A 57,005-nucleotide genomic window follows, 5' to 3' on the forward strand; every position below is an offset into this window, starting at 1 on the left:
AAACTGCAAACCCTCAAAAAAACAGATAATCCTATCCTAGCTGCATTGTTTCAAGCCAGAAATTAGCCAAACTTGAGAAGGTGTAGTTGCAAACTACACCTAGAGACACGCCATTCTACACCCAGACGGGGGCGATGGCTTTGAAATCACAGCGCTGGAATCAGACACAGCCTCAGCAATCAGTTTCCCATTCTCTACTCTGAATCAAACCTCGTCTAAGAAATCTCCTTTATGAAAAATATCTCGGCTTAAGATGCTAAGTACTCCATGGGCTTATGTGAAACGCCTTTGTAGGCTTTTTAACTTTTCACCAATTTTCATTCAGAAATCCCAAAAGAAAGAAATATTGCCCATTAAAAAATCACTCTTTTTCCCAAACAAAAACCCCCATGGCTCTTTGTCCATGCACAAGGACGCTTTTTGCGGGCTCGAGGTATTTGAGCTTGTATTTCGAAACAATCTCTTTTTCCAAGGATTCAGTCAAAAGAAACCGCTCCGATCCATCAGGCAACAAATAAACCCCATCGCCAAGATGTGGGGATTTTTCCTGCATTTCTCCCCGGCTAGTCGTCATTCTTAAGAAAAAGATTCCTCCGGGCTTCAGTACCCGCATCATCTCCTCCATCATTTTCAAAAAGTGGGTTTCACTTGTGGCAAAGTGTAAAACAGCTGAGCTGATAATGGCATCGAAAGCTCCCTGATGAAAGGGCAGTTTTTCGATCAACGAAGTCTGAAAGCGGTACACATCAACCTCTTTTTGGATGGTCTGTGCATAAATCCTTGCCATCTGAATGGCAATTGGATTGCTGTCGGCTCCGAATATTTGGTATCCTTCATGCAGAAAATAGACGGTATTTCTCCCCTCTCCGCAGCCGGCGTCAAGGATTTTCATTTCCTTGTCAAATCGCCCTTTGAGAATCTGGTCCAGCAGGTAAATATCAATATTGCCTAATAATTGATTGAGGGATTTAATGTCCATTTTCGTATTTATTTATGGCAGCCAGGGCTTTTTGCTTGCCGATTTCGATCAATTCCGCAGCGCGGTGAAACTCCAAGGTGCCTGCTTGGGTCCTTGAAATCTCCACGATGATATCGACTTGATATTTTTCGAGAACCAACTCCGAAAGCTTGTCCTGAAGCATGTCAAAGGAATAATTGAGGAGATCCAAAGAACTCATCCCTTTAATTTTTTCCTCTTTCTCATTGGAAGAAAAATAGGTGGAAAACTTTTGTCGGTATTCTGTCAACCAATTGGGCAACTTTACTTTAGAAGTATCACTTTCCTTTTTCTCTCTATCTTTCAAGTTTTCTACAAAAGCGGTTTTGGGTCCATTCAGGTCAACCGCAAAAACCAAGTCAGCAATCTTCTCTTTGGGAATAAGGTTCAACGGAATGGGATTCAGGATACTTCCGTCAATGTATTCTTTGCCATGGATTTTGGCAGGGGTAAAAGCAGTCGGAATCGAGGCCGATGCACGTATGGCGGAGTACATACTCCCTTTTCGAAAAATATGCTCTTTGCCTGCGGGAATTTCGACCGCTGTGCATACAAAAGGAATGTCCAGGTCCTCAATCGGTCTGTCTTCAATGATTTTTTTGAGCGCTGCAAAAACTTTGTCCCCTTTGATAAACCCTTTGCTTGAAAGCGTAAAATCCATCAAGGAGAACACATCTATCTTATCAAGATTACAGATCCAATCTTTGAATTTGGGCAGGTTGCCACTTGCATACATGCCTCCAATAAGGGCTCCGGCTGAGCATCCTGCGATCGATACAATCTCATACCCTGATTCTTCAAGCGCTTCTATGACACCGATATGTGCCATTCCCCTTGCTCCACCACTTGAAAGTACCAATGAAACTGTTTTTTTGCTCATGGTTTAATATGATTTTGAAAAATGAATGCTACTTTTCTATTTCGAAAAACGAAATTAAGCAATTATGGGTCAATTCAAGCCTTTTCACCTTGCATTTCCTATCAGAGACATCGAGGAAACGCGTCAGTTTTATGGAGATCTATTGGGCTGTGACATCGGCAGAAGTACCGACAAGTGGATAGATTTCAATTTCTTTGGGCATCAGCTTTCTGCCCATATCAAGCCTGAGGAGCTTTCAATGGCCAAAGCCAATGAAGTAGATGGAAAAAATGTGCCTGTCAGACATTTTGGGGCAATCCTACCTTGGGAAGAATGGCATTCATTGGCAGATAAGCTTCGGGACTACGGGATCGAATTCGTCATTGAACCTTATATCAGGTTCAAAGGAGAGGTAGGCGAGCAGGCCACCATGTTCTTTTTGGATCCCTGTGGCAATGCTTTGGAGTTCAAATCCTTTCAGGACGAAAGCCAGATTTTTGCTAGATAGCATTTCCGTCAATCTGAGTCCTTAACATTTTTGAATTTTCAGAAAAGGAATGACGGTTGGTGTTGCGTCATCTTGAATCCGAGGTACAGCCTGTCCCGTTTTTTCGGGAAGGATGAAAGATCTCAGAAAAAAGAGACCCTTCACTTCACTCAGGGTGACGACCCGCACATTTACGTCATTAATAACAAAGTGGAGAGTCTCAAAGGTTAAAGAGATTCTTCACGTCCACAAGCTGCGGTTCAGAATGGCATAATAGTAACTTTCCCTTCGACAAGCTCAGGGACCGGAGATTCATCGCTTGGAGTGGGAGGAGGAAAAAGCGGATCAACCGCTTTTTCCTCCTCCCACTCTTCTTGGCTTTTTCTATATAAATGACTCCCTCAGGTATTTGCCTGTGTAATTTCCTTCTGTTTCCATCAAGGCTTCCGGAGTTCCCTCAAAAGTCACATAACCCCCTTTTTCTCCACCCTCAGGTCCCAAATCGATAACCCAATCGGCTGCTTTGATCACTTCGGTGTTGTGCTCAATGATGATGACCGAGTGCCCTTGGTCTATCAGTGCATTGATCGAATGGAGCAGCTTTCGGATGTCGTGAAAATGCAGACCGGTCGTCGGTTCATCAAAAATAAACAGGACATGGTCTCCGGGTTTGGTGCCTCCCTTTCCAAGGAAAGAAGCGAGTTTGACCCTTTGGGCTTCACCTCCCGAAAGGGTGTTGGATGATTGGCCCATACCTATGTAACCCAAGCCAACTTCCTGCAGGGGTTGGAGTTTGTTGATGATTTGGGATTTTCCTTTGAAAAATTCCATTGCCTCATCGATCGTCATGTCCAACACATCGGCAATATCTTTGTCATGGTATTTGATATCGAGGATTTCATTTTTGAATCTTTTGCCATGACAGGATTCACAGGTCAGGTGAATATCTGCCATAAACTGCATCTCGACGGTCACCGTACCTTCTCCCTGACAGGCTTCGCATCTTCCGCCATCCACATTGAAGGAAAAGAATGCCGGTTTGTATCCTCTTTGCTTGGCCAAAGTCTGATCGGAATACAAAGTTCTGATTGCATCGTAGGCTTTCACATAAGTGACCGGATTGGATCTGGAGGATTTCCCTATGGGATTTTGGTCGACAAATTCAATCTGGCTAATCTTTTTATAACTGCCATCCAATTTGTCAAACTTGCCTGTCTCATCGATGACAGTGCCTAGTGTTTTTCCGAGAGCAGGATATAAAACCTTTTTGATCAAGGTGGATTTACCTGATCCGCTGACACCGGTGACGCAGGTCAGGGTGTTCAATGGGAATTTGACAGTCAGGTTTTTGAGGTTGTTTTCTCTTGCACCTTTGACGATGATCGTATCCCTGAACTTTCGGTTCTGGGCCTTATTTTGGATTTTTTCTTCGCCTTTCAGGTAGCGGGCGGTATAGGTATTTCCTTTGATCATCAGCTCGGTCAGGTCTCCCTGAAAAACCAACTCCCCACCCAAAACACCTGCATCAGGTCCGATATCGATGATTTGATCCGCTGCCTTCATGACTTTCTCCTCGTGCTCCACCACAATAACGGTATTGCCCATATCTCTCAAAGCCTTCAACACCTCAATCAACCTGTCGGTATCCCTTGGGTGGAGGCCGATACTTGGTTCGTCAAGGATATACATGGAGCCAACCAGCGCTGAACCCAAGGATGTCGCCAATTTGATTCTTTGGTATTCCCCACCTGAAAGTGAGGAAGTGAGACGGTTTAATGTCAGATACCCCAACCCTACTTTGTCGATGTATTCTAACCTGTTGATGATTTCTTTGAGCAATCTGTTGGCAACTTTATGTTCAGCCTCCGTCAACTCAATATTTTTGAAAAAATCAAAGGCCTTCTCGATCGGGAGCAACACAATATCTGTGATGGACTTTCCATTGATTTTGACAAAAGAAGCATCTTTTCTCAGTCTCGTTCCCCTGCAATCCGGACAGGTGGTTTTGCCCCTAAACCTGGAAAGCATGACGCGGTACTGGATTTTATGTGTTTTGGTTTCCAAATCTGCAAAAAAATCATTGAGCCCTTGGAAGTAGGAATTCCCTGTCCAGATCAATTCTTTTTGTGCATCATCCAAATCTTCATAGGCTCGGTGGATGGGAAAATCAAAATAGATACCTTTTTTAACCAAGGGTTCCAGCCATTTGCCTGAACTCTCCCCCCTCCAGGGAGCGATTGCACCTTCATAGACAGAAAGACTTTTGTCAGGAATGATCAGATCCGGATCAAGTCCGAGGACAGACCCAAAGCCTTCACATCTTTTGCATGCTCCATAGGGGTTGTTGAAGCTGAAAAAGTTGACTGATGGCAGCTCAAAACTCATTCCATCCAATTCAAAACGATCGGTGAAGGTTTTCTTTTCCTTTCCGGGTATGGTTACGGTACATTCCCCATGGCCTTCAAAAAAAGCCGTCTGTACTGAATCCGCGATCCTGAACTGATTGTCTTCGTCTTCTTTTTGGATGGAGATACGGTCGATCAAAATCTGATAGCTTCCTTTTGGCAGGGTAGGCGCTCCTACCAAATCCTCCACAAAATAGGCATCACCATCTACGAGTACACGGGTGAATCCTTTCTGAAGGAGCAATTCCATTTCTTTGAGCATCGTCCTGCCATTCATCTGTTGTAGTGGACAGGAGATCATTACTTTTTCCCCTTCTTCGAAAGTGTGGATAAAGTCCACCACATCGCTGACGGTATGGTGTCGGACTTCATCCCCGCTTACAGGAGAAATGGTCTTGCCGATTCTGCTAAAAAGCAGCTTGAGGTAATCGTAGATTTCAGTGGTCGTACCGACTGTAGACCGGGGATTTTTGGTACTGGCTTTCTGTTGGATGGCGATGGCTGGGGAGACACCTTTGATGTATTCGACATCCGGTTTTTCCATTCTGCCTAGAAACTGACGGGCATAGGAGCTCAGACTTTCGACATACATTCTTTGGCCTTCGGCAAAGAGCGTGTCAAAAGCCAGGGAGGATTTTCCCGAACCGGAAAGTCCGGTGATTACCACAAGTTTATTTCTGGGAATGGCGACGCTCAGGCTTTTGAGGTTATTGACCTTGGCGTTTTTGATGATGATGAATTCCTTGGGATCAAGGTTTTCTATAGAAGGAGATTGAAATTCGGTGCTTACACTCATAGATACAAAGTTACCCAAACAACAGCTCAAAAGGTAATTTGTTGGAAAGTTTAGACCTCAACCTGCCAAAGAATATAGGCATAGACGAAATACCTCAGGATTCTAAAAAGGCTGTTGAGGAGGTATTTTGTTTTGTCCAGTCCACCTGCCCCTGCAAGCAATGATACAGCGGAAAATGGTATCGGGGTGACGGAAGCCACGATCACCAGGTAGCCGCCATATTGGTCAAACATTTTTTGGTATTTTTTGAGGAATTTGTTTTCTCCATTTAGCCAGGAGACTTTTCCTTTGAGAAACTTGCCAATGGTGAAATTCAGAAAACCAGCTGCATATGAGATCAGAGAAAGCGTGCCGATACTTATAAAATACGGCCCAAAATACCCAGTTTCCATGGACCAAAGCATGAAAATCTCCGGTGGAATGATACCGAAGATGATCTCCGAAGCAACGAAGACTGCCAAGACCAACATGGGATTATTGTATATCGAGCCAAACCAAAGCATCCGATCCTCCTCTGTTGTCCCTTTTCTCAGAAGATAAAAAATCAGAACCAATATTGCCAAGAAGAAAAAGCCTTTCAGGATGTTTTTTACCAGAAAATCGGTTTTTTCATTTGAAAATCTTATCCGGTTCATAATTTCTAGTTTTTCATAACCTAATAAAGGTAGAAAGGAAATCCAATGATTTCCTGTTTTTGCTGAACTCGTTTCTTCAATTTTGGCTTAATTTGAAAAAAATTGTCAACCAACAATATCATGAAAATAGAGAAAAACAAAGTTGTGGCGATCAGCTATGAGCTGCATGTCGACGATGGGGAAAATGGGAAGGAACATTTTGAAAGTGTCAAGAGAGAGCAGGCCTTTCATTTTCTTTTTGGCACAGGTCACGTACTACCGGCTTTGGAGGCTGTTTTTGAAGGAAAAGAAGCAGGAGATAAGTTTGAGGTTTTTATTGATTTCGAACATGGCTATGGAGATTATGATGAAAGCAAAAAAGTGATCGTCCCAAAAGCTAACTTTAAGGAAGACGGCAAAAAAGCCAAGAATTCCCTTCGGGTCGGCCAAGTAGTCCCGATGCAGGATGACCAAGGCAATCAACTGAGAGGAGAAATCACCAAGATTGATTACAGAGGAGTCCATATGGATTTCAATTCACCGTTGGCGGGATTGGATCTCTACTTTGAAGGAGAAATAGTGTCTGTCAGGGATGCCTCTCCGGAAGAAATCGACCATGGTCATGTGCATGGTGAAGGTGGGCATCAACATTGATCATTAATGTTTTTAAAAACCCTACATCTAAAAAATAAAAAAATACGTTAAAGTATAAGTGAATCTTGGATTCCAAAACACATTTTAATATTATTGACAAATCAATTTAATTCACTTATTTTGATAAAATTTGAAATAATGGCTGAAAATAAAATTAAGTGTAAGTACATTTTCGAAGAAAATTATAATCCCGTTTACATAAATGGAGCCCAAGGTGGAATTAATCCTTTGGGAGAGATAGTCGTGAATTTTTATCTAGAAAGGAATGCTTTACCAAAATCCCAAACATTTTCAATCGAAAATGGAATAATGGGTAAAGAATCAGCAGAAGTTGAACCAGAAGATTTGAAAAACAGCTTTGTTAGAATTATTCAAAATGGAATAATTATGAATTATCAAACGGCAAAAGAAATTCACAGGTGGCTAGGTGAACATATATCATCTCTAGAAATAATTTCAAAAATAAATGAGAAATAGAAATATAATAACAGACACCAGAAAAGGATATAGCGATTTATTAAAGTATGCAGCTTTAATATTAATTGCTGATTCAACTTCTCAAATCCCAAGAATTATTGAAGAACCAATAATTTTCTCTTATCACAAGCCTGTTGGGTCACAAAATTCAACAAGATTTAATGATTCAAATCGATATTCACTTGAAAAATTAAAGCTTAATAAACAAACTCTATTTCATCTTAAAAATTTAAAATCAAATTGGAATGGATATAACTCCAAACCTATTAACGAAGAAGTAATTCAAATTACTGAGGATATTATTTCTCAATTAGATTATCAACCAAAATTGTTCCCAACCGGAAGAGGTACAATTCAAATTGAATTTTTTAAAGATGAAAATAATCTGTTAGAAATAGAAGTTTTCGAAAAAGAACTTTTCATGTATAAAATTAAAAATGGAGAGGAAATGGAAAGAAATATGAGTTTTGATGATTTACCAAAAGTCATAACTGAATTCCATGTTTAATGAAAATATTGATGACAACGAATTTTTATTTAGAGGGGTTGTAAATGTAAATTGGGACTTTGAAAATGATAGACCTTCATCTGCTACATTCAAAGATTCGTTTGGAGTTTCGGTAGACAGAGATGGTGGAAGATCTCAATCTGAATGTGTTAGCGAATTGTTATCAAAAAAAAATTTTATAGCAATTTGCAAGGTACTTACATATGATGTTAGGGAAATAGGCGCAATTGTTAAATATCTACCAATTATTCCTGATAATGTTTACCATTCTGAGATACATGATTCTATTGAAGTAATTCAATTAAAAGGTAAAAAACCCAATAAAATCAGGGATAAATCTTTAACTGTTTTTAAAAAGTAATTCGTTTAAAATGGCAATTTCCCCAAATCCACATTTCCTCCGGAAAGGATAATTCCCACTTTTTGACCCTTGAACCTTTCTTTGTTTTTCAGTAATGCCGCCAAGGGTACCGCACAGCTTGGCTCAATGATGATTTTATCTATTTTTTTAAAGTTCCATTAAAAATCAGGAAGTAATCAGGATAAAAAATACCAGATTAAAGGTTGAAAAAAAAATTTAAAATGCCTGAGATTTCAAGATTCTAAGGGATAGTTATCCGAATGTATTTTCAAGACCACAACCCTCCACATTTTCATGCCGAATACCAAGGCATGAATGCAGAATACGATATAAAAACATTGGATGTTATTGCAGGAAATTTACCAAAAAGAGCCCATGCCTTGGTGTTGGAATGGGCATCACAACATAAAGAAGAATTATTGAACAATTGGGAAAAAGCAACCGTTCCTACTAAATTAGATAGTATCGAACCATTAAATTAACACAACCATGGACCGAGTTAGAGATTTTAAAGTCCTTCAAAATTACAGAATTTGGATTAAGTTCGATGATGGAGAAGAAAAAACCATAAATTTTCGACCTTTTCTAACTAAAGGGTTTTCGACCGAATTGTTAGATTATGATAAATTTTCCGGCGTCTTCATTGAACAGGGCGGAGGATTGGCTTGGGAAAATGGATATGATTTTTGCCCCAATTACCTTAAACAATTGCAGTCTGAAGAAGAGCCCATTTCAAAATAAATAAGTCTAACCAACTCTTCGTATTTCAAAAAGGCAATTTCCCCAAATCCACATTTCCTCCGGAAAGAATAATTCCCACTTTTTGACCTTTGAATCTTTCCTTGTTTTTCAGTAATGCAGCCAAAGGAACAGCACAGCTTGGCTCAATGATGATTTTCATCCTTTCATAGACAAGGCGCATCGCCTCGATGATTTCTGCTTCACTTACCGTGAGGATGTCGTCGACATATTCCATGATGATCTCAAAATTGATCTTTCCAAGGGAAGTGAGTAGGCCATCAGCAATGGTTTTGGGACCGACCATCGGTATCAATTCTTTTGCTTTGAATGAGCGGAAAGCATCATCTGCGCCTTCAGGTTCACCGGCGATGACGTTTGTGCTTGGGGAAATATACTTCGTAGTCAGCGCGGTTCCGCTGAGCAAACCCCCTCCTCCTACCGGTGCCATCACTGTATCAAAAGGAATCCCTTCTTCCCACATTTCTAGTGCACATGTCGCCTGTCCTTCGATCACATCCAAATAGTCATAAGGGGGTATAAATACCGCTCCTGTTCTTTCGACAACTTCCTTCAGGGTGGTTTCTCTTGCAATCAATGTGGGTTCGCACTCAATGATTTCCCCTCCATAGCCTGCTACAGCCTTTTTCTTGATTTCGGGTGCATTGGAAGGCATGACAATGTAGGACTTGATGCCTGCCACAGACGCTGCCCTTGCCAAAGCCGCAGCATGATTGCCGCTGGAGTGGGTGGCTACCCCATTTACCTTTTGCTCCTCAGTCAGTTTCATTACCGCATTGGCAGCACCACGGGCTTTGAAAGCGCCTACTTTTTGGAAGTTCTCACATTTGAAATAAATCTCACAACCTGCGATTTGGTTGATGGCTTCAGATGTCAGGATAGGTGTACGGTGGATAAATGGCTGGATCCTTTGGTGTGCAACCTTAATATCTTTAAGGGAGGGAAATTCAATAATTTCATTCATGGAAATAAAGATAAGCGAAGGTCCTAAAACTGACAAAATTTTTATCTTGCAGCAAAATGAAAGCCATGCCTTCTTTAGAAAATTTACTATCCGATGTTTCGATTTTTCCGGTGATGGGAAAATGGTTGGATGCTTCCAATTCCATCAAAATGGACTTTTCTCCTACAAATAAAGAATTGCCTGCTGTTGATATTTCAAATACAGAAACTTTTACCCGCTATGTTTTTGGATTGTTACAAAAGGCCGAAAAGAGGTTTGGCCATGGTGGATATTTCGAACACCGCGTCATTTACAGCAGAAGTGATGTTTTCGCAACTCAAGAGTCGGATTTCCGGGATATCCATATGGGAGTGGATATCTGGGCAGAGGCCGGAATGCCTGTATTTGCGCCATTGGATGCTGTGGTCCACAGCTTCCATGACAATGCAGGTTTTGGTAACTATGGTCCGACCATCATTTTACAGCACGAGATCAAAGGGACAGTATTTTTCAGTTTGTATGGTCACTTAGCCACATCCGACTTGGAACATCTAAAAACCGGTCAAGCCATTATCAAAGGAAAAGAATTTTGCCATCTGGGTCCATATCCCGAAAACGGCGATTGGCCCCCGCACTTGCATTTCCAATTGATGTGGGACATGATGGGAAATCTGGGCGATTTTCCGGGAGTATGTTCACATCGTGACATTGACAAATTCAAAACAATCTGTCCTGATCCTGCGATCCTAATCGGTCATTGATTTGCCAAAGTGATAAGGCGTATCCCTTCTAAGGTAAGGTTGCGGTCGATGACTTCAAATGACCCTTCCAAAGTGGGGATAATGGAAGAGAGACCACCTGTGGCGATGATATGACAGGAATAGCCCAATTCATTTTGAATGGTTTCAAGCATTCCTTTTACCAGACCGGAATAACCATAAAGGATTCCTGCCTGAATGGAATGGATGGTGTTTTTACCCAAAGCGGATTCGGGCAATTTCAACTCCACTTCCGGCAATTTGGAAGTATTGGCAAACAAAGATTTGATTGCCGTTTTCAATCCAGGGACAATGTTGACTCCCAGAACTTTTCCTTCTTTTCCCACGACAGTAAAAGTCAATGCCGTTCCAAAATCAACAATGATAGAAGGAGATTTGAATCTATCAAATGCAGCAGTCACATTACACATCAGGTCGCTACCGATTTCATTTGGGCGCGAGGTGCTGACCGCTAGTTTTTGGTAGCTTTTTCCGTGAATGAGGTAACATTTTTTTTCAAGGTATTCTCGGCAGAATTGTTGTAAAATAGGATTGATCTCGGGCACAACAGATGATATCCCAATAGCTGTGATTTTATCGGTTTTGATACCGTTTTCCAAAAAAAACAGGTGAATCTCTCTTTCAATATGAAGTACGGTGAGCTCTTTCAGGGTATTGATCCGGAACTCATGGATCCATTTTTTTAAATCTTCATCAAAAAAACCAAAGGTAATGTTGGTATTGCCGGCATCTATCGCTAAAAACATGCTTCTATTAGGGTTAGGAATTCCAGTTCATATGTGGCAACTTACCAAAGCGCCATATATCCAAATATATAAATTGATTTTTTGCCTTTGTGTTTTTTGGTAATTTTCCATCATGTATACCATCAGAGAAGGAAAAATAGAAGACCTGCCAAGGGTTTTGGAACTGGTCAAAGAACTTGCGCTTTACGAAAAAGCACCTGAGCAAGTAACCAATACATTGGAAATGATGCAAGAAGACGGATTTGGACCAAATCCAATATATGGACTTTTTGTTGCAGAAAAGAATTCCACAGGTGAAATCATTGGCATTTCTATATTTTATTACCGCTACAGTACCTGGAAAGGAAAGCGGCTTTACTTGGAAGATATCGTAGTCACAGAGACCGAAAGAGGTCATGGTGCAGGCAAATTGCTATTTGACCGTACGATGCTGAAATGCATCGAAGCCAATTGTACCGGCATGATGTGGCAGGTTTTGGATTGGAATACCCCTGCGATCAACTTCTACCAAAAATACGGGGCTGAGCTCGACAGCGGATGGATCAACTGTAACTTACAATCAGAAGATATTAAGAAAATTCTGTAAATTTATTGTAAATGCAATATAATATTATTGCAAATAAGAAAATCTTATTATCTTTGAAGAGGATATCAATGGATCAGCTATGACCATCAGTTACACTTATACACTCTCAGGTTATCGGGGTACATCCGATGTGCCTGATTTATTTGCTTCCCAATACTTTTTCCAAGCTCCAAATGATAAGGTGGCAGAGCCAAGTGCTTATGTTGAAGTCTCGATGTCTTTTGCTGATACCAAGCCATTATTTGACTATTTGGGCTACAGTCAGCATGAGGTGGCAGAGCTGATGGAAGTAGATCCAAGTACACTTTCCCGTTGGAAAAAAGAAGACAAGACATTGACCCGATTGCTGACCAAAAGTATCATGGACATGGATAAGATCGTATTTAAAGGAGTCCGGATTTTTGGATCTGAGGCATTGTTTTCTGAATGGCTGCACACTTCCAATGTTTCTTTAGGGGACAAGATTCCTGCTGATTTGATGCGGGATCCCTATGGTCTGGAGTTGGTAGAGGAGGCATTGGAGGCTATGTCTTGGGGTAATTTTATGTAATCTCCATTTTGAAATACTACCGACTTATAGAAAATCTGCCCGGAAGAAGTCCATTGGGCTTTGGCTTGGGGGCAGGTAGATGGAATCCTTATGGCACGCCCTTGATTTATGCCTGCAACCAAATTTCTCTTAACTTTTTGGAATTGCTCAGTATCAAAGGTCCCACAGTCAGTCAGGCATCATGGTCATTGGTTACCATGGATATCTCAGGAGAAATCCCTTATTTGGAACCTTCTGACTGGCCTTCAGATTGGAGAAGGCGTCCCCATCCGGTCAGCACACAGCAATTGGGAAATTTTTGGGCGAGGCAGATGGCCTCTGTAGCATTACAGATCCCTTCCGGAAGGATTCCTGCAAGTTCTTTTCCCAATGAACATAACCTCTTGATCAATCCTTTGCATCCTGATTTTACTCAAACCGTCAAATTGGTGTCACAGGAAACCGTAAATTTTGAAATCAATTATTAAGAATTAAATCCTTATGAACATAGACCTGAGTAACCATCGAATCCTTGTCACAGGAGCCTCCCGTGGTATCGGAGCTGCCATTGCCTCCCAACTTTCAAAATCAGGAGCCGAAGTATTGCTTCATTTCAACAAGAATATCACTGAAGCAAAGAAACTTCAAGATTCTTTACCCAACCCTTCCCACCTTGTACCCTGCGATTTAGCTGACTCAGAATCGGTCAAAGGATGGATTCCCGAACTCATCAAAACATATGGAAAAATTGATGCCGTGGTGAACAATGCCGGAATCGCCATAGGAATTCCCGACAATGCTCCTACCACAGAATGGATGGATGTCTGGCATAAAACCATGGATGTCAATATCCATGCCTTGGCCATTATCAGCAAGGAATTTATCGAGCATGCCCGTCAAAATAAAAACGGAAGAATCGTAAACATTTCCTCCCGTGCGGCATTTAGAGGAGATACGCCTGATTATCTGGCTTACGCTGCATCAAAAGCCGCTATCGTAAGTTATACCAGATCAATCGCCAGGTATTATGGAAAAGAAGGAATCAAGGCTTTTATAATTGCGCCGGGATTTACAAGGACAGACATGGCACAGGATTTTATGGACCAATACGGGGAAGAATATGCTTTGAATGATATTGCGCTCAATCAACTTACCGAACCAAAGGATATTGCCCCGATGGTGACATTGCTTTGTTCAGGACTTGCAGACCATGCTACAGGATGTACGATAGATATCAATGCGGGTTCTTATGTACATTGAAATGATATAAGGTTGATATAGATGGAAATAAATTGATATAATTTTCCATATCAATCCTTTTAATGATTTTAATGTTGGCTTAATGGATTTTGATTTCTCTAAAAACTAAAAATTTATATTGTTTTGTTATGGCCAAAAGTAACAAAGGCTCTCTATCCCCAGAATTGATTCGATTATTGAAAATCTTCGGAATAGGATCTTTGGTTTTTGTTTTGGTGATGTCATTTTTCAATGAGAAAAGAGCCAACAACTCAGGAAGAGAACCGAGTCCAATGAGAATGACCGATCCGGAAAGGATATATTTCAAGAATGTACGGTCATCTTATTATGATATCGAAATACGAAGAGATGCAAAAATGACTGTCTACCGACATGGCAAGCGGTCCAAAGATACCAATAGGCCTACGCTTGTATTTTCAATTATCATCAATCAACACAGCGACGAAGCTTACATTTTTTTGGAGCCAAATATTGAGGAAAATCCAATCCGGGTGAAATGGTCCATTCCAGGTAAAAATCAGGAAGGGGAAATTACCTTTGAGGGAGGTGATAAATTTGCCCATTTAGAATTTGCCCAAAAGATTACCCCTATACTCCAAGAAAACGCAATTTTCGAAGTTAGGGGAAACGAAAAATGGGTTCCCTTATGGGAAGATGAAAAGGAGAAGAACGCGGTGATGGTGACCATCGAAGATTATCAGAAGTTGATCGGACTGGTCAGATGAGCTTCCTTCAGATCACAGAGTAAATGTATTTTCTAAAAAACCCAAACTCGGATTTCAATCGCCGAGTTTGGGTTTATCCAGAAATTCTAAAACCTCACTTTTATCCCTGCAAGAAAATTGGTGCCTGCTTGGGGATAGAAGAAATTTTCCGTAACCAATTCCCTTCCTGTCGTTCCTTCAAGTGGCAGGAAATAGCTGAATGTATAGCCATTTGGTTCATACATCCGGTTAAAGATATTGTTCACTAAAAGAGAAAATTCAAGATTTTTGACAAACCTTGGTCTCAAGGCATAATTGAATCTGAGGTCATTTGTCATGAAGGCGTTTAGCATCCTGCTTTCATTTTGGGTATTGTCCAAAAACTGATTCCCTACATATTTGCTGAGCAAGCTCACCTCAAAGTTTTTGAACGGCCTGAAATCTATGATGGCTGCACTGATGATATTGGGAGAAAAAGCGATATCGGTATTGGTGTGGACAATCACTTCCTGTCTGATATCCTCCACTGAATAATCGTCGATGTATTCGGTAAACTCTGCGATTTTGTTTCTGCTCAAAGTGAGGTTTCCGGCGATGGTCCACTTTGGCGAAATCCTGTAAGCAGCATCCAACTCAATCCCGGTGCGGAAAGAATTTGCGACATTTTCACGGATATAGGCCCCGACATCATTGAGTTGTCCGGTCAAAACCAATTGGTCTTTATATCTCATGTAAAAGAAGTTTGCATTATAGCTCAGATTTCCTTTTTGGGTCCGGATACCTGCTTCAATATTTTGAAGATTTTCATGCTTGGGAGAACGGTTCACTTGACTATTGGTAAAGTCATTTCTGACAGGTTCGCGGTTGGCAACAGCATAGGAAGCATACCAGGTTTCACCTTCACCTGTTTCATAGGAAAAGCCCAATTTGGGGTTGAAAAATCTGAACTGATAGTCTCCCTCAATGTCCCTCCTGTCATCATTGACGCCGACAAAGGAGTAGTCTATTCCCCGGAATTGCATATCGGCAAAAAGGAACAGTCCTTTTGAAGCTTCCAATGTAGCTTTTCCATAGAGGTTGACATCGTCTTTGATAGCGGTATTGTCATAGTACCGGTCACGAACCCGGGTATTTCCTGCTGTTCCCATCCAAATGATTTCTCCGAAATGGTCTCCGTCATAGCGGTTGGCACCACCGCCGAAAATCACATTCCATTTATCATCGTCGCTGACATAATTAAAAGAGAAAACCCCTCCAAAGAAGTCATTGTCCAACCACCTTCTGCGGATGATATCTGTTCTTGAAATAGTTTCGGATCCAATTTGTATCGGATCCAATCCATAATTGGAAAGTCTGTCATTATTCCTGAACTGCTCATAATAGCCTCTTCCGTAGGTATAATGCAGCCCACCATTTGCTTTCCAATTGCTCCCTAAAGCCCCGGTATATATCAGCTGGTAATGGTCCTGTTGGTAGTTGTCAGTTTGGTTGTCATAGGTGTAGGGATTGAAAGTCCTGTTGGTTTGGAGGAGGGATTCCGGAACGCCCTCCCAAGCTTGATAGGTCTGCTCTTTACCCGAAATGATGTTTAGCTTGAGGACATGATTTTCTCCATAATACCCGCCTGTCAAGAAATAGGATTTCAAATCAGAAAAGGCCCTGTCGATGAAACCGTCTGAAGTTATTTGAGACAATCTTGCATCAAATCCCCATCTGTTATTGATCAATCCGGTTCCGACTTTGACCATATGCCTTCGGGTGTTGAATGACCCAAAAGAATTGTCCACCTCCCCGTAGGCCTCTTTCTCATGACTGTCTGTTTGGATATTCATGCTTGCCCCAAAAGTAGCAGCTCCGTTGGTGGAAGTTCCTACACCGCGTTGGATCTGAATATTCTCGACAGATGAGGCAAAATCCGGTTTGTTTACCCAAAATACACCATGGGATTCGGCATCATTCAATGGAATCCCGTTGATGGTGACGTTGATCCTTGTTTGGTCTGAGCCTCTGATCCTCAATCCGGTATAGCCTACTCCCGCCCCTGCATCCGAAAAGCTGACTACAGAAGGAGTGAAGTTTAGCAAAACAGGGATATCCTGCCCGAGATTGAGCTTGGCAATGTCACTTTTGTCGATCATCTTGAAAGTAGTCGGCGTCCTTTCAGAGGCACGGGTGGCGTACACGATAAACTCCTCGGTGAGCAAGCTGCTTGGAGAAAGCACTACCTGAAGTTCTGTAGGATTTGGAAGGTTGATTTCCTGTGAAAAGGTCTCGAATCCTAAATAGGAGACCCTCAAGGTATATTTCCCATCAGGAATGTTCCTTATTTCAAAATTTCCGTTGAGATCGGAATTGGATCCTCTTCCTGTTCCCATGAGGACCACATTAGCGCCCAATAATCCTTCTCCTGAAATGCTTTTGACCACACCTCGGAGGCTTGATTGGGCAAAAGCAGACAAGGATACCAGCCAAATGGCCAGGATAAATACTGATTTTTTCATAGTTAATTTATTACATATTGCCGCAGCAACATTTGGTTAAACATCAGAAAATCAGGGGAGATTTTCTGTTTTGTGTTTACCCTTTGACCCAAATCAAAAAAATCGACATAGTGTATTGCATGCATACTTGGAAAGGAATTAACCTTCTCCAGACTTTAGTCCCTACGGTCAATGTTTTAATTCGAGTTACTCATTTCCCTTCGCCGGCACTACCCGGATCAGGTATTGTGGGTATGATCTCAGCCCGATTTGTTAAAGGCACCCCTAATGATCTTTAGGCAAATGTAATGGGAAATGCTTTGGATGCAAAAAAATCCAGAAGGAACCTTTTCGGTTTTTACTTCCCCACAATTTCCTGAAATGAAAAAAGCCATGGATTTGGTCCATGGCTAAGTATCTATTTCTTAAAACAAAAGCATGTTATTTTTAATAGCTATTTCCAAGATGTTTCAAATGATTCACATGCGATGCAAATGCCAATCTCATTTTGGGATGCTCTAGATAAGGAATGTTGTATTCCTGACAAGTCTCCTTGATGATTTTGCTGATGGCAGGATAGTGCACGTGGGAGATGTTTGGGAATAGGTGATGTTCAACCTGGAAATTCAATCCCCCAACCAACCAAGAAAGAATTTTATTGTCAGTAGCAAAGTTTGCAGTGGTCCTTAACTGATGCACAGCCCACTCATCCTCGAGTTTGTTGGCTTCAGTAGGCAAAGGAAATTCAGTTTCTTCCAAAGAATGCGCAAGTTGGAATACCACACTCAAGAAAACTCCTGTTGATACCCCAAAAACCAGGAATCCAACCAACCAAGGCATAAAACCCACCATATAAATCGGCAAAGCAATGAAAAGGAAGAGGTTGGTCAATTTGAATCCCCAAAATGACACATGGTCCTTCCAATTCATTTTTTGGATAGGTACAGAACCTACTCTTTTCTGGACATATTTTTTGTAATCAGTCACAAAAACCCAATAGAGGTACAACAAGGCATAGACGAACAAGAAGTAATGATGCTGGTATTTGTGGATTCTGAAGTGTTTCTGTGATGGGTTCAGCCTTAGGAAAGGTCTCGCATTCATGTCGTCATCGTGCTCGTCCACATTGGTGAAAGAATGGTGGGCTACGTTGTGTTTTGTTTTCCACATGAAAACATTGGCTCCAAGAAAATTGATGGTAACTCCGGCGAGTTCATTTACCCATTCTTTTTTGCTGAAGCTACCATGCGCACCATCATGCATCACATTGAATCCAATGGCGGAGGCCAAACCTCCAAGCAAGATTGCTTCGAGAAGTGCAATGGCCCAAAATGGGGTAAAGAAAACAAGATGGACATAAACTGCCACAAACATCACCACAAACAGGATGGCTTTGAAGTAGAGTGAACCGTTACCGGTTGGTTCTAAATTTTTTTCTGTAAAGTAATTTTTGATTCTTGACTTCAAATCGGCATGAAAGGAAGTTGCTGTGCTAAATCGAGGCGGACGCATATTCTATTAGGTATTAATGGTATTGCTTCTTGAAACGAACTAGGTGAATGTCTGCAAGTTATTCATAAAGGTAGTCAATTTAAACTAGCTTTTTTATTTTCATTGACAAATGGTCAATTGAAATGGAATTTTAACAACTTTTAAAAGGCAACGCCCAACTGCAAAGCAAACTCGAGTGAACTGGGATCATCATTTCCAAACCTGACCGGCATTGGCACTGTCACAAACCAACTGCTAAACTGGCCTGTTTTGATTGTTTTGCTGATTACGGGTGTAAAGCCATACCTTCCTGAAGATTCAAACGACAACAAGGCATTGAAGTTCCATCCTTTTGGATAGTGAAACTGAACACCGGGATTGAAAACCAGATTTGCCATTCTGCTTGATCCCTCGCTAAACTGGATTATTGGAACCAATTCAAAGATAAATCCGGCCTTGTTGTTTTTTCCCATCAGTACAAATCCCGACGGAAATCCTATCACGTAGCCATCACTAAAATTATTGCTGGTCTCCCCGCCACTGAATTTGACCAAGGGGTTGAGCACACTAAAGTAACCCGTCAATCTTGAAGGTTCGGTAGGATTGGGTTTGTCCTGTGAAAAAACTTGGGTGGAAAAAATCAATCCCAAGGCAAAGATCAATATGATGGTTTTTTTCATTTTGGATTTTTAAAGATATTGTTGAAAAAAAGAGTAGTTGCCCGTTAAATAAGGTTTTGTAACAGTTAATGTCTTCAAAACTATTCCATAAATTACCATATTATCCTGATAAAAATCATCCTTTGAAAAAATAATGTCTCACTCAATTTTTTGATTCTGACTCAAATCAATTTTTCTTGGATCAAGTCTATAGAAAGTTGCTTCCTTTCTTCCTCATTTCCGGAAACGAGAGCAAAATGTACCCCTGATTCATGAAGGATTTTTTGGTAAAGGTCAAAGAAATATTTCCTCATGGTCGGATCAGGATGCTCCCGCTGCGGGTCATCCTGCCAAGGAATATCGATGTCTGTAAAAAGGTATAAATCGTATTTGCGAGTCTTGATCTGATTTTCAATCCATGGATGGACCTTGGCGTATTTATGCTTACTCCAGACTTTAATCACATTCAGGTCGGTATCACATACCAAAAGCTCTTTGGATTTTAATGTCAACTCATTTTCAAGATCAACCTGGCCTTTGGCGATTCTAAGCAAATCATCATAGGTATAGGGTCGGCCCAGTTTTTCAAGGTATTCTCTTGCAAATTCGGGAACCCAAAGGCAGCCAAAATACCCTGCAAGGTTTTCAGCCAAGGTACTTTTTCCTGTGGATTCAGGACCGATGATGACCACTTTTTTAAGCATATTTTTTCCTTTCAACTTTGGCAGATTTGACCCAGGCAATCAAACCGAGGACAGCCAAAACAGTGAAAAACAAAAACTGAAAAGAGGTCAACATCAGTCCTTTGTAAAAATACAAAGGCACCGAAACTATGTCCGTGATGATCCAGGCAATCCAGTTTTCTACTTTTTTTTTGGCCATCAGCCACATGCCTACAAAGGCCGAAGCTGTGGTAAAGGAATCCCAAGCGGGCACATCGCTATCCGTGAGATTTGTCAAAACCAAAAAAAGTACTGCGTATGATCCGAAAAACAGTAACACGGATTGTATGATTCCGCTTCTGTTCAGCCAAGTGACGGGTAATTGTTCCTTGCCATCCGTAGGTCTGCTCCAGAGATACCAACCGTAGATCGACATGGCAAAGTAATAGGCATTGATCCCCATGTCTGCATACAGTTTATATTTCAGGCAGATATAGACATAGATGATCGTGCTGACCATGCCCGTGGGGAAAACAAGGATGTTTTTTTTGATGGAATAATACACACTCGCAATCCCAAAAAATACTGCAAAAGCCTCCAGCCAGGTCATCTGCGCGACTCCCTCCTTCATTCCTTCCCAAATCCATTGTAAATCCATAAAGCGAATTAAGGTATAAAAAGATAAAGAGACCAAGTAGTTTATTTCACCTCAGGAAATTTCTTGATCTCCAACAGGTTTTCTTTTGTCAAAAACTCCTGTGCTGCTTTTTGGATCCTTTCCTTGGTCATGGATTCAATGGCTTTTTGCCCGTCCAACAGTGCTTCCCAAGATAAATTGAAAGTTCTCACCGCAGAAAGCTGTCCAAGCCAATAGTTATTTCGCTTGAGATTTTCTTCCAATGATATCCTTCTTTTCTCCTTGACTTTGTTCAGGTCTTCGTCTGTCGGCCCGTTTTCCTGGATCTTTCTGACTTCTGCCCATGCTGCTTCGATGAGGTTGTCTACCATATCAGGACTGCAGGGAAAACCGATCGAAAAAGAAAAATTCCCCACCGGGAAGATTCCCATGCTCCCATTGGCACCTACCCCATACACTCCGCCTATTTGCTCGCGGAGGGATTCGATCAGCTTGATGGTCAGTATTTCTCCAAGGTAAATAAGATCCGCAGCTTTCTTTCGATCGTAATCCGTCTCCCCGGTGAAAAGCATGATGACTTGAGACTTTTCATCTGTGCCGACATGGATACTTTCAGACCTATCATTTGGCGTGCGGATCCCCAAATCCCTGTATGTATCAAGAGAATCAGGATTGGAAGGAAGGCTGCCGATATATTGTTCCAACAATGGTTTGAAAGTCTCCAAGTCAATATTGCCTGTGAAGAAAAACTCGAAATTTGCAGCATTGGAAAACCTTTCGGCATACATTTCCAAACCCCTGTCCAAGTCAATTTTATCCAAATCCTCAGGATCAAAAATCCCGGCAGCCCGGGGATGTCCATCTGCCAAAATTTTATTTACCTGCTTTGAAAACTGGTAATCAGGATTCGCCTGTGCACTTGCCAATTGGGTCTTTTGGTTGGTGATGTAGACCTCAAAGAGTTCTTGGTCTTTTCGCGGGGCGGTAAAATTCAAATGAATCAATTGCATGGCCGTTTCCATTTCCTTTGGTGAAAAGGAACCGGCTATATTCTGAGAATACAAACCAATATTTGGGGTGACGGAAACGGTTTTTCCTGCCAAAACTTTTCTTAGGTCCGATGGCGAAAAATCCCCGATTCCCATCACATTGATCAATACTCCGGCATAATTGGCCGTATAGTGGTCTTCTTCTCCATACAAAGAAACGCCCCCTTTTCCGGTGGCAGAAAACAGGATCTCGTCATTCTTAAAATCAGTGGATTTGACAAAAACCTTTACGCCATTGGAAAGCAGGATTTCATGGATGTCGATGGAAGCTACATGCTTGCTTTCTTTGATTTTCCCGGGCTGTGGCAGGTTTTGAATCAGCTTGTCAGCAAATAATTTTTCTTGGTAGGGTTCAATCTTCATTTGGTCTACTGCATCGAAAAGTGCCAAAACAGCTTCCTCCGACGGCAGGTTTTCCATTTCTGAATCCGGTGCTGTGATAACGATTACACGGTTTTCGTCCCTGACCAATTGCTTGGCAAGTGCATTGATTTCTTCCAGCGAGATATTTGGGATGATCTCTTTGTAAAACTCATATTTCCAAGCTTCCCCATCTGCAAAACCTCCCTCAAGAAAATGATTGACATAGCGGTTGACGATGGATCGGGATTCTGCTTTGTCCATTTCTTTGAAAGACCTCTCGGCATTGTTGAGTACGGCGCGCTTCACTCGGTCGAGTTCGGCTTGGGTAAATCCAAACTGTGCCACCCGCTCATTTTCTACAATCAGGGATTGGATGCCTGCTTCTATCTTTCCTGTGGCCACCACACCCGAAGCTGAAAAGTAATCGAGGTCACGGACAAAATTCCCATATCCTGTTCCTGCAAAAATGAAAGGCGCATCTGGCTTTTGACGGATTTCATCCAATCTTTGTGTCAGCATTCCTCCATAAAATGTGCGCAACAAAAAATTGCGGTAATCTTCTTTGGTTTGGGTTGGAAGGGCTTTATGCTTATAAAAGAGTTGGATTTGGATTCCCGGAGCTTCCTTGTCGGTCACGATACTGACGAAGGTCTCCTTGTGCTCGGGAACTTCAAAAAGCTTTCTTTCTTTAGGATCGGCAGGGTTTTCCAGTTTTCCAAAATATTCCAAAATCAAAGCTTCCAATTTTTCCGGAGCCACATCGCCGACAGCCACTACGGCCATGTTGTCTGGCCTGTACCAATCTCTGTAAAACCTTCTGATCGTTTCATATTCGAAATTTTGGACGATTTCCATTTTCCCGATTGGCAGTCTTTCTGCATAGCGACTCTCGTGGAAAATGACCGGAAAATATTGGTCGCGCATCCTTTGGGTATACCCCTGCCCCGTGCGCCACTCCTCGACGATGATGCTTCGCTCGCTGTCGATATCCTCCTCATTCATCAGAATTCCCCCTGCCCAATCACTCAAAACCAAAAAACCATTCCTCAGTGTTTCTTCATCATCAGATGGAATAGGCAGTATATATACCGTCTCATCAAATCCCGTGTAGGCATTCAGGTCCCCTCCAAATTGAATCCCAATCGATTGGAGGTAAGATACCAATTCATTTTTCTCAAAGTTCTTCGTTCCGTTGAAGGCCATGTGCTCGGTAAAATGTGCCAAGCCTAATTGGTCATCATCTTCCAGGATAGAGCCTGCATTGACTGCAAGCCGAAGCTCCACTTTGTTTTCAGGCTTTGGGTTTTGTTGGATGTAGTAGGTCAGGCCATTTTCTAGTTTCCCTACCTTCACTCTTGGATCGAGGGGTACTTTTTGGTCAAAGTTATTCTGTGCAAAAAGTGAGGAAAAGGGTAAAAAAAAGAATAAGAGTAACTGGTATATATTTTTGAACTTCATCTTTGATGTTGGATTTTTGGCTATTGGACTATAAATCAAGTCAAAATTTCGGGAAAATGTTTCATGAACTTAATAAGCACAGTGGCATTTTTAGGTTTTGTTCCATTTAATTTCTCTAATTTTAATTCCATGCAGGTTTTTACATTCCAAAAATCAACATTCACACAAATTTGAATTCATGAAACAAATCATTTTGGTAGGCATCGGCGGCGGCGTCGGGAGCATATTCCGATACCTGATCAAAGTATGGACGGCGAGATTTTCTGCAGAAATTCCTTTCGCTACTTTTTCAGCAAACATCATTGGTTGCCTCCTGATAGGTCTATTGATGGGTTATTTTGCCAAAAATGAACATATCCCAAGCCATTGGTCTTTGCTGTTGATCACCGGGTTTTGTGGTGGGTTTACGACATTTTCAACTTTCTCTTCTGAAAACCTGAATTTGCTTCAGGCAGGAAATTACATCACCGCTTTGACTTATATTCTTGGAAGCGTGGTTATTGGAATATTGGCTGTGTTTTTGGGATATGCAATTACAAGATGAGCATTTATTGATGGGATGCTCTTAAGGATAAAATGAGTCTCTTGGTAATTGGTGTTAATAATGACCGATGACGGATGACAGATGTTTGGTTTGGTACAAAAAATTCAGGTTCTAAGTCAGGTTTCTCATCAAGAAGCATTCAAATGAATATCATATTCATTAAAACAAAAGCCCTTCAATTGGTTTATTATCTAGAGAAAAAGAAACATGAAAAATATATTGATCACAGGTGGTTCGGGTTTGGTTGGGAAAAAAATCACCCAACTATTGGAATCGGAAGGTCTCGCTGTCGCCTGGCTAAGTAGGAATCCGAAGAAAAACACCCAAAAATCTTTTGCTTGGGACATAGATAAAAACACCATCGACAAGGCTGCCATCGAATGGGCGGATGGGATTATCCACCTTGCTGGAGAAGGAGTTGCCGAAAAAAGATGGACGGAGGAAAGAAAAAAAGCTATTTTGGAAAGCAGGACGCAATCTTCTGCCCTACTTTATGAAGCGATAAAAAACGCGAAAAATAAACCTGAAGCTTTTTTCTCTGCCTCGGCAGTCGGCTTTTACGGTTTTGATACAGGAGACAAAACTGTGGCTGAAAATGAAAAACCCGGGACTGATTTTCTTGCCGAGGTCGTGGTGGCTTGGGAAAATGAAGTAAAGAAAATAGAAGATTTGGGTTTAAGAACAGTTTTGCTTCGTATCGGCATTGTGCTTGACAAAGAAGGTGGGGCATTGAAAGAAATGATGAAACCCCCTATTGCCGCCCCACTCGGAAGCGGCAAGCAATGGATGAGTTGGATCGTAATCGATGACTTGGCAAGGATGTTTTCTTTTGCTGTCAAAAATGAAAAAATCTCAGGAACTTATAACGCTGTGGGGCCAAATCCCGCTACCAATGAGGAACTCACCAAAGCTGCTGCGAAGAATGCAGGCAAACCCTTTATCGGATTTGGTGTGCCCGGTTTTGGCTTAAAGCTGATCTTGGGAGAAATGGCCATGATGGTCTTGGGAGGCAACAAAGTCTCCTCTAAAAAAATCCAATCCGCAGGGTTTGAATTCAAATACCCCGAATTGGATGAGGCGATGAAGGGGGTTTTTGGGTGAGGAGGAATTTTAACTAAAAAAAGAAACTCTAAGGTCCGGATTATAAGTTTTTTGGCATCAAAAGATTTACTTACACAAGTTTCTCAATTACTTTCATTGGCAAAAACATTTTTCCACTATCTGAAAGCAGTTCAAATCCATAACTTGAATAAAAATTTACGGCTTTTTCATTGATAGGATCAACGACAACAGCAATTGCGCCAATACTCTCGTTGGATAAAACAAAGCTACGAAACAAGGCGTCTAAGAGCAGAAATTCTCCGAGCCCTGTACCTTTTTGAGAAATATCTCTTGCCAACCTTCCCAACAAAATAACAGGTGCATTGTAGCTTTTGGGAATTTGTTTGAGGTATTTTTCCGGTATTTGGTCTCTTCCAAGACCTTCACTTGTAAGTGTATAATACCCTAAAACCTTTCCTCCTTCATCGACAGAAACGAAACAAGTCGCAAGTCGCTTTCGAATATCTTGGCTAACTTGGTTTTTGATATAGTCAGTCAATGAAGCTTCCTCACAATTAAATTCCTGTCTATTGTGGGTTTTTTCTAATAATTCAATTCTCACAACAGCGCAGTTTGTGATTTATACTTATTGGCTGCGTCGATTAATTTTTGGTTCGGTTGGGGGTTTCCGAATACCGCATCAAAAAATTTCTCTTTATCCCTTTCACTAGCAATTATTGATTCATTTTTTGCAACAATTTCTTCTGCTTTTTCTTTGACTACTCTGACAATAAAGCTGCTAAATGACTTATCCCCACTAAGCTTTTGCGCTTTCATAAATACTTGCTTGTCTGAAGATGATAGACGAATTTCAATTCTTTCATCTTTATTGAGGGGAAATTGTGTTTCCATGATATCATCGTTTTTACAAATGTACGGTATTTAATCGTACAAATATGGAGTTTTTATAAATAAAAATGAATTCCTTTTTCTCTATCCTATTACCTACGCGCCGTTTTTCTCCCCATCAAAAACCAAAGTATCGTTCCAATAAATGGAAGAAAAATCACTATAAAAACCCATACAAGCTTGTCGTTATTGCCGCCAAACTTACTGCTGACTACATCATAAATGGTGAAGATGTAAATCGCCAATCCAAGTAACCCTAGTCCAAACATATTTTATCTGTTAAAGTATTTGCTGCGAGGACGTCCTCCTTTTTGATTTTTTGCAAGGCCAAAATAAACAAATGGCCCGATCGGATTGGCAAAAAGCAATACAATGATCCAGATCAATTTCATATTTGGATCTTTGAATTCTGACTTCACCACATCTACCAAAGCATAAAGCCAAAATGCGAAAAACAAAAGCCCGAAAATCATCATAACACCTGGAAAATTTAAAATAAACATCACCATAGTACATCATTTTTTTACCTCTTAAACGAAATTACTCATTTTTATGAAAACATTACCTTAAAATTGAGCCCCAATCAAAAACTATTGTAGCATGAAAACCACCAAAATTTTTATGATTGCCTTGCTAGCATGGCTGATCTTACCTGTTCAGGCACAAAATAGCTTAAGTTATTACCTGCCACAGGGATACACTTATAATCCAGCCATCCCGACTCCAAAACAGGTTCTTGGGTTTGAAGTCGGAGACTGGCATGCCACCCATGACCAAGTGGTCATGTACATGCAGGCAGTCGCAGCGGCATCGGACAGAGTAAGCATTGAAGTCATAGGAAGAACATATGAAATGCGTCCGCAAATCGTCCTGACCATTACCTCACCGGCCAATCACGGCAAATTGGAACAGATCAAGTCTGAAAGAAAAAAACTTCGTGACCCTTCCGCCAACGTGGATATCAACAAAATACCTTTGGTCATGTGGGCCGGATATTCTGTCCATGGCAACGAACCAAGTGCGGTAAACGCCTCCCTTTTGGCAGCTTACCACTTTGCTGCTGCAAACGAAATTGCTGCGGACCTCGACAATATTGTCATTCTTTTGGACCCGGCACTAAATCCTGATGGTGTCAACAGGTTTGCCTCTTGGGTCAACTCCCACAAAAGCTACGTCATGAACGGCGATCCTGTCAACCGCGAACTCAATGAGGCTTGGCCAAGAGGCCGTACCAACCACTATTGGTTTGACCTTAACAGGGATTGGTTGCCTGCACAGCATCCCGAATCAAGAAACCGTGTGGCCAAAGTGCAGGAATGGCTCCCTAATGTCCATCTGGATTTTCACGAAATGGGCGCCAACAGCACCTTTTTCTTTCAGCCGGGTGTACCCGCGAGAAACCATCCTTTGACCCCAAAAAAGAGTTTTGAACTGACCGAAAAAATCGGTCAATACCATGCAAAGCATCTCGACAAAATCGGTTCCCTGTATTACAGCCAAGAAGATTTCGATGATTTTTATTACGGTAAAGGATCCACTTACCCGGACGTGCAGGGTTCGATCGGAATTCTTTTTGAGCAGGCAAGCTCAAGAGGGCATCTGCAGGAAACCATCTATGGCCCGCTGACTTTTGCTTTTACGATCAAAAACCAGTTTACCGCCACCTTGTCTTCTTTCGAAGCTTCAAGAGAAATGAGGGTAGAATTGAATACTTACCTCAGGGATTTTTATAGAGACGCAAAGTCAGAATACGATGCCGATACCAATAAGGCGTATATCTTCAGTGCAAAAGAAGATGCCGGAAGAACCTACCATTTGGCAGATATGATCCTTCAGCACGACATTGATGTCTTTAGCCTCAAAGAGGATATTTCTGTAAACGGAGTGGAATTCAAAAAAGAAAAAGCATATATCGTGCCCCTCAACCAGCCGCAATATAGGTTGATCAAGGCAATGTTTGAAACCAGGACTTCCTTTGCAGACAGTCTATTCTATGATGTTTCTGCCTGGACCATGCCCATGGCTTTTAACTTGGATTATATGGCACTGAGTAGTAAGATTCTAAATCTTGCCAATGTGGAAGAAGTTCCAAAAAATTCACCCAAAGCAAAAGGAAAAGTCATAGGTCAATCCAGAGCCTATAGCTACATATTTGGATGGAGTGAATACTATGCTCCAAAAGCAGCCTATGCACTGATGGATAGAGGATATTTGTTAAGAGTAGCCCATGAGGAGATTACTTTGCCTGGGGACATTAAAATGAAACGAGGAAGCATCATCGTGGGCAAGGGACAATCAGGCACCACAGACCAAGAGTTATACAACGACTTAGTCAGGGTAGCTGCGGAATCAGGTGTAGAAATTCATGCTGTTACTTCCGGCTATTCAGGAGGTGTCAATATCGGTTCGCCTAGCATTGACGTCCTCAAAAAGCCGGAGATTGCTATCCTGGTAGATGGCGGTGTCAGCAGCAGTGATGCGGGCGAAGTCTGGCACTTGTTAGACCAAAGGTTCCAAATGCCTGCAACCCTTCTGCCTGTCGACCGCTTCAATGCTGCGGATTTGAGCAGGTACAATATCATTGTGTTCTCTGACGGCAATTACAACCAACTTGGGAAATCAGGTGTAGAAAAAACGAAAGATTGGGTGAGGGCCGGAGGAACTGCCATCGCGACTGGAAGAGCTTTAAACTGGTTTGGCCAAAATGAAATTGCAACATTCAAATTTAAAAATGAGGAGGGCAAGGACACTGTGGTGCAAAGAAAATATGCTGATTTTGAAAGGGCCATGGGAGCAAAAGTAACAGGAGGAGCTATTTTCAATGTCAATCTTGACATTACACACCCAATCGGATATGGTTACGAAAAACCCGAAATGTTTACCTTCAGAGGCGACAACCTGTTTATGGTTCCGGCTGAAAACGCCTATGCCAATCCCTTGATTTATACTTCAAATCCTTTAGCAAGCGGATATATCCATCCAAGCAACTTAAACCAGATCAGAAATTCCGGTGCGATCCGGGTATCAGGAGTTGGAAGAGGCAGGGTGATCGGATTTGTGGATAACCCTAATTTCAGGGGATTTTGGTTTGGTACCAACAAACTGTTTTTGAATGCCATCTTCTTTGGACAGACGATTCAGTCGGGGACGGCGAGATAATCTATTAATTTGTTTATCTGATGTTTTGCAACAATCCAAATCGCAGCGGCATTTCTTAGATAGGATATTTATTTATATTGGATATTGATGGATATTTGTCCGAAAACAATCCTTGATGAGTTCTGAATTTCCCGGCTGGTATGATTTCATTTAATCATGTTTTGGAGTTGGTGATCCTCTAAGGGTGCAAAACCCTTGGAGGATTTTTTTATCCCTCAATCATATCAGTCATGATCTTGGCAGAAAGCAGACAGAGGGGAATCCCACCTCCGGGATGTACGCTGCCACCACAGAAATACAGGTTTTTGATCTCCGAAGAGAAATTGGCGTGTCGTAGGAAGGCTGCATATCTGTTGTTGGAGCTGTTACCATAAAGCGCCCCGTTTGCACTTGATGTTTTGGATTCTATCGTTCTTGGTTCAAGGATTTCCTCCACTTCAATCAGTTGCTCCATATCAGTTTTTAGGACTCTATTGATTTTTTGGATAATGTGTTTCCTCGACTCTTGGATGAGTTTGTCCCAATCCTGCCCTTGGTTATTGGGGACATTGATCATCGTAAACCAATTCATGCATCCTTCGGGTGCATCGTCAGGCTTGTTGACAGAGGTGATGTTGATATAGACTGTGGGGTCTTGGAAGATGGACTTTTTATTGAAAATATGGTCAAATTCCTCTTTATAATTTTCTGAAAACAGGATGTTGTGCAAGTCGAGTTCCGCAAAAACCTTTTTGACTCCCCAATAGAATATCAGCGCCGAACTTGATTTTGGTTGGTTGAGCAATCGGGTTGGCTGCTTTTCTTTCTTAAGGATGGTCTTGTAGGCATTGACCATGTCCATATTATTGACGATGACATCTGCAAAATGGGAATTACCGGAAACGATGATTCCGATGGCTTTTTTGTCCTTGACAATGACTTCCTCCACTTTGGAATCAAAATAGAACTTGACACCCAAGTTCAAAGCTAGTCTGTATAAACTCAGGGTAATATCATGCATGCCTTTTGTAGGGAAAAAGGCCCCGATATTGAATTCCAAATGTGGAATGATATTCAGCGTAGCAGGAGTTTCATAAGGGTTAGAACCGTTGTAAGTAGCGTATCTATTGAAAAGCTGCACCATTTTCGGGTTCGAAAACTGCTTTTCATTGGCCTTATTCATGGTCGAAAAAATCCCCAATTTCCCCAATTTGAAGTAGCATTTAATCGCATCTTTATTTGCCCAAGTGCCAAATCGGTGCAAAGACTGATGCATAAATAAAGGAGCAAGGTGATCGTAGATAAAAGCGGATTTTTGAAGCGATTCAAAAACATGCGGTGCCGGTTCGCCCAATTTGGACTCAACCTCAGCAGCAAATTTTTTGGTATCTCCAAAGGCTTTGATCTGTGTCCCGTCTTCCCAAAAATAGTGACAGGCAACAGGCAGTCGGATGTAGTCAAAGTGGGCTTTGGGATCTTTCCCCGAAATTTGAAACAGTTCTTCCACCTGATCAGGAAGTGTAAACAGCGACGGACCTGCGTCAAAGCGGTAGCCTTTGATTATAATTTCTGAAAGTTTGCCGCCGGGATAGGAATTGGCTTCGAAGACATTGACTTCAAATCCTTTGTTTTTGAGGCGGATGGCAGCTGCCAAACCCGCTATTCCTGAACCGATGACGATTGCTGTTCTGTTCATTTTGTAATGAAATATGTATAAAGTAAAAGAACAAAAAATAACTGAAAAGGATATTTGAAATGGGGCATTTGAATGGATTTAAATTAAAATCCCTTTGAAAGTTGTCTTCCAAAGGGATCCTATTTGATATGCTTCAATTCTTTATTTAATGGATATACGCAATTATGACAGTAGATTGGATATCCATTTAAATTCTTGTCTGCGGACTGAAATGCCCGGTACATCTGTCTTCCGACTTCCGTCTTCCGTCCCCACTCAAGAAGAAAATAGGGTCACTGGCAAAGAAGCGTTTATCCACGTTATATTTTCTCAAAAATCCTCCTGAAGCTGCAGGCCTCGCTCAATCTCGCATGCAGGTCTGAGATCAAGACCCTTTCCTGTTCGGTCGTATCGCGGTGTCGGATAGTCACCATATTGTCTTCCAATGTCTGATGGTCCACCGCTATACAGAATGGTGTACCGATCAAATCCTGTCTTGTATACCGCTTTCCGATGGAAGCAGCTTCTTCATAGATGATGTTGAAATCATACTTCAGCAATTCGACAATCTCCTTGGCTTTTTCAGGCAAACCGTCCTTTTTGATCAAAGGAAGAATGGCCGCCTTTACCGGCGCAATGGCAGGGTGCAGTTTGAGGTAAGTTCTTTGTTTTTCTTCTGACTGTTCGTCCACAAAGGCATTGCACAAGGTCATCAAAAACAGCCTGTCTGCACCGATCGAAGTCTCGATGACATAAGGAATGTAATTTTGGTTGATCTCAGGATCAAAGTACTGCTGCTTCTTTTTGGAATACTCCTGATGGCTTTTCAGGTCAAAATCTGTTCTGGAATGGATTCCTTCTACTTCTTTGAATCCAAATGGAAACTCATATTCGATATCCATGGCGGCATTGGCATAGTGTGCCAACTTCTCATGGTCATGTCTTCTGAGCTTTTCTTCAGGAATACCCAAAGCCTTATGCCATTTCATCCGCGTATCTGCCCATACTTTATACCATTCCAATTCGGAACCGGGACGGACAAAAAACTGCATCTCCATCTGTTCAAATTCTCTCATTCGGAATATAAACTGACGGGCGACGATTTCATTTCTGAAAGCCTTTCCGATCTGTGCGATTCCGAAAGGAACCTTCATTCTGGCGGTTTTTTGGACATTCAGGAAATTGACAAAAATCCCTTGTGCCGTCTCTGGTCTTAAATAAATCGTAGTGGAATCCTCTGCTACCGAACCCACCTGAGTGGAAAACATCAGGTTAAACTGGCGAACGTCAGTCCAATTGGAAGTGCCGCTAATCGGGCATTTGATGCCCTCATTAGTGATCAGATCTCTCACTCCATCCAAATCTTCCGCTTCAAGCAATCTTGCCAAAGCAGCGGTCAAGCCATTTGCCTTTTCAATGTCTCCTGCCCTTTCAAAAACCGCAGCATGTTCTTCGAGAAGTACATCTGCACGGTACCGCTTCTTGCTGTCTTTGTTGTCGATCATCGGGTCGTTGAAGCTGTCTACGTGTCCGGAAGCCTTCCAAGTGGTGGGATGCATAAAAATCGCTGCATCTATCCCGACAATGTTTTCATTGAGACGCGTCATGGTTTCCCACCACAGGCGCTTCAGGTTATTTTTCAGTTCAACTCCATAGGCCCCATAATCATAGACGGCCTGAAGGCCATCGTATATTTCAGAGGAAGGATACACAAAGCCATATTCCTTGGCATGCGCGATTATATCTTTCAATTGCGTGTTTTCCGCAGTGGTATCATTTTTTGCCATGGGCGCAAAATTAAAGAAAATGGCTGAATAGCAAGGGAAAGAACAAAAAACAAAAAGCTCAATTACCTAAAAACTTCCTCTTGGTAAATCCTTCGCCCTTCTTTATTACTCAAAAAAGCTGCTTCAATGATTTTCAATACATCAATCGCTTCTTGTATTTTCACCTCCGGCAGGGATTTGCCATGGATGGCATCAGCGATATTTTGGTAAAAAATCCTGTAATCACCTCTTTCCGTTGGATAGGAAATGGTTCCTTTTTCGAGGTGGAGTTTGCCCCAAGCTGCTGCATCTTCCAATCCCCAATTGATCCCTTCAGGGATTTGGTCGGATTTGAATGCTTTCTCCTGTACATCCAGTCCATATTTGGCATAGGATCCTTTTTCTCCCAAAATCATGAATCTCGGAATCGGGGCATTGGCCAAAACACTTGCAGTCAACCTGACTTTGAGTCCCTCATACATCATGGTAATATCAAAAAAATCGTCCGCAACCGCAGCGGTTCTTTGCTTCAAAATCTCTGCATAAATCCAAGCAGGCCTACCAAAAAGCATTACCGCCTGATCTATCAAATGTGTCCCGAGGTCATAGGTAATCCCATTTCCTGGAACTTCCTTTTCTCTCCAATTGTCCACCAAAAGCGGTCGGAACCTGTCGAAGTGAGATTCGAAATGGACGATCCTGCCCAAAACATCTTCTTGAAGCATTTTTTTTATCGTCTGAATATCTCCGTCCAACCTGCGGTTTTGGAATACTGACAGGATCAAATTTTTGGAATCGGCGAGTTCTTTCAACTCCTCGGCTTCTTGGGAATGGATGGTGACGGGCTTGTCCACGATTACATGCTTACCTGCCTCTAAGGCCAACTTTGCCTGTGAAAAATGGTATTCATTTGGCGTGAGGATCACGATCAAATCTGTGGCATCGGCTGCCAATAATTCCTCCAGACTTTTGAAAATCCGGACATGGGGATATTTGACTTTAGACTTCTCTTGGTTTCTCTCGACCACCGCGGTCAATTCCAAGTCTTTGCAAACTGAAATAAGGGGAGCGTGAAAATTTTCTGCCACGGAACCATAGCCGACTAGAGCAGTCCTAATTTTATTCATATGCCAAGTTCAAACGCTTTTTTTACCAATTCGGCAACAGAACTCACTCCAAGCTTGGCGTGGACTTTTTTGCGGTGCGCTTCTACTGTGTGGATGCTAAGATGCAGTTCTTCAGCCACGTCTTTGTTGGTCATACCTCGCTTGATCATTCTTACTAGTTGGAGTTCACGCTTAGAAAGTTTGAATTTCTCTTTATAAAAATCCGAATACCTCTCATCAATATTTTGCTGGATTACTTTCTGAAAACTCATGATATGGTTTCCTTCAAATACTTCCTTAACGGTATATATCAATTCGTCTGAATCTGCATTTTTTAGAACGTAAGCATCGGCACCTAATTTTTGACATTTGAGAAAAATGGCCTCATCGTCATACATGGACAGGACAATTATTTTTGAATTTGGAATCAATCTTTTTACTGATTCAATCACTCCTACCCCGTCCAAAAAAGGCATATTCATGTCAGTCAGGATGATGTCAACCTCGTGCTTTTTTAAAAATTCCAACAATTCTATACCATTGGAAAACACTCCTTCAATCCTAAAGTCATCATCATCTTCCAAAAGACTTGCTATTCCCTTGGCAAACATTTTGTGGTCATCAGCTAATGCTATCCGGATCATATTTTTATTAATCTAGAGGGAAGATAAATCAAGCATTTTGATTTGGCAAGATGAGTTTTATTTCAGTCCCTTTGCCCAAAACAGAATGTAGGATCATCTCCCCACCAATGGTTGACATCCTGCTTCTTAGGTTATGAATACCCAAACCTGAAGACTCTCCGTTATATTCAAAGCCCTTGCCATCATCCCTTACCAAAATCACAGGCTGTTCCAGGCTGGAATCGACTTTAATCTCAATCAGCTTTGGTTGCGCATGTTTGATAGCGTTATTGAGACATTCTTGGATAATGCGGATAAGCACTAGTTTTTTATCTTTATCGAGTTGTAGGGTATAGCCTGTTTGGTGAAAAGCGACTTGGCAGAAATCGGCAGAATCGAGTTTATTGAGTTCTCTTTGAATAAATTCCTCCAAGGAAATCTCCTCCACCCAATCAATATTTAGAGATTTGGAAAGTATCCTGACTTCATGGATGATTTCATTGACCATAACTTTCCCTTCGGAGACTTTCTCTGGCTTGGAGCTTGAAAGGTTCATTTTGGCAAGTGAAAGCAATTGCCCCACATTGTCATGCAACTCTTTGCCGACGTGTGCGAGGATATCTTCACGGAGTTCTTTTTCAACGTTCAAAACCGTTTTTTCATATTCAGCCCGGATTTCCCTGACTTTCTGTTGGTTTTTGATCTGTCTCTGACGGTGGTATATCACCATGATCACGATAAAAGACACCATTAGCACCATTAGGAAAAATCCCAACAGCACGATTATAAAAAGATCGGAACCGTTGTTTTTCATTGGTGATTTTAAAATTGATTAGTCCTTTCCAAGATAAGAGAAAATGTTTGGAAAATTAGAGGAGGTAAATCAGGTGATTCCTGACCTGATGGTTTTTTTTGAAAAAGCAGGTAGATAATAGACCAATCCAAAAACCAGATACATGGTCCCTCCTATCAACTTTAATACAAAATTTAACCGCATCCACATGGCAGCTTCTAATTCTATGATATTGTACAAAAATGTAAAAAACAGCATCGAAGCGCTGTAAAAAAGCAGAAAAAAAGACACCACCCAAAAATCAGGAACCTGCCATAATTTTTCATCTAAATAAGTGTCCTGCGTCATCACAACATAGAAAAAATAAAAACATCCAAGGATGATAAGTGTGCTTCCAATAGTTAGGCTAAAATTATGAAATTGATCTATTGGATTTAAAAACAGGGAATTGAGAATCCCAAAAACTCCAAATAACAAGGCCGTCAACTTCAATATCACTTTGCTCTTTTGGCCATTCAAAACCGCAGAAAGGTAAATCAAAATTAAAATCGTCTCTCCATAGACAAATCCGATATTATATACCCAATGATTTCTAATCCCTTGTTTGCCTAAATATCCTCCATAAAACTCTATTATCGACACCAAAACCAAAATACAAAAAACTATTCGGTGCCCTTTTTTGAAACCTTTCAGGTCCAAAAAAAAACATGGAATACTCAAAAGCATCCCTGCAAGAATCATAAGGAGGTACCAAATTATGGAATTCATAAAAAATTAAGGATTACAATTTGGCGGACAAAGCAACCCTCCATTTCTAGGGGAACCTCCTGAATTACGGGTTAAATCAGTAGAATTTTTAGATTCGTTCCCTAGGTCGATGATCCCATTTTCAGTCTTATTTGCTGCAGCGACGGCGATGGAAATGCTTCCTATATAATCTTCCCTGTCCTTTTGGTCGATCGGCAGGATATCGAGATTTTCTTTGTCATACTGTCCAAAATACAATTTGAGGCCACCACTTTTTGAGTCAGTCATGTCAAGTAATTCCTGAATCAACTTCCTATCAAAAAATACCCAATCTGACTGTTCATCGATGTCTTTCCCGTTTTTGTTTTTGCCTTTTACACATTTTTTGACTGATTTTGCATAAGCCAATCTAAAGGCTTCCAACTGTTCTTTTGTCATAATCCTTGATTTTGTGTTTCAGTATCCAATAAAGAAAAAAAATGGCAAAATTTTATAGCATTGCCATGTTATTTCCTTCTGTAAAGTTTGTCTTGAACAGCGATGGAAGAAAAAATGAAACCCCAAAAATCAGGTACATCATACCTGCCATCAATCTGTTGAACCCAAAAATAACCGAGACATTGTCGACCACAAATTGGGGAGAAAACTGGTAGAACCCAAAAACCAAGACCGCTTCGGAATAAAAGAAAAGGATAGCAGTACTGATCCAAAAGTGAGGTAAGGCTATCAGGTTCCAATCTTTAAAAATCAGGAGGTTCAGTATATTATTAAGGAACCTGACACATAAAACAAGAATGAAAATGCTATTGGGTAAAAAGGAGTAGAATTGAAAGACAGTTGAAATGGGCTGAAAAAATACAGAATTGAAAATACCCCAAACTAGTAAAACAGAGAAAATAATAAAGAAGATTTTTTTTGCTGTTTTACTTTTTTCAAACTGAAGAAAATACAAAATAAGCAGTAAGGATTCAATATATATCCAACATATATTGTAAAGCAATGAATTATTGATTCCCTTTTGGGCGGTATACTCCCCAAAGGATTCAAAAACCATTACCAAAAGCAAAATTCCCAAAATGATTTTTTTGCCCTGAACTTTGCCTTCTGCTTTGAAACTCAAAGAAAGGAAAGTTAAAACGAGGCTTAATCCGATCACAAAAAGATAAATCCCACTTGACATTTCAACTATTTTATTGTCCAAAAGTAAGTGGAATCAAAACACCAAAAAATCCCGTGTTTGGGGTATTTTTTAGCAAAATCACAAAAAAAAAGGAGTCAGATTGCGCTGACTCCCCTTTTTTTTGAAGCAATTATAAAATTAAACCGCCTTTTTAGCAACTTCTTGAGCGCTTTCGGCTTCGATTTCTTTTTTCATCAAATCGACTACGATTGGAGAGGCAATATAAATGGATGAATAAGTACCCACTATTACACCGATAAACAAAGCAAAGGAGAATCCTCTCAATACTTCACCTCCGAATATCAACAACACCAATACCACTATCAAAGTGGTGGCTGAGGTAATTAACGTTCTTGCCATGGTTTGGTTAATGGCATCATTAAACATCTTCACCAACTTGGAGGTACCTCTCATTTCGATATTTTCCCTGATACGGTCAAATATGATCACTGTATCATTGATGGAGTAACCAACCACAGTCAACATAGCTGCAATAAAAACCTGATCGATCTCGAAAGTGGCACCGAACGCACTTGCTATAGCAAAAGCGGCTATAACAAAAAGAACGTCATGTGCTAAGGCAATGATGGCTCCCAGGGAAAACTGCCATTTCCTGAATCTCAAAAGGATATAAAGGAAGATGGCTACCAATGCAAAGAACATCGCTTCTGCAGATGATTTTTTGATGTCATCTGCAACAGTAGCACCGACTTTGGATGAACCTGTGATGACAAACTGACCATCCTGAATATTTGCTGCATCAGTAGAATAAGTCAATCCCATGATGTTTGCAATACCTTCCTTCACCTTGCTTTCGACTTCAGCATTGGAAGCATCGTCATCCTCATTGATCAAATAAGAAGTAGTCACTTTCATGATATTGCTGGCACCGTAGGATTTGACTTCCACCGAACCATCAAATTCGCCATCAAGACCTACTTTCAATTCCGAAGCAACCACAGGCTGTGCAAAGGTCACGATATATGACCTACCACCTGTAAAGTCAACACCAAACTTCAGTCCACTGATCAAGGCAATAACAAGACCTACAACAATTATTCCTGTAGAAAAGATGTAGGCAACCTTTCTCTTACTCATGAAGTCAATGTTGAGGTTTCTCAACAGTCCTTTTGCCAACGGTGAAGTGAAGGAAATTCTGCTGCTGTCCCCTTTCTTACTCGTGAGGTGTACAATCAATCTGGTGATAAATACAGCCGAGAAGAATGAGGATGCAATACCAATCATCAATACGATCGCAAAACCTTTTACAGGACCTTGTCCCAAGGCATACAAAATCGCACCTACAAGGAAGGTGGTAACGTTTGAATCCAAAATTGCGGAAAACGCTTTACTGTAACCTTCGTTGATAGCAGCTATCAAGCCGCTCCCATTTGCCAATTCTTCTTTGATCCTTTCAAAAATCAAGACGTTGGCATCAATAGACATACCGATCGTCAACACGATACCTGCGATACCCGGCAAGGTCAAAGCCGCTCCCAACTGGGCCAAAATTCCCAAAATGAAGAAGATGTTAAATATCAATGCTGCAATGGCTACAAAACCACCTTTGGCATAATATGCTACCATGAAAACGACTACCAAAAGCAAGCCTGCAACCATTGATATGATACCTTGGCTTTGTGCTTCTTTACCCAAAGTAGGACCGATGATGGCTTCTTCCACAATTTTGGTAGGTGCAGGAAGTGATCCTGACTTTAGGATATTTGCCAAATCTTTCGCTTCTTCAATGGTGAAGTTACCGGTGATTTCCGACTGTCCTGAAGGAATTTCGCCCTGCACCGTTGGTGCGGTATACACGAAATCATCCAAGACAACAGCTATTCTTCTACCAATATTTTCTCCTGTCAGTTTTCTCCATCTTCTAGCGCCGTCAGCATTCATCTGCATGCTTACTGCAGGGCGGGAAGTCTGATCCAAAGTCTGACGCGCATCGGTGATCACATCTCCTTCCAATGGCGCTTGGTCACCTGTTCTGCTCTTTTTGATAGCATATAGCTCCAACAATTCAAGATTGTCCGCCACTTCGGGCTTTACAGACCATAAGAATTTTACGTCTCTAGGCAATACAGACTTGACATCTTCTCTTGCAAAGATCCTGTTGATCGCTACAGTATCCCTAATTTCATAAACCAATCCCTGATTGGATTTGGTCAAGGAGAAAATCGGGGACACAGAAGTGGATAAATCCGTCGAATCTGCTGTTCCTGCCAATTGCTTTTCAAGTTCTGACAAAGCAGCAGCAGCTTTTGCCGAATCAGTCTCGGCACCTTCCGGTTGAATAGCGGCCTTTTTAGCTTGAGCTTCCGCTACCAGAAGACTGTTTGCAGCTTCCAATTCTGACAAATACTCATTCACTTCTGCCACTTCCCAAAATTGAAGCTTAGCCACCCCCTGAAGGAGATTTCTCACCCTTGTGGCATTGTCGACACCCGGAAGTTCGATCTGTATACGGCCCGAACCTTGGATTCTCTGGATATTTGGTTGAGAGGTTCCAAACCTGTCAACCCTTGTTCTTAGGATATTGAATGAGCGCTCTATTGCATTTTCAACTTCAGTATCGATGATCTGAAGTATATCAGAATCAGAAGATTCCAATGAAATACGACCCCTATTTGCAGCAGTAGCAAATATTGCACTCAGCTTTTGATTAGGTGCCTGATTTTGCCAAGAGGTATAAAAAAGGTCTACAAATTTGCTGTTGCTGGTTTTGGCAGCTTGGCTAGCTTCTTCCAATGCGGCGTTGAAAGCCAAATCTTTGCTGTTTCCTGAAAGACCTTTTAGAATTTCGATTGGAGAAACTTCTAGGGTAACGTGCATTCCGCCCTGTAAGTCAAGGCCGAGTCCCAATTCGGTTTCTTTGATTTCTTTATAGGTGAATTTGGCACCTAGAAAATTATACACCGGCTCCCTGTAGATAGAATCGAGGTAGGATTGCTTTTTGGCAAAATCCATATTTCCAGATTCATCAGTGGCAAATGTCACGGCCTTTTGTTGAATGTTATTTGATACGAATGTGAATGATAGGTAATACAGACACAAAGCTGTGACTACCACGGTCAGAAACACAATGACTCCTTGGTTACGCATATGATTGATTTTTGATTGTTTGATTACAAGATTTTGGGGAAAGCCATTACAGGCTCAGGCATTCGAGAAAGGAAAAAATATCAGGGAGCATTGGGGGAAATGATCCTCTCTAGGAGGATTTCCCAATACGGAAAATTCAAAGGCAATGAAATACTTGCTCCGTTTGTAATTGGCTTTTCAAAAGAAAAATTCTCATAAATCAGGTAAAATACCTGTTGAGAAAGTACGGTTACAAATGGAACAACCGCATCAACTGCTACATTTAAAAAAGTCTGGTTTTCAGAAGGAGAATCCGCATCTTGGGACTGTTCCTTATGGCTTTTAATGGATTGATCTGTCCCTTTCGGAAAATATTCAGCTCCGCTCACCAGTAGACAAAAGAACAGCACCAGCAAAATGGTAACTCTCTGTCTCATTAAGGCGATATTTTGGCTTTGCTTTCTCACGGAGGAGCAAATATATAAAGATTTGTAATTTCAAAAGGCCTAACCCAAAAAAATCTGACCCTAAAGAATACCGTTTACTTTGTTTTGAGTCGGAGGTAAGTCCTGATTACATCCAAAGCATGATCAAAATTCCTGTTGTTGGGAATAATCAGGTCTGCATCATTTTTGAACGGTTCAATATATTTTTCATAAGTAGGCATCACATGCATCTCATACCTGTAAAGCACATCATCTAAGTCATAGCCACGCTCCACCTTGTCCCTGACGATTCGGCGCTTGAGCTTGATGTATTCTTTGGCATCAATAAATACCTTCAGGTCCAACAGATCAGCCAACTCAGGGTAGTATAGCACAAATATCCCTTCCACTACGACCACGGGTGCAGGTGCAAATTCGAGTGTTTTGGGTTTTTTATTCGGATTATTGAAAGTATATTCCTGTCTGTAGACAGTCTCTCCACTTTGGATCTTTTTGATATCTTCTGCGTATTGCGCAAAATCTATGGAATCTGGTGTATCAAAATTATGGATCCCTTTATCGTCTACCGGCTGAAGGTGTCTTGGCTTGTAATAATTGTCCTGGGAAATCAAACAAACTTCTCCGGGCTCAAATGAATGAAGCAGCTTGTCCAAAAATAAAGTTTTGCCTGATGCGCTTCCCCCGGTAATTCCTAGAATAAATGGTTTGTTCATGGGGAACAAATTTAAAAATTTATTTGAGAAAGTTGACCAAAGCTTTTACAGCCTTACCACGGTGGCTGATTGCGTTTTTTTCTTCCAAGGTCAATTCGGCAAAAGTTTTTTTGAATCCATTGGGTACAAATACAGGATCGTATCCAAATCCGCCCGTACCTATTCTCTGATGGATGATTTCACCTTCCGCAACGCCGTCAAAGGCATGCTCTTCGCCATTAAGAATCAGTGCAATCACCGTTCGAAACCTTGCTTTTCTATTTTCCTTTCCTGCCAATTTGCTCAAAAGCAGGTCTACATTCCGCTCATCACTTCTCGGCCCGCCGGCAAATCTCCCTGAATAAACGCCTGGAGCTCCGTCCAAAGCTTCCACCTCCAAGCCCGTATCATCGGCAAAGCAATCTACGCCATAGTTGTCTTTGACATATCTGGCTTTTTGAAAGGCATTGTGTTCTAAGGTATCGCCGGTTTCGGGAAGCTCTTCCCTGCAGCCGATTTCTTCCAAGGATACTATGGTAAAATCATCTCCAAGGGCAGATTTTACCTCTTCTATTTTCTTTTTGTTGTTGGTGGCAAAACAGATCTTCATACGGTCGAAATTAGGGAGAATAATTGGAAAAGGGTAAAATCCCACGTCCTGAAAATATCTCCCGCAAATCTCGCTGACCTTCGCATAAAAAAAATGAAATTCCATGATTAAGCTTTCTGAGAAAAAGTTCTGCGTACATCTGCGCAGTCTGCGGGAGCTTTAGATTAACAGAATCCAAAAATTACTCCCGCGGATTTCGCTAACCTCCGCAGAAAAAAATCAGGTATACTTCTTTATGGCTTGCCAAGAATATGCTCTGCGTACATCTGCGCAGTCTGCGGGAGCTTTAGATTAACAGAATCCAAAAATTACTCCCGCGGATTTCGCTAACCTCCGCAGAAAAAAATCAGGTATACTTCTTTATGGCTTGCCAAGAATATGCTCTGCGTACATCTGCGCAGTCTGCGGGAGCTTTAGATTAACAGAATCCAAAAATTACTCCCGCGGATTTCGCTAACCTCCGCAGAAAAAAATCAGGTATACTTCTTTATGGCTTGCCAAGAATATGCTCTGCGTACATCTGCGCAGTCTGCGAGAAAATATGTTTACCACTGGTGAACACAGATTTTCACAGATGATTGGTAATTCCGGAAATTTTTTACTTCAGCTATGACCGCCAGTTGCATTTCTTTTAGGCTTTATTCTTTTTTTCTCTGCGTGATATATTATGTGATTTTTTCTCCGTGCCCATCGCGTTCTCTGAGGTAAATTTTTTCTTTGCATATTTGCGCCTTTGCGGGACACCTTCTCTTTTTTTCTGCGCAATTCTGCGAAGTCTGCGGGAGCTTCAAATAAACAGGATCAAAAATTACTCCCGCAGATCACGCTGACCTTCGCAGAATAGGGTAAATACACTTACTTTTATTCAAAAATCACCATCATGAAAAAAATCACCATTTACTGCGGTTCCAACAAAGGCAAAAATTCTATCTACGAAGAAGGGGCAAAAGCTTTGGCAAATGAAATGGTCAAAAGAAACTTGGCTTTGGTCTATGGTGCCGGCAATGTAGGGTTGATGGGTGTCATTGCCGATGCCATGCTGGAGGCAGGGATGGATGTGTATGGAATCATTCCTCAAAAACTAGTGGACATCGAAGTAGCCCACCGAGGATTGACAGAACTGACAGTAGTAGAAACCATGCGCGACCGCAAGTGGCTGATGGCAGAAAAAGGTGACGGATTTATCGCCATGCCTGGGGGAATCGGGACTTTTGAGGAATTGTTTGAAATCATGACCTTAAACCAATTGGCTTATATCAGCAAGCCTTTGGCATTGTACAATGTCAATGGCTATTATAATGGGCTGATTGCTTTTCTACAGCATGCTGTAAAAGAAGGATTTTTGCACCAAGCACAGTTGGACTTGCTGATCGTCAGCAGCGATCCTGCAGATTTATTGGAAAAGATGGCTGGATTCGAACCCAAGTTTATTGAAAAGTGGGAGGTGAAGTAGGGGCTAACTCCTGATCATTTATTCAAAAAAATCTGCTAAAAGACTATCTCCAAGCAACCATGTAAAATTTGGTTTGCATTTCAAGATACGTATCTGTGGACTATAGACTGAGAGCTATTGCATCTAAAAACAAAATTACTCAACAATATTTGTCCACCAAGGCCATCAATTTTTCGAGGTAAAAAGCATCGCTTTGGTCAAAGTCGTCCAATTGGTCGCTGTCGACATCAAGGACTATCCAAACTTTGCCTTCCTTAAATCCCGGAACCACTATCTCAGACCGTGAAGCAGAACTGCAGGCAATATGTCCCGGAAAAGCATCCACATCAGGTACGAGTTGTGTTTTGGCTTCTTTCCAAGCAGTCCCGCAAACTCCCTTTCCAAAGGCAATACGGGTACATGCCAAAGGCCCTTGAAATGGTCCCAATACCAACTGTTCTGCTTTAACAATATAAAATCCGACCCAAAAAAAACCAAAAGCTTCTCTCAGCACTGCTGCAACATTGGCAAGATTCGCATAGCTATCTGACTCTGAGGAAATCAAAGCCTCGATCTGCGGAAGAATGGCCTGGTATTTTTCTGCCTTCGGGGCTGCTTCAGGTAAGTAGAGGGATTCGGACATGGTTTAAAATAATTTATGGTTATGTATTTATGTTGACCGATGACGGATGAGCGATGTAGCCAACTTTCAGGTATTTGGACTTGTTTACTGCCAATAACATATTTGTAGGAGCCGTCACTCTGAGTGAAACGAAGAGTCTCTTATATTTTGAGATCTTTCAACCTTCCTGAAAAAACGGGACAGGCTGTACCTCGGATTCAAGATAACGCCACACAGCCAATCTATCCCCCATGATTTCTGATTCGGAGAGCAATTTACCTTTGATCAGGGGTGCCGGAATGCCTTTTCCAAATTGGACCTGACCTGTAAAAACCCGAGCTTCATCCCAAAGTTCATTTTGTATAAAACTTTTCAATACCTGCGCTCCGCCTTCTACGATCAGACTCTGAATTTTCCTTTGATACAGGTCTTCCAATACTTCCCCAATTCCAAACCCCGAGGATAACTTCACCCATTCTAAGTTCTCAGAACTCTCGGATTTAGCTTCATTGTAACAGATCGTCTTCTGCATGCCATCAAACAAATGGAGGTTACTGTCCAAAATCAAGGTTCTGTCCAACACGATCCGGACAGGATTTCTTCCTTCCCAATCCCTGACATTCAACTGAGGATTGTCGTATTTGGCGGTGGAAGTTCCGACCAAGATGGCATCTTCCTCAGACCGCCACTTATGGACAAGCTGCCTCGAATAGGCATTGGAAATCCATTTGGAATCAAAATTCTCCCTCGCCACAAATCCATCTCGGGTTTGGGCCCATTTGAGGATGACAAATGGTCTTTTCTTTTCGATAAAAGTAAAAAAGCGTTTGTTTTGCTCTCTTACTTCTTTTTCTAAAATCCCCGTGACAACTTCAATTCCTGCTTCCTTTAAAATCTGAATTCCTTTTCCTCCTACCAAAGGATTAGAATCCATCGCCCCAATCACAACTTTCTTCACTTTTTTTTCTACCAAAAGATTTGCGCAAGGAGGTGTTTTGCCCCAATGTGCACAAGGCTCAAGGGATACATAAACCGTCGATTCTGATAACAAATCTTGATTTGCAACTGAATTGATGGCATTGGGTTCGGCATGGGGACCTCCATATACCTGATGGAATCCTTCCCCAATGATGGTTCCATTATGCACAACGACACAGCCGACCATGGGATTAGGGCTGACATTGCCCCTTCCCCATTCTGCCAATTCGATGGCCCTCCGCATGTACAATTCATCCTGAGTCATGAGAATTAAGGTTTTGGACGGAGCGTAACAGCGCTTATTTGGGTGATTTTTCTGCTTTCGACATTGACATTAGGGATGGTCTCAGGTAGGTACTTTGTATTGAATGGAAGAATCACAACAGTATGGCTTCCTAAAATACCTCTCAATTTGAACCTACCTGTAGAAACGTCCACTGCGGTAGAGGAAACAGTATCTTTTCCCTGTATTGCATAGATGATGGCATTTTCCATGACGGGAAGTATTGATCCTGCTATTTCGCCAGTATCCGCTCTCGAGAAGGAACGGAGTTTGGGCTTCAACACAAAACCATTGGCTGGATTAGGCTGGGATGAAATAGACCTAAAAACCTCAAAATCAATAAAGATATCATAGGAAATTCCGGCATCTAAAGGATAATTGACTGTCAAAGAAGGATTCTGATCCTCAATATTTTCAATTTCTAAAGGTATCCTTGCTCCATCAATAACGACATAATGGTCTGTCCCCAATTTTAAAGTCAATTCAGTAATTGCCCCCACCAATAGTTCCCCCCTACCGACCAAAAACTGTCTGTCCAAAATTAGGCTTGAAAGATTGACCTGCTGATTGCTTTGCAGATTTTCAAAAAAGACAGGATCGGCGTTGTCTTGACCTCTTGTCCCTATTGTCGTTACCTCTACACCCAAAATCTCGACCCAAACCTCATCAAAATCTCCGGGTGCGTCTATTACAAATACATTGACAAGTGCAGTGCTTCTCTCTCCATCTGAAATACAGGAGGTTAAGAATACCGAAAAAAGAATTAGATTTTGTATATATTTTATCACAGGGTAAAATTAGTATTTTTGGACATGATGCAATGGGAAAAATTATTAAGTTCGGACAGGTTTGATTCTTCGAAAAAAGAAAATGCCTCCCCTGAATCTTTTAGAAGTGAGTTTGAAATAGATTACGACCGGATCATTTTTTCTGCTCCGTTTAGAAATCTTCAGGACAAAACCCAGGTTTTTCCACTTCCTGAAAATGATTTTGTCCACACCAGACTTACCCATAGCCTTGAAGTATCCAGCGTAGGCAGGTCTTTGGGAAAGTCCGCCGGTGAATATCTCATCAATAAATACCCCAATCTCGCCAAAAAAGGAATCCATTCCTCTGATTTTGGTGCCATCGTGGCAGCAGCGGCATTGGCACACGATATCGGAAATCCGCCCTTTGGACATGCTGGCGAGGAAGCCATCTCTGATTTTTTCAAGCACCACCCTTACGGATACATCTGGCAATCACATGTCAAGCCTCATGAATGGGCTGACTTGATCAACTTTGAGGGAAATGCCCAAGGCTTCAGGATGTTGGTTTCCAAGGATAACGGATTGAAACTTTCGTATGCAACCTTGGCAGCATTCACAAAATATCCAAGACCTTCCCACATTTTCAAAAGAGACCACAACCGCAGAAGTCAGAAGAAATTTGGGTTCTTTACCGACCAGCAAAAAGACTACGCCCAACTCGCCTCAGAATTGGGACTGACCAAAGTAAATGCAGAATGTTGGCTGAGGCATCCGCTTGCTTTTTTGGTGGAAGCAGCCGATGATATCTGCTACAGCATCATTGACCTCGAAGACGGCTGCACCATGGGCTTGGTGAGTATTGAGCAGACAATTGAGCTACTTGCCGAGATATTGGGGGACAAATTCAAACCTGAAAAATTAGAGAAATACAAAACAGACTCCCAAAAATTGGCTATTCTACGTGCCATGACGATCGGAAGTCTGATCTCCGAAGCGGTTGAGGCTTTTTGTACCAATGAAGAGGCCCTTCTTGCAGGAGATTTTGACAAAGCATTGACCGACATCATCTCTTCAGCTGGTGCCCTTGCGAAAATATCTAAACTATCTGTGAAAAAAATTTACAGGTCCAAACCCGTTTTGGAAAAAGAAGCTGCAGGATTTCAGGTTTTGGAAGGGTTGCTCGAAGTTTTTTCAAGAGCTTTAAACCACAAATTCTATCAGACCGAACTGTATTCAGGCAAAGACAAAAGTATCCTGAGGTTGTTGCCAGAAGATTTTCCTTTAGACGGATGGGAAATAAAAGTAAATCCCTATCCATTGCTCCGGGCTTTAGTGGATTTTATTTCAGGAATGACGGACAGGTACGCGCTTTCTCTTTACCGGAGAGTAAAAGGAATCTCCCTTCCGGGAACCTGATTCAAACAGAAAAAAATTACCTCTTTAAACTCCGAATTGCCTGAGGTGGTGGTCTACATGCCTCCACACAAATATCCCCCATTGCTGATGGGTCAGCGGACCAAAAACAGGATGGGACGCTTCCAAAGCGTAATCTATTTGGGGGTATTTGCTTAGGATGTTAATAAACTTTGACTTTTCTTCTTCAAAGGAAGCGTCCGGCGCATTTCCTGCAGTTTGAAATCTCTTTGGACCTTTGGCCAGCTTTGGGAATTCACTTCTGATATTGAAGAAGACAAACTTGAACATCAGCTGTCTGAATGTGGCGCTTTTGTCAGATTTGGGAGCCTTGAGAATTCCCTGATGGGCAAGATTACAGTGAACAAGCATCTCGGTAGCGGTCATCAGGCCCCAATTGGCTTTGGTATCGGGATTCAATTTTTCTGTTCGGGCAAGGAGTTCATTGACTGCCTGGGATGAAAGGATAGTTTTGCTCATTCTTGAAAGGCTTTAATTTCCTGAATCTCTGCGGAAATTTCAGGTTTTTTTTCCTCCAAGTCATAATCCATCTGAAGGCCCAACCAAAATTTAGGACTTGTCCCAAAAAATTTGGAAAACCTAAGGGCTGTATCTACTGATATGCTTCTTTTTCCATGGATGATTTCGCTCAATCTGTTTTGGGGGATAAATATCGCCTTGGCTAGCTTGTAAGCGGTCAGTCCCATTGGATCCAGAAATTCGGCCTTCAAAACTTCTCCCGGATGTATATTATTCAATTTTTCCATACTCTTTTTTAATTTAATGATAATCTAAAATTTCAACCTCATTTGCGTGGCTGCCATCCCACTGAAAGATAATTCTCCATTGATCATTTATTCTGATGCTATAAAATCCAATAAGTTTACCGCTCAATTTTTCCAAATGATTTGCCGGCGGAATTCTCAAATCATTGATGTTTGCTGCGTTATTGATCATTCTCAACTTTCGCCTTGCCGTATTTTGGATTTCAAATGGAAGCTTTTTGGAAACTTCTCCCTGCCAAATTATTTCTGTTTCCCTGCTGCCAAATGAGTTGATCATTCAAAAATAAGTTTACTTACGTCAAACATAAGTAATTGGTTTAATTTTCACAAACCTTCATTTAATAAAATATGTCTTGATGATCATTTTCTCAAAGTATTCCTTCTTAACCCCAAAATCTCTTAACTTTGTGCCTGCTTTTGAAAGGGTTAGTTATTTGACCCTTTTCATATAGACATATCCACCCAAGGATCAATTCAGAAATCTGGAGTTTTGGGTGGGAAAAAATAAAACCCCAAGGAATACCGTGAAAAAATACCAGGAGTTCAAACAAGTTGATTATCCCAAGATAGGAGTAGATATCCTCCAATTCTGGAAAGAGAATGACATTTTTAAAAAATCTGTGGACAACAGAGAGGGTTTCGAAACCTTCACTTTTTTTGAAGGACCGCCGTCCGCCAACGGTACGCCGGGTATCCACCATGTGATGGCAAGGACATTGAAAGATATTTTCTGCCGTTACAAAACGCTCAAAGGATTTCAGGTAAAAAGGAAAGGGGGTTGGGATACTCACGGACTTCCTGTGGAATTGCAGGTTGAAAAAGAACTCGGCATCACCAAAGAGGATATCGGAAAGAAAATCTCCGTCGAAGAATACAACCAAAAATGCCGCGAGACGGTCATGCGTTTCAAACATGAATGGGATGACCTTACCGAGAAAATAGGCTATTGGGTAGATTTGGATGATCCTTATATCACTTTCGAACCAAAATATATTGAAAGTCTGTGGAGCCTTTTGAGGAAGCTTTATGACAAAGGCTTGCTTTATAAAGGATATACGATTCAGCCTTTTTCACCTGCTGCGGGTACAGGTCTGAGTTCGCACGAACTCAATCAGCCCGGTACGTACAAGGACGTCAAAGACACTTCCATCACGGCACAGTTCAAAGTCAAAGGACAGGACAATACCTACATCCTTGCCTGGACGACCACGCCGTGGACCTTGCCTTCCAACTCGGCTTTGGCCATCGGCGAAAAACTCGACTATGTCAAAGTCAGGACTTTCAATCCCTACACCTTCGAACCGGTAAATGTCATATTGGCGAAAGCCAGAATGGGCGCTTACCTCAATCCAAAGGCGCAGGAAATCGCCATGGCCGATTTCAAAGCCGGAGACAAATTGATCCCTTATGAGATCATAGAGCAATACAAAGGCAAAGACCTTTTGGGTTGGGAATATGAGCAGCTTTTCCCGATTGCAGGTTTGGCTTTGGCGCATCCGGCATTTACGGTGGTGGCTGGCGATTATGTGACCACTGAAGACGGTACAGGAATCGTGCACCTGGCAAAAGCCTTCGGTGCGGACGATTTCAGGACTTTGGTACAACAAAATATACCTGGAGTTTTTGTCAAAGACGACTTGGGAAATGACATTCCGGTCGTAGACAGACAAGGAAAATTCCTTCCTGTGGTAGGTGAATACCTGGCTGCCAAAATGAAAGAACATGGCATCAGCGCCCACAAGGAATTGGGAGCGAATGATTTCTATGTCAAAAATTACCTCGAGGATGATGAGAGCAACAAGGAGTACAAAAACACCGATGTGATCATCTCCATCATTCTGAAGAATGAAAACAAGGCTTTCAAAGTAGAAAAATACGAACACACCTATCCACATTGCTGGAGGACGGACAAGCCGATCCTTTATTATCCTTTGGAAAGCTGGTTTATCAAAACCACAGCTTACAAGGACAGATTGGTAGAACTGAACAAAACCATCAACTGGAAACCTGAAGCAACGGGAACAGGCCGATTTGGCAACTGGCTCGAGAATCTGGTAGATTGGAACCTAAGTCGCTCCAGATTTTGGGGTACGCCGCTTCCGATCTGGAGAACAGCAGACGGCACGGAAGAGAAGTGCATCGGCTCAATCACCGAACTGAATGAAGAAATGGCGAAATCCATCGCTGTCGGCTTTATGGCAGCTTCTCCTTTTGAAGGAAAAGAAGTTGACCTCCACCGTCCTTATGTGGATGATGTAGTGTTGGTTTCTGCGAAAGGTGAAAAAATGTTCCGTGAACCGGATTTGATCGATGTTTGGTTTGATTCCGGGGCAATGCCATATGCTCAGTGGCATTTTCCTTTTGAAAATGAGGATATCTTCAAAGCCAATTATCCTGCAGATTACATTGCCGAAGGCGTGGATCAGACAAGGGGTTGGTTCTTTACTTTGCATGCCATTGCCGGTATGCTTTTCGATTCTGTAGCATTCAAAAATGTGATTGCAAACGGTTTGGTCTTGGACAAAAACGGCAACAAAATGTCCAAGCGATTGGGCAATGCCGTAGATCCATTCAAAACCCTGAATGAATATGGCCCTGATGCGCTCAGGTGGTACATGCTGAGCAATGCCAATCCTTGGGACAACCTCAAATTCAACCTTGAAGGCGTAGCAGAAGTACAAAGAAGGTTCTTTGGTACACTCCAAAACACCTATAATTTCTTTGCGCTTTATGCTAACCTGGATCATTTTGTCTATGATCCTGCCAAAAAAGTACTTGTTTCAGAAAGAGCAGAACTGGACCAATGGATCATCTCCAAGCTTCAGTCACTGATCTCCGAAACGGAGGCCGCCATGGACAATTACGATGCGACCAAGGCTACCCGTGCGATCATGAACTTCACCATCGACCAACTTTCCAACTGGAACGTAAGATTGGCAAGAAAAAGATTCTGGAGAGGAGAAATCAACAAAGACAAACAGGCAGCTTATGAGACTTTGTATGAATGTCTTTCCACTTTGACTCAGTTGATGTCTTCCTTTGCGCCGTTTTATGCAGATTGGTTGTACAAAAACCTGACTGAAAGCAGCAGGGAAGCAGGACAGGTTTTGCCTGAATCCGTCCACTTGGGAGATTGGAATGCTGCTGATCCAAAACTGATCAACGAAGACCTGGAAGCAAGCATGCAGTTGGCGCAGGATATTTCATCTTTGGTGCACTCTCTGAGAAAAAAAGAAAAAATCAAAGTAAGGCAGCCTTTGCAAAAAGTCTTGATCCCTGTTTTGAATGAGAAAACCAAAGCACAGATCCAACATGTGGATGACCTGATCAAATCTGAGGTAAACATCAAGGATATCGAATACATAGATGATACATCCGGTATTTTGGTAAAATCCGTTAAGCCAAATTTTGCTCTTTTAGGAAAAAGATTTGGTCCGAAATTGAAGCAGGTGTCTGCTGCGATCAATGCATGGGGGAAAGAAGAAATTTCATCCATTGAAAAAAATGGTTCATTTGATATGACCCTGGATGGGGAAACGGTTACCTTGACTTTGGAAGATGTGTTGATCTCTTCTCAGGATATCCCGGGATGGTCAGTTGCTTCTGATAATGGGGTAACAGTGGCCTTGGATGTGACTTTGACGGAAGAACTGAAGCAAGAAGGAATCGCACGTGACTTGGTCAACAGAATCCAAAATCTCCGCAAGGACATGGGTCTGGAAGTTCAGGACAAAATCACCATCAAAGTGGCCAAGCACGATGACATGGTAAATGCTGCTTTGGCAAATTTTGCCTCCTACATCCAAACCGAAACACAGGCGCTCTCGTTGGAAGTGAACGGTTCTGTGAGTGAGGGAACCCAACTTGACATGGATGATTTTGAATTGACAGTCAAGGTAGAGAAAGTATAAAATCAAATTAACACGCCACAGATAGGGGAGATTCTACAAAAAATCCTTAAATCTGTGGCTTTATAATGCTATCGATGAAGTATTTAAAATATTTTGCAATCGCCCTGCTGGTGATTATCCTTGACCAAGTTGTCAAAATGATTGTCCATTACGAGATGGATTTTGGGACACCGGGTCAGATTAAGGTATTTGGTGATTGGTTTAAGCTACATTACACCACCAACCCAGGGATGGCTTTTGGGATGCAGATAGGATCGGAATACGGCAAACTGCTGTTGACATCTTTTCGGTTGATCGCCATGTTTGGTATCGGTTACTACCTCTATTACATCATCAAGAAAAAACTACATCCTGCCTATATCGTCTGTATTTCCATGATTTTGGGAGGCGCAATCGGAAACCTCGTGGACAGTGTATTTTATGGTGTTTGGCTTAACAACGCACCTTACAATGCCCCTACCCCTTGGCTTCACGGTCAGGTGATTGACATGTTTTACATTGATATCTGGGAAGGATTTATTCCTGACTGGGTGCCATTATGGGGGGGAAGTTATACTGCACTTTGGCCGATTTTCAATATTGCAGATGCTTCGATATTTGTGGGAGTCACTATCATATTGATATTCCAAGGGCGGTTCTTCAAAGAAGAACTGGCTCCCAAAAAAGAAGAAGTAGATGAGATCCAGAAACAGTTTATAGAAGGCGAAGAAAACGCCTGACTCCAAAACCCTTGAGATAAAGATCTGAAGGGTTTTTTTGACCTATTATTTCAAGTATTGTCCAATTTTTTTCTACATTTCGTGACTTGTAAAACCTATGTCTGAGTTGCCTTTTTTTCAAAGTCCTGACCAAAAAATCAACCTTACCAAAAAGGGATTTTATTGGAACGACCGGATATTACAGGTTTTGAGTTTCTTGGCTTTTGGGATTTTGGTCTACGATATCGGTTTTAGCAAAGTCGTCCAAAGCGGGAAACTGGCGGTTTTTTATAATTTCTTGTTGATTGTACTTTCTGTAGGCTATACCATAAGGCTGTTTTCAAAATCTGAAAAATACCGGACTTCAAGGTTGGTCATTGAGATCTTGATTATTCTCTTTCTGCTCACAGCGGCTGTTTTCAACCTGATGGGTTTTCAGATAGACCAAAACTTTAGGATCGCCAACTTACAGATTAAGTCATTTTTGGTCAATTTGCTGATATTCATCCTCTTTCTGATCGAATTGAGCAGGTTGAGTTTGGCGATAAATAAGCTGAAAGTACATCCGGCAGTGGTTTTTATCCTGAGCTTTTTATTGGTTATTGTAATTGGCACCGGGATGTTGATGCTTCCAAATGCAACCACAAATGGGATTTCACTTGTTGATGCACTTTTCACCTCCACTTCTGCGGTATGTGTGACCGGCCTGATTGTGTTGGATACTTCCAAGGATTTTACCTTTATGGGGCAGTTTATCATCATGATCCTCTTCCAAGTAGGCGGATTGGGAATGATGACGTTTACCAGCTTTTTTGGGTTTTTCTTCAAGGGAGGCTATTCACTCCAAAATCAGCTTTTTCTCAAAGACTACATCAATGAAGATAACATTGGAAGGATCAATTCCACCCTCGTCAAAATCATTGTTTTTACCCTAGTGGTAGAAGGCATAGCAGCCATGCTGGTATATTCCTTGATTGACAAGGGCTTGTTTCAAGGATTTGGAGATAGGTTGTTCTTTTCTGTTTTCCACGCCATATCGGGATTTTGTAATGCAGGGTTTTCTACGCTCCAAAATGGACTGTATGAATCAGGTTTCCGGCTCGAATACAATGTGCACCTTGTCATCGCGATGACGATCATCATCGGAGGGATAGGCTTTCCTGTAGTAGTAGGCTATTTTAATTACCTCAGGCACGTATTTATAGGTACAAAAAGAATGATTTTCAAAGGCGCGGAATACCAACATATTCCACGGGTGGTCAATATCAATATCAGGTTGATTGTCTATACGACATTTATCCTTTTGGTAATAGGCTTTATTTCCTACTATCATTTTGAATCTGAATATACACTCAAAGGCTTGTCAGGATATGGAAAATTTGTCACCGCATTTTTTGGATCTGTTACGCCGCGAACCGCAGGATTCAATACTGTGGACATGACAGCCATGGCAGTTCCTACGGTTTTGATTTACCTGATATTGATGTGGATCGGAGCATCTCCGGGGTCAACCGGGGGCGGGCTCAAAACAAGTACCTTTGCCGTAGCAGTTCTCAACACCCTGAGTGTAGCCAAAGGAAAAGAAAGGGTAGAAGTTTTCAGCAGGGAAATCAGCAGCGACACCATCAAAAAGGCCTTCGCAGTAATACAGCTTTCCTTCTTTGTCATTGGCTTGGGGGTATTTATGGTAATGCTTTTCAATCCTGAAATGAATATTCTTGATGTAGCGTTTGAGATATTTTCCGCTTTCTCTACAGTTGGATTAAGCTTGGGAATCACCTCTAGCCTATCTACAGGAAGCAAGATCGTGGTAACTTTGATTATGTTTTTGGGGAGAGTTGGTACTTTGACAGTTTTGGTGGCTATAGTCAAAAAAGCGAGGAGCCAAAATTATAAATATCCTGATGAAAGTGTCTATATAAGCTGATTTAAATCCTTTAGTTATGAAATATATCATCGTTAGTTTAGGGAATTTTGGGGCGTATCTCGCTACCCGTCTGACCAATTTGGGTCATGAGGTGATTGGGATTGATACCCGGGAATCAAAAATTGAATTGCTAAAAGACAGCATCACACACGTCATCATGATGGATGCCTCCGATGCGCAAGCCCTCAAAACCCTGCCCTACAAGGATGTGGATGTAGTCATTGTTGCCATTGGAGAGGATTTTGGTGCTTCCATTATGGTGACGGCTTTGTTCAAACAACTGAAAGTCAAAAGGCTGATCAGCAGGTCTATCAACAAAGTCCACGAAACTGTCATCAATGCTATCGGTGTGGACGAAATAATCCACCCTGAAGAAGATTCTGCAGAAAGAATGGCAAAAAAACTGCAGATGAAGGATGTGTTGGACTCTTTGGATGTCTCTGAGGATTATAATATCATCGAAGTGAAAACTCCAGCCAGGTACGTGGGTCTGACTATCGCCGAAACCGAGATCAGGCAAAACTACAATATCAATATCCTCACCATCATCAAAATGGAGGAAAAGGCTAATATTTTTGGAAACAAAACCTTGGTAAAAAAAGTACAGGGGGTACTTACCGCAAATACCAAAATCGAAGAAGGTGATATTCTTTTGCTCTTTGGCCATATCAAAGACCTGAGAACCGTCCTGAGTATGGATTAAACCGGCCTAAAATCCCTCTCCACAGACCTTGCAATAATTTGCATCTGCTTCATTGAAATTTCCGCAAGTGATGCATTTTTTCTTTTTACCATCTGCTTGATCTCGTTTGGCTTGGGTAAGTTCGGAGGTCACGATTCCGGTTGGGACTGCAATAATCGCATAACCCAACAGCATGATGACGGCGGAGATGAATTTACCCAAAGCTGTCACCGGCGTGATATCTCCATAGCCAACCGTAGTCAATGTCACGATGGCCCAATACATCGCCATGGGAATGCTGGTAAATCCACTTGTCGGTCCTTCCACGATAAACATAATTGTTCCCGCTATCAAAACAATGGTCAAGACAGATCCAACAAAGAGCTGGATTTTGGCCCGGCTGCTTCTCAGGGCACTTTTCAAAGTTTCTGCCTCCTTGACATAGCGGCCAAGTTTGAGGATCCTGACAACCCGCAACAACCTCAACCCGCGTATCACGACCAAAAATTGGGTATTCAACAAAAACAAACTGAGGTAACTCGGAATAATCGCCAGTAGGTCAACAATACCATAAAAACTGGTGATGTATCCCCATTTTCTATTGCTCAGCCAAAACCTCAGAATATATTCTACAGTGAATAAGGCCGTAAAAATCCATTCCAGAACGTAAAGGACATCATGGTATTTTCTATTGATCGATGGCTCCGAATCCAAAATGACCACCGTCACACTTGACAAAATCAAGACCAAAATAAATACGTCAAAATTGCGGGAAGCCCTGTCGTTGTGTTCGAATACAATATGTGCTAAGCGGGCTTTAGAGGGAAAAATTGCCATAGAAAAAGGTTTATCCTAATTTAGCTTGATAGAGGAAGAAATCCAAAGAATAATTACCCTCCAAGGTTTCAAAACCCTTGGAGGTTTGGATATCAATTGATTCCCATTCTTACAAATCCAAGTTCATCATCGACATTTTCATAAATCCATATTTTACCGTCTTTGACGAAATGCATTGAGGGACTGCTTTGTAGCTCCTTGACAAAGGTTTCACCCAAGACTTTGAAGTCCTTGTCCAGAATAGTGAGGTACACTTTACTCTTTTCTTTTTCTTCTTCGTCTTTGAAGTTTTCCTTTGGAATGCTTTCGTAGGAAAACCGATAAAATCTCTGGTTTTTATTGTCCCAAATAGGATTCCTGAAATTGATCTCCTGACCGATTTCGCTCGTCGCTCTGTAAAAATCCTCCTCTGATTCCACTTCAGTCACATATGTGCCTGTTTTGCCGCTTTTGGTAAGCTTGTTTTCATAATTCACCTGATAGAGGGAATCCTTCGCCATGTCATAGACAATTAAAGTATTGAATACTGAATTGGAAATGATAAGCTTGCCGTCCACTTCTGTGATGGATTGGTCAGGAGGAGAAATCATGATCATACCGTTAGAATTGAACTTGACGGAATAGTCCTCCAATTTTTCAAATCCTGGAAGTTCATGTTTCTTCAAGACTTTGTTTTGGTAATCGACTTTGGCTAGGTAGAAGTTTTTGCCTGTCCAATTGCCCAAAATGCCATACATAATATTTCCATCATCCGAAATAATGGCTCTTCTGGTGAAGCTCTCGTATGCCTCAAGTGAATCTCCCTCAAACTTCTCTCCGTTGAGTTTGTAAGTTCTCAACTTTTCTCCCTGAAAATTGAGCAAGGCCATATCCTGAAAGTTAGCAAAGACGATCTCATTATTTCCCATAAGGGAAATCCAGGAAATGTAATTTCCAACGCCATTTGGACCCTCTTTTTCGAATTTGATTTTTTCCTCAAGTACCAACTGATCAAGATTGACTTTATCGAGTTCGGAAGCTTCCTGATTCCAATTGTATAAGTATTTGTGGTCCTTGCTGATGGCCGAA

General features: G+C 41.6%; 58 protein-coding genes, 1 pseudogene and 1 riboswitch (1 of these 60 running past the window's edge). Of the genes and pseudogenes, 22 read left to right on the forward strand and 37 right to left on the reverse strand.

Annotated features, from left to right (window positions below; genetic code table 11):
• Positions 1-361: 361 nt before the first annotated feature.
• Both MMU07_RS08345 and MMU07_RS08350 read right to left on the reverse strand, forming a co-directional pair.
• The gene (locus MMU07_RS08345; RefSeq protein ID WP_241125406.1) at positions 362-979 is read right to left on the reverse strand and encodes a class I SAM-dependent methyltransferase; all 618 of its coding nucleotides are present in this window, start codon (positions 977-979) and stop codon (positions 362-364) included.
• A complete protein-coding gene (locus MMU07_RS08350) occupies positions 969-1,877 on the reverse strand; it encodes a patatin-like phospholipase family protein (RefSeq protein WP_241125407.1) in 909 nt (302 codons plus the stop codon). The genes MMU07_RS08345 and MMU07_RS08350 overlap by 11 nt, the downstream gene beginning before the upstream one ends.
• A gap of 64 nt (positions 1,878-1,941) precedes the next feature.
• Here MMU07_RS08350 and MMU07_RS08355 point away from each other — a divergent pair, with 64 nt between their 5' ends.
• Positions 1,942-2,364 (forward strand): VOC family protein, encoded by a 423-nt coding sequence (locus MMU07_RS08355; protein ID WP_241125408.1) that lies wholly within the window; start codon positions 1,942-1,944, stop codon positions 2,362-2,364.
• Positions 2,365-2,727: 363 nt separating this feature from the next.
• Here the strand turns inward: MMU07_RS08355 and uvrA are convergent, their stop codons facing one another.
• Together uvrA and MMU07_RS08365 are read right to left on the reverse strand one after the other, a co-directional pair.
• On the reverse strand, positions 2,728-5,544 hold the full coding sequence (gene uvrA, locus MMU07_RS08360) for an excinuclease ABC subunit UvrA (protein ID WP_241125409.1): 2,817 nt from the start codon (positions 5,542-5,544) through the stop codon (positions 2,728-2,730).
• A 50-nt stretch (positions 5,545-5,594) separates the two neighbouring features.
• On the reverse strand, positions 5,595-6,179 hold the full coding sequence (locus MMU07_RS08365; protein WP_241125410.1) for a YqaA family protein: 585 nt from the start codon (positions 6,177-6,179) through the stop codon (positions 5,595-5,597).
• Between the two features lie 120 nt (positions 6,180-6,299).
• Between MMU07_RS08365 and MMU07_RS08370 the strand changes: the two genes are divergently transcribed.
• The 4 genes from MMU07_RS08370 (at position 6,300) to MMU07_RS08385 (ending at position 8,158) form a co-directional block, all read left to right on the forward strand.
• Complete coding sequence (locus MMU07_RS08370; protein WP_241125411.1) at positions 6,300-6,812, forward strand: FKBP-type peptidyl-prolyl cis-trans isomerase; 513 nt, start codon at positions 6,300-6,302, stop codon at positions 6,810-6,812.
• Between the two features lie 138 nt (positions 6,813-6,950).
• Complete coding sequence (locus MMU07_RS08375) at positions 6,951-7,289, forward strand: hypothetical protein (RefSeq protein ID WP_241125412.1); 339 nt, start codon at positions 6,951-6,953, stop codon at positions 7,287-7,289.
• Positions 7,279-7,797: a hypothetical protein gene (locus tag MMU07_RS08380; protein ID WP_241125413.1), complete on the forward strand. Its 519-nt coding sequence runs from the start codon at positions 7,279-7,281 to the stop codon at positions 7,795-7,797. The genes MMU07_RS08375 and MMU07_RS08380 overlap by 11 nt, the downstream gene beginning before the upstream one ends.
• Positions 7,790-8,158, forward strand: coding sequence for a hypothetical protein (locus MMU07_RS08385; RefSeq protein WP_241125414.1), 369 nt, complete (start codon positions 7,790-7,792; stop codon positions 8,156-8,158). The genes MMU07_RS08380 and MMU07_RS08385 overlap by 8 nt, the downstream gene beginning before the upstream one ends.
• 5 nt (positions 8,159-8,163) lie before the next feature.
• Here the strand turns inward: MMU07_RS08385 and MMU07_RS21830 are convergent.
• Positions 8,164-8,295 (reverse strand): annotated as a pseudogene (locus MMU07_RS21830) (threonine/serine dehydratase); the annotation flags it as partial.
• 117 nt (positions 8,296-8,412) lie between these two features.
• Between MMU07_RS21830 and MMU07_RS08390 the strand changes: the two are divergent.
• A complete protein-coding gene (locus MMU07_RS08390; RefSeq protein WP_336246183.1) occupies positions 8,413-8,640 on the forward strand; it encodes a DUF4160 domain-containing protein in 228 nt (75 codons plus the stop codon).
• Positions 8,641-8,647: 7 nt separating this feature from the next.
• A complete protein-coding gene (locus MMU07_RS08395; RefSeq protein ID WP_241125416.1) occupies positions 8,648-8,899 on the forward strand; it encodes a DUF2442 domain-containing protein in 252 nt (83 codons plus the stop codon).
• A gap of 25 nt (positions 8,900-8,924) precedes the next feature.
• On the opposite strand, the gene MMU07_RS08400 is transcribed toward MMU07_RS08395, so the two are convergent.
• Positions 8,925-9,881, reverse strand: a complete 957-nt coding sequence (locus MMU07_RS08400; protein WP_241125417.1) for a pyridoxal-phosphate dependent enzyme — start codon at positions 9,879-9,881, stop codon at positions 8,925-8,927.
• A gap of 65 nt (positions 9,882-9,946) precedes the next feature.
• Here MMU07_RS08400 and MMU07_RS08405 point away from each other — a divergent pair, with 65 nt between their 5' ends.
• A complete protein-coding gene (locus MMU07_RS08405) occupies positions 9,947-10,621 on the forward strand; it encodes a peptidoglycan DD-metalloendopeptidase family protein (RefSeq protein WP_241125418.1) in 675 nt (224 codons plus the stop codon).
• On the opposite strand, the gene MMU07_RS08410 is transcribed toward MMU07_RS08405, so the two are convergent.
• Positions 10,615-11,385, reverse strand: a complete 771-nt coding sequence (locus tag MMU07_RS08410; protein WP_241125419.1) for a type III pantothenate kinase — start codon at positions 11,383-11,385, stop codon at positions 10,615-10,617. The two genes, MMU07_RS08405 and MMU07_RS08410, sit on opposite strands and share 7 nt — an antisense overlap.
• Positions 11,386-11,497: 112 nt before the next feature.
• Here MMU07_RS08410 and MMU07_RS08415 point away from each other — a divergent pair, with 112 nt between their 5' ends.
• From MMU07_RS08415 to MMU07_RS08435, 5 genes are all read left to right on the forward strand, one after another.
• Positions 11,498-11,971 (forward strand): GNAT family N-acetyltransferase, encoded by a 474-nt coding sequence (locus tag MMU07_RS08415; RefSeq protein ID WP_241125420.1) that lies wholly within the window; start codon positions 11,498-11,500, stop codon positions 11,969-11,971.
• Positions 11,972-12,050: 79 nt separating this feature from the next.
• On the forward strand, positions 12,051-12,521 hold the full coding sequence (locus tag MMU07_RS08420) for an antitoxin Xre/MbcA/ParS toxin-binding domain-containing protein (RefSeq protein WP_241125421.1): 471 nt from the start codon (positions 12,051-12,053) through the stop codon (positions 12,519-12,521).
• A gap of 8 nt (positions 12,522-12,529) precedes the next feature.
• A complete protein-coding gene (locus MMU07_RS08425; protein WP_241125422.1) occupies positions 12,530-12,988 on the forward strand; it encodes an RES family NAD+ phosphorylase in 459 nt (152 codons plus the stop codon).
• 13 nt (positions 12,989-13,001) lie between these two features.
• Positions 13,002-13,760, forward strand: coding sequence for an SDR family NAD(P)-dependent oxidoreductase (locus MMU07_RS08430; protein WP_241125423.1), 759 nt, complete (start codon positions 13,002-13,004; stop codon positions 13,758-13,760).
• Between the two features lie 128 nt (positions 13,761-13,888).
• Entirely contained in the window at positions 13,889-14,485 is a 597-nt protein-coding gene (locus tag MMU07_RS08435; RefSeq protein ID WP_241125424.1) for a hypothetical protein, read from the forward strand.
• Between the two features lie 86 nt (positions 14,486-14,571).
• Here MMU07_RS08435 and MMU07_RS08440 read toward each other — a convergent pair whose 3' ends face one another.
• The 6 genes from MMU07_RS08440 to MMU07_RS08465 form a co-directional block, all read right to left on the reverse strand.
• Entirely contained in the window at positions 14,572-16,965 is a 2,394-nt protein-coding gene (locus tag MMU07_RS08440) for a TonB-dependent receptor (RefSeq protein ID WP_241125425.1), read from the reverse strand.
• A 178-nt stretch (positions 16,966-17,143) separates the two neighbouring features.
• Positions 17,144-17,241: riboswitch (TPP riboswitch) on the reverse strand.
• A gap of 150 nt (positions 17,242-17,391) precedes the next feature.
• Positions 17,392-18,456: a fatty acid desaturase family protein gene (locus tag MMU07_RS08445; protein WP_241125426.1), complete on the reverse strand. Its 1,065-nt coding sequence runs from the start codon at positions 18,454-18,456 to the stop codon at positions 17,392-17,394.
• 140 nt (positions 18,457-18,596) lie between these two features.
• Positions 18,597-19,115: a hypothetical protein gene (locus MMU07_RS08450; protein WP_241125427.1), complete on the reverse strand. Its 519-nt coding sequence runs from the start codon at positions 19,113-19,115 to the stop codon at positions 18,597-18,599.
• Positions 19,116-19,276: 161 nt separating this feature from the next.
• Positions 19,277-19,798: an AAA family ATPase gene (locus MMU07_RS08455; RefSeq protein ID WP_241125428.1), complete on the reverse strand. Its 522-nt coding sequence runs from the start codon at positions 19,796-19,798 to the stop codon at positions 19,277-19,279.
• Positions 19,791-20,414, reverse strand: a complete 624-nt coding sequence (gene pnuC / locus MMU07_RS08460; protein WP_241125429.1) for a nicotinamide riboside transporter PnuC — start codon at positions 20,412-20,414, stop codon at positions 19,791-19,793. Before pnuC ends, MMU07_RS08455 begins: the two co-directional genes overlap by 8 nt.
• A 41-nt stretch (positions 20,415-20,455) precedes the next feature.
• The gene (locus tag MMU07_RS08465) at positions 20,456-23,263 is read right to left on the reverse strand and encodes a M16 family metallopeptidase (RefSeq protein ID WP_241125430.1); all 2,808 of its coding nucleotides are present in this window, start codon (positions 23,261-23,263) and stop codon (positions 20,456-20,458) included.
• A 178-nt stretch (positions 23,264-23,441) separates the two neighbouring features.
• Between MMU07_RS08465 and crcB the strand changes: the two genes are divergently transcribed.
• Both crcB and MMU07_RS08475 read left to right on the forward strand, forming a co-directional pair.
• Positions 23,442-23,807 (forward strand): fluoride efflux transporter CrcB, encoded by a 366-nt coding sequence (gene crcB, locus MMU07_RS08470; protein ID WP_241125431.1) that lies wholly within the window; start codon positions 23,442-23,444, stop codon positions 23,805-23,807.
• Positions 23,808-24,014: 207 nt separating this feature from the next.
• Entirely contained in the window at positions 24,015-24,908 is an 894-nt protein-coding gene (locus MMU07_RS08475; protein WP_241125432.1) for a TIGR01777 family oxidoreductase, read from the forward strand.
• A gap of 70 nt (positions 24,909-24,978) precedes the next feature.
• Here the strand turns inward: MMU07_RS08475 and MMU07_RS08480 are convergent, their stop codons facing one another.
• The 4 genes from MMU07_RS08480 to MMU07_RS08495 all read right to left on the reverse strand — a co-directional run bounded on the left by MMU07_RS08480 (position 24,979) and on the right by MMU07_RS08495 (position 26,233).
• Positions 24,979-25,470 carry a GNAT family N-acetyltransferase gene (locus MMU07_RS08480; RefSeq protein WP_241125433.1) on the reverse strand — a complete coding sequence of 164 codons (492 nt, stop codon included), beginning with the start codon at positions 25,468-25,470 and terminating at the stop codon, positions 24,979-24,981.
• The gene (locus MMU07_RS08485) at positions 25,467-25,760 is read right to left on the reverse strand and encodes a type II toxin-antitoxin system TacA family antitoxin (RefSeq protein ID WP_241125434.1); all 294 of its coding nucleotides are present in this window, start codon (positions 25,758-25,760) and stop codon (positions 25,467-25,469) included. The genes MMU07_RS08480 and MMU07_RS08485 overlap by 4 nt, the downstream gene beginning before the upstream one ends.
• Positions 25,761-25,849: 89 nt before the next feature.
• Entirely contained in the window at positions 25,850-26,026 is a 177-nt protein-coding gene (locus MMU07_RS08490; RefSeq protein ID WP_241125435.1) for a PLDc N-terminal domain-containing protein, read from the reverse strand.
• Between the two features lie 3 nt (positions 26,027-26,029).
• Positions 26,030-26,233 (reverse strand): PLDc N-terminal domain-containing protein, encoded by a 204-nt coding sequence (locus MMU07_RS08495; protein WP_241125436.1) that lies wholly within the window; start codon positions 26,231-26,233, stop codon positions 26,030-26,032.
• A gap of 124 nt (positions 26,234-26,357) precedes the next feature.
• Between MMU07_RS08495 and MMU07_RS08500 the strand changes: the two genes are divergently transcribed.
• Entirely contained in the window at positions 26,358-28,916 is a 2,559-nt protein-coding gene (locus tag MMU07_RS08500; RefSeq protein WP_241125437.1) for a M14 family zinc carboxypeptidase, read from the forward strand.
• Between the two features lie 208 nt (positions 28,917-29,124).
• On the opposite strand, the gene crtD is transcribed toward MMU07_RS08500, so the two are convergent.
• The 12 genes from crtD to MMU07_RS08560 all read right to left on the reverse strand — a co-directional run bounded on the left by crtD (position 29,125) and on the right by MMU07_RS08560 (position 41,620).
• Positions 29,125-30,591: a 1-hydroxycarotenoid 3,4-desaturase CrtD gene (crtD, locus tag MMU07_RS08505; RefSeq protein ID WP_241125438.1), complete on the reverse strand. Its 1,467-nt coding sequence runs from the start codon at positions 30,589-30,591 to the stop codon at positions 29,125-29,127.
• Positions 30,592-30,890: 299 nt separating this feature from the next.
• The gene (locus tag MMU07_RS08510; RefSeq protein WP_241125439.1) at positions 30,891-32,357 is read right to left on the reverse strand and encodes a glycine--tRNA ligase; all 1,467 of its coding nucleotides are present in this window, start codon (positions 32,355-32,357) and stop codon (positions 30,891-30,893) included.
• A 62-nt stretch (positions 32,358-32,419) separates the two neighbouring features.
• Positions 32,420-33,463 carry a Gfo/Idh/MocA family oxidoreductase gene (locus MMU07_RS08515; RefSeq protein WP_241125440.1) on the reverse strand — a complete coding sequence of 348 codons (1,044 nt, stop codon included), beginning with the start codon at positions 33,461-33,463 and terminating at the stop codon, positions 32,420-32,422.
• Complete coding sequence (locus MMU07_RS08520) at positions 33,460-34,086, reverse strand: response regulator (protein WP_241125441.1); 627 nt, start codon at positions 34,084-34,086, stop codon at positions 33,460-33,462. Before MMU07_RS08520 ends, MMU07_RS08515 begins: the two co-directional genes overlap by 4 nt.
• 28 nt (positions 34,087-34,114) lie before the next feature.
• Positions 34,115-34,879 carry a sensor histidine kinase gene (locus MMU07_RS08525; RefSeq protein ID WP_241125442.1) on the reverse strand — a complete coding sequence of 255 codons (765 nt, stop codon included), beginning with the start codon at positions 34,877-34,879 and terminating at the stop codon, positions 34,115-34,117.
• Between the two features lie 69 nt (positions 34,880-34,948).
• A complete protein-coding gene (locus MMU07_RS08530) occupies positions 34,949-35,626 on the reverse strand; it encodes a hypothetical protein (RefSeq protein WP_241125443.1) in 678 nt (225 codons plus the stop codon).
• Between the two features lie 6 nt (positions 35,627-35,632).
• Positions 35,633-36,043, reverse strand: coding sequence for a hypothetical protein (locus tag MMU07_RS08535; RefSeq protein ID WP_241125444.1), 411 nt, complete (start codon positions 36,041-36,043; stop codon positions 35,633-35,635).
• Positions 36,044-36,095: 52 nt separating this feature from the next.
• Positions 36,096-36,785: a hypothetical protein gene (locus MMU07_RS08540; RefSeq protein ID WP_241125445.1), complete on the reverse strand. Its 690-nt coding sequence runs from the start codon at positions 36,783-36,785 to the stop codon at positions 36,096-36,098.
• A gap of 138 nt (positions 36,786-36,923) precedes the next feature.
• A complete protein-coding gene (secDF, locus tag MMU07_RS08545; protein WP_241125446.1) occupies positions 36,924-39,893 on the reverse strand; it encodes a protein translocase subunit SecDF in 2,970 nt (989 codons plus the stop codon).
• Between the two features lie 80 nt (positions 39,894-39,973).
• A complete protein-coding gene (locus MMU07_RS08550) occupies positions 39,974-40,309 on the reverse strand; it encodes a hypothetical protein (protein ID WP_241125447.1) in 336 nt (111 codons plus the stop codon).
• Positions 40,310-40,413: 104 nt separating this feature from the next.
• The gene (gene udk, locus MMU07_RS08555; RefSeq protein WP_241125448.1) at positions 40,414-41,031 is read right to left on the reverse strand and encodes a uridine kinase; all 618 of its coding nucleotides are present in this window, start codon (positions 41,029-41,031) and stop codon (positions 40,414-40,416) included.
• Between the two features lie 19 nt (positions 41,032-41,050).
• Entirely contained in the window at positions 41,051-41,620 is a 570-nt protein-coding gene (locus MMU07_RS08560) for a non-canonical purine NTP diphosphatase (RefSeq protein ID WP_241125449.1), read from the reverse strand.
• 880 nt (positions 41,621-42,500) lie between these two features.
• Between MMU07_RS08560 and MMU07_RS08565 the strand changes: the two genes are divergently transcribed.
• The gene (locus tag MMU07_RS08565) at positions 42,501-43,073 is read left to right on the forward strand and encodes an LOG family protein (RefSeq protein WP_241125450.1); all 573 of its coding nucleotides are present in this window, start codon (positions 42,501-42,503) and stop codon (positions 43,071-43,073) included.
• Between the two features lie 139 nt (positions 43,074-43,212).
• Here the strand turns inward: MMU07_RS08565 and MMU07_RS08570 are convergent, their stop codons facing one another.
• The 3 genes from MMU07_RS08570 to MMU07_RS08580 form a co-directional block, all read right to left on the reverse strand.
• On the reverse strand, positions 43,213-43,695 hold the full coding sequence (locus MMU07_RS08570; RefSeq protein ID WP_241125451.1) for a GAF domain-containing protein: 483 nt from the start codon (positions 43,693-43,695) through the stop codon (positions 43,213-43,215).
• Between the two features lie 157 nt (positions 43,696-43,852).
• Entirely contained in the window at positions 43,853-44,917 is a 1,065-nt protein-coding gene (gene ribD, locus MMU07_RS08575) for a bifunctional diaminohydroxyphosphoribosylaminopyrimidine deaminase/5-amino-6-(5-phosphoribosylamino)uracil reductase RibD (RefSeq protein ID WP_241125452.1), read from the reverse strand.
• A gap of 5 nt (positions 44,918-44,922) precedes the next feature.
• Positions 44,923-45,723 carry a DUF4382 domain-containing protein gene (locus tag MMU07_RS08580; protein WP_241125453.1) on the reverse strand — a complete coding sequence of 267 codons (801 nt, stop codon included), beginning with the start codon at positions 45,721-45,723 and terminating at the stop codon, positions 44,923-44,925.
• A 24-nt stretch (positions 45,724-45,747) separates the two neighbouring features.
• On the opposite strand from MMU07_RS08580, the gene MMU07_RS08585 reads away from it, so the two are divergent.
• Positions 45,748-47,100: a deoxyguanosinetriphosphate triphosphohydrolase gene (locus tag MMU07_RS08585; RefSeq protein ID WP_418884511.1), complete on the forward strand. Its 1,353-nt coding sequence runs from the start codon at positions 45,748-45,750 to the stop codon at positions 47,098-47,100.
• A gap of 24 nt (positions 47,101-47,124) precedes the next feature.
• On the opposite strand, the gene MMU07_RS08590 is transcribed toward MMU07_RS08585, so the two are convergent.
• From MMU07_RS08590 to MMU07_RS08600, 3 genes are read right to left on the reverse strand one after another with little or no spacing between them, the layout of a single operon-like run.
• Positions 47,125-47,577, reverse strand: a complete 453-nt coding sequence (locus MMU07_RS08590; protein ID WP_241125454.1) for a DUF1569 domain-containing protein — start codon at positions 47,575-47,577, stop codon at positions 47,125-47,127.
• Entirely contained in the window at positions 47,574-47,864 is a 291-nt protein-coding gene (locus MMU07_RS08595; protein WP_241125455.1) for a HigA family addiction module antitoxin, read from the reverse strand. The genes MMU07_RS08590 and MMU07_RS08595 overlap by 4 nt, the downstream gene beginning before the upstream one ends.
• A gap of 13 nt (positions 47,865-47,877) precedes the next feature.
• A complete protein-coding gene (locus tag MMU07_RS08600) occupies positions 47,878-48,159 on the reverse strand; it encodes a type II toxin-antitoxin system RelE/ParE family toxin (RefSeq protein WP_241125456.1) in 282 nt (93 codons plus the stop codon).
• Positions 48,160-48,406: 247 nt separating this feature from the next.
• Here MMU07_RS08600 and ileS point away from each other — a divergent pair, with 247 nt between their 5' ends.
• The 4 genes from ileS (at position 48,407) to MMU07_RS08620 (ending at position 55,121) form a co-directional block, all read left to right on the forward strand.
• Complete coding sequence (ileS, locus tag MMU07_RS08605; protein WP_241125457.1) at positions 48,407-51,793, forward strand: isoleucine--tRNA ligase; 3,387 nt, start codon at positions 48,407-48,409, stop codon at positions 51,791-51,793.
• A gap of 74 nt (positions 51,794-51,867) precedes the next feature.
• On the forward strand, positions 51,868-52,512 hold the full coding sequence (locus MMU07_RS08610) for a lipoprotein signal peptidase (protein WP_241125458.1): 645 nt from the start codon (positions 51,868-51,870) through the stop codon (positions 52,510-52,512).
• Between the two features lie 97 nt (positions 52,513-52,609).
• A complete protein-coding gene (locus MMU07_RS08615; protein ID WP_241125459.1) occupies positions 52,610-54,418 on the forward strand; it encodes a TrkH family potassium uptake protein in 1,809 nt (602 codons plus the stop codon).
• A gap of 16 nt (positions 54,419-54,434) precedes the next feature.
• Positions 54,435-55,121, forward strand: coding sequence for a potassium channel family protein (locus MMU07_RS08620; RefSeq protein ID WP_241125460.1), 687 nt, complete (start codon positions 54,435-54,437; stop codon positions 55,119-55,121).
• Between the two features lie 6 nt (positions 55,122-55,127).
• Here the strand turns inward: MMU07_RS08620 and MMU07_RS08625 are convergent, their stop codons facing one another.
• Positions 55,128-55,937, reverse strand: coding sequence for an ion transporter (locus tag MMU07_RS08625; RefSeq protein WP_241125461.1), 810 nt, complete (start codon positions 55,935-55,937; stop codon positions 55,128-55,130).
• Positions 55,938-56,029: 92 nt separating this feature from the next.
• Positions 56,030-57,005 carry the 3' portion of a DUF4221 family protein gene (locus tag MMU07_RS08630; RefSeq protein ID WP_241125462.1) on the reverse strand. 164 nt of this gene lie beyond the right edge of the window, so only the last 976 of its 1,140 coding nucleotides appear in the window; its start codon lies beyond the right edge, outside the window; the stop codon is at positions 56,030-56,032.

It is taken from the genome of Cognataquiflexum nitidum, from assembly GCF_022538055.1.
GTDB classification, from domain to species: Bacteria; Bacteroidota; Bacteroidia; order Cytophagales; family Cyclobacteriaceae; genus Cognataquiflexum; species Cognataquiflexum nitidum.

Bases quoted from the DNA above. Each gene is read 5' to 3' on its own strand.
- MMU07_RS08585 (WP_418884511.1), top strand. From the start codon at position 45,748: ATGATGCAATGGGAAAAATTATTAAGTTCGGACAGGTTTGATTCTTCG.
- MMU07_RS08420 (WP_241125421.1), top strand. From the start codon at position 12,051: ATGACCATCAGTTACACTTATACACTCTCAGGTTATCGGGGTACATCC.
- MMU07_RS08530 (WP_241125443.1), bottom strand. From the start codon at position 35,626: ATGAATTCCATAATTTGGTACCTCCTTATGATTCTTGCAGGGATGCTT.
- MMU07_RS08345 (WP_241125406.1), bottom strand. From the start codon at position 979: ATGGACATTAAATCCCTCAATCAATTATTAGGCAATATTGATATTTAC.
- pnuC (WP_241125429.1), bottom strand. From the start codon at position 20,414: ATGGATTTACAATGGATTTGGGAAGGAATGAAGGAGGGAGTCGCGCAG.
- MMU07_RS08535 (WP_241125444.1), bottom strand. From the start codon at position 36,043: ATGACAAAAGAACAGTTGGAAGCCTTTAGATTGGCTTATGCAAAATCA.
- MMU07_RS08540 (WP_241125445.1), bottom strand. From the start codon at position 36,785: ATGTCAAGTGGGATTTATCTTTTTGTGATCGGATTAAGCCTCGTTTTA.
- MMU07_RS08625 (WP_241125461.1), bottom strand. From the start codon at position 55,937: ATGGCAATTTTTCCCTCTAAAGCCCGCTTAGCACATATTGTATTCGAA.
- MMU07_RS08415 (WP_241125420.1), top strand. From the start codon at position 11,498: ATGTATACCATCAGAGAAGGAAAAATAGAAGACCTGCCAAGGGTTTTG.
- MMU07_RS08365 (WP_241125410.1), bottom strand. From the start codon at position 6,179: ATGAACCGGATAAGATTTTCAAATGAAAAAACCGATTTTCTGGTAAAA.
- MMU07_RS08560 (WP_241125449.1), bottom strand. From the start codon at position 41,620: ATGAAGATCTGTTTTGCCACCAACAACAAAAAGAAAATAGAAGAGGTA.
- MMU07_RS08590 (WP_241125454.1), bottom strand. From the start codon at position 47,577: ATGAGCAAAACTATCCTTTCATCCCAGGCAGTCAATGAACTCCTTGCC.
- MMU07_RS08570 (WP_241125451.1), bottom strand. From the start codon at position 43,695: ATGTCCGAATCCCTCTACTTACCTGAAGCAGCCCCGAAGGCAGAAAAA.
- MMU07_RS08355 (WP_241125408.1), top strand. From the start codon at position 1,942: ATGGGTCAATTCAAGCCTTTTCACCTTGCATTTCCTATCAGAGACATC.
- MMU07_RS08375 (WP_241125412.1), top strand. From the start codon at position 6,951: ATGGCTGAAAATAAAATTAAGTGTAAGTACATTTTCGAAGAAAATTAT.
- udk (WP_241125448.1), bottom strand. From the start codon at position 41,031: ATGAACAAACCATTTATTCTAGGAATTACCGGGGGAAGCGCATCAGGC.
- MMU07_RS08595 (WP_241125455.1), bottom strand. From the start codon at position 47,864: ATGGAAAAATTGAATAATATACATCCGGGAGAAGTTTTGAAGGCCGAA.
- MMU07_RS08435 (WP_241125424.1), top strand. From the start codon at position 13,889: ATGGCCAAAAGTAACAAAGGCTCTCTATCCCCAGAATTGATTCGATTA.
- MMU07_RS08455 (WP_241125428.1), bottom strand. From the start codon at position 19,798: ATGCTTAAAAAAGTGGTCATCATCGGTCCTGAATCCACAGGAAAAAGT.
- MMU07_RS08450 (WP_241125427.1), bottom strand. From the start codon at position 19,115: ATGAAAAAAACCATCATATTGATCTTTGCCTTGGGATTGATTTTTTCC.
- ribD (WP_241125452.1), bottom strand. From the start codon at position 44,917: ATGACTCAGGATGAATTGTACATGCGGAGGGCCATCGAATTGGCAGAA.
- MMU07_RS08610 (WP_241125458.1), top strand. From the start codon at position 51,868: ATGAAGTATTTAAAATATTTTGCAATCGCCCTGCTGGTGATTATCCTT.
- MMU07_RS08380 (WP_241125413.1), top strand. From the start codon at position 7,279: ATGAGAAATAGAAATATAATAACAGACACCAGAAAAGGATATAGCGAT.
- MMU07_RS08510 (WP_241125439.1), bottom strand. From the start codon at position 32,357: ATGGCAAAAAATGATACCACTGCGGAAAACACGCAATTGAAAGATATA.
- MMU07_RS08485 (WP_241125434.1), bottom strand. From the start codon at position 25,760: ATGGAAACACAATTTCCCCTCAATAAAGATGAAAGAATTGAAATTCGT.
- MMU07_RS08410 (WP_241125419.1), bottom strand. From the start codon at position 11,385: ATGTTTTTAGCGATAGATGCCGGCAATACCAACATTACCTTTGGTTTT.
- MMU07_RS08405 (WP_241125418.1), top strand. From the start codon at position 9,947: ATGCCTTCTTTAGAAAATTTACTATCCGATGTTTCGATTTTTCCGGTG.
- MMU07_RS08495 (WP_241125436.1), bottom strand. From the start codon at position 26,233: ATGATGATTTTCGGGCTTTTGTTTTTCGCATTTTGGCTTTATGCTTTG.
- MMU07_RS08400 (WP_241125417.1), bottom strand. From the start codon at position 9,881: ATGAATGAAATTATTGAATTTCCCTCCCTTAAAGATATTAAGGTTGCA.
- MMU07_RS08385 (WP_241125414.1), top strand. From the start codon at position 7,790: ATGTTTAATGAAAATATTGATGACAACGAATTTTTATTTAGAGGGGTT.
- MMU07_RS08620 (WP_241125460.1), top strand. From the start codon at position 54,435: ATGAAATATATCATCGTTAGTTTAGGGAATTTTGGGGCGTATCTCGCT.
- MMU07_RS08350 (WP_241125407.1), bottom strand. From the start codon at position 1,877: ATGAGCAAAAAAACAGTTTCATTGGTACTTTCAAGTGGTGGAGCAAGG.
- crtD (WP_241125438.1), bottom strand. From the start codon at position 30,591: ATGAACAGAACAGCAATCGTCATCGGTTCAGGAATAGCGGGTTTGGCA.
- MMU07_RS08430 (WP_241125423.1), top strand. From the start codon at position 13,002: ATGAACATAGACCTGAGTAACCATCGAATCCTTGTCACAGGAGCCTCC.
- MMU07_RS08600 (WP_241125456.1), bottom strand. From the start codon at position 48,159: ATGATCAACTCATTTGGCAGCAGGGAAACAGAAATAATTTGGCAGGGA.
- MMU07_RS08615 (WP_241125459.1), top strand. From the start codon at position 52,610: ATGTCTGAGTTGCCTTTTTTTCAAAGTCCTGACCAAAAAATCAACCTT.
- MMU07_RS08565 (WP_241125450.1), top strand. From the start codon at position 42,501: ATGAAAAAAATCACCATTTACTGCGGTTCCAACAAAGGCAAAAATTCT.
- MMU07_RS08520 (WP_241125441.1), bottom strand. From the start codon at position 34,086: ATGATCCGGATAGCATTAGCTGATGACCACAAAATGTTTGCCAAGGGA.
- MMU07_RS08500 (WP_241125437.1), top strand. From the start codon at position 26,358: ATGAAAACCACCAAAATTTTTATGATTGCCTTGCTAGCATGGCTGATC.
- MMU07_RS08465 (WP_241125430.1), bottom strand. From the start codon at position 23,263: ATGAAGTTCAAAAATATATACCAGTTACTCTTATTCTTTTTTTTACCC.
- MMU07_RS08395 (WP_241125416.1), top strand. From the start codon at position 8,648: ATGGACCGAGTTAGAGATTTTAAAGTCCTTCAAAATTACAGAATTTGG.
- uvrA (WP_241125409.1), bottom strand. From the start codon at position 5,544: ATGAGTGTAAGCACCGAATTTCAATCTCCTTCTATAGAAAACCTTGAT.
- MMU07_RS08515 (WP_241125440.1), bottom strand. From the start codon at position 33,463: ATGAATAAAATTAGGACTGCTCTAGTCGGCTATGGTTCCGTGGCAGAA.
- MMU07_RS08550 (WP_241125447.1), bottom strand. From the start codon at position 40,309: ATGAGACAGAGAGTTACCATTTTGCTGGTGCTGTTCTTTTGTCTACTG.
- MMU07_RS08475 (WP_241125432.1), top strand. From the start codon at position 24,015: ATGAAAAATATATTGATCACAGGTGGTTCGGGTTTGGTTGGGAAAAAA.
- MMU07_RS08370 (WP_241125411.1), top strand. From the start codon at position 6,300: ATGAAAATAGAGAAAAACAAAGTTGTGGCGATCAGCTATGAGCTGCAT.
- MMU07_RS08440 (WP_241125425.1), bottom strand. From the start codon at position 16,965: ATGAAAAAATCAGTATTTATCCTGGCCATTTGGCTGGTATCCTTGTCT.
- MMU07_RS08525 (WP_241125442.1), bottom strand. From the start codon at position 34,879: ATGAAAAACAACGGTTCCGATCTTTTTATAATCGTGCTGTTGGGATTT.
- secDF (WP_241125446.1), bottom strand. From the start codon at position 39,893: ATGCGTAACCAAGGAGTCATTGTGTTTCTGACCGTGGTAGTCACAGCT.
- MMU07_RS08445 (WP_241125426.1), bottom strand. From the start codon at position 18,456: ATGCGTCCGCCTCGATTTAGCACAGCAACTTCCTTTCATGCCGATTTG.
- MMU07_RS08490 (WP_241125435.1), bottom strand. From the start codon at position 26,026: ATGTTTGGACTAGGGTTACTTGGATTGGCGATTTACATCTTCACCATT.
- crcB (WP_241125431.1), top strand. From the start codon at position 23,442: ATGAAACAAATCATTTTGGTAGGCATCGGCGGCGGCGTCGGGAGCATA.